A 47,583-nucleotide genomic window follows, 5' to 3' on the forward strand; every position below is an offset into this window, starting at 1 on the left:
CCAGTTCGCCGACCTGGGCGTGGACATAGCCGCGCATCCAGTGGCAGTGGGCCAGCTCGGTGCGGATCTGGAGCCGGCGGTACATCTCCTGGGCCCGGACCAGGTGGTCGGCGGCCTCCTCGGTGCGGCCCTCGGCGATCAGGGTGCGGGCCACCCCCCGGTGCATCCGGGCCACCAGCGCCGGGTCCTCGATCCGGGGCACCAGGGAGAGCGCGAGGTTCGCGGCCTGGGCGGCCCGGGTGTGCGCGCCCATGTCCATGTACGGGGCGATCACCGCCGTGTAGAGCAGGACCAGCGCCTCGGGGTCGGGCAGACCGGAGGCGTTCAGCCGGTCGATGGCTGTCTCCAGCAGATAGCAGGCGTACCGCAGGTCGCCCGCCAGGAGGTGGGCGGTGGCCCGGCCGCGCAGGGCCGGCACCCGGTGGTGCAGCGGCGCCTCGGCGAGGACCTCCTCGCAGGAGCGGAAGAGCTCGATGGCACGCTGGAGGTCGCCGGTCTCCAGGGCGCAGTCGCCGAGTCCCAGCAGGGCCGCCGCCTCCTCGTCGGGCAGGTCCAGCCGTACGGCGTCGGCGCGGACCGCCTCGAAGAGCGCCCGCGCCTGGTGGGCGTCCCCGGTGGCCAGTTCCCGGCGGGCGTCGGTGGCGCGCAGCCGCACCTCGCCGACCAGCCGGGCGGAGCGCCCGGTGGCCAGTTCGTCCAGGCCGACACCGAGCTTGGCGGCGATATGCCGCAGCGCCGCCTCGGAGGGGCGGACCTTTCCCGCTTCCAGGGTGGAGATGTAGCCGGCCGTGTAGTTGGGCTCGGCCACCTGCCGCTGGGTGAGGCCGCGCTCCCGCCGCAGCCGCCGTACCCGCTCGCCCAACTCGGGGTCGGGAGAGGGGGAAGGGGAGGGGGAGGAGGTCGGGGAGGGGGCGGGGTCAGGGCCGGGTTCGGGTTCGGGGTCGGGGGCCGCTCGGTCGGTCATGGGGTCATGATCGCTCAGGGGCGACCCGAAGGCAGCCCGTCGGAGCGGTCGCGTTCGCGCAGCAAGACGCAGCAAGACGCAGGATGACGGGGAGTTTCGGCCGGAAGTCTCCCTCGGGGGTGGATCGTCCGGGACACTTGATACTTCAACGGGCGGTAGTGCGCGGGGAGTACGGCGGGAGCAGGGGAGGGGTGCGTCGATGGGGCGTCGTGCCAGTGGGCTGATCGCGACCTGGGCGGAGGCGCAGCGGCAGACGCAGCGCCAGCGGGAGGCCGAGCAGCGGGAGACCGCGCGGCTGTACCGGGAGGCCGAGCGGCGGCAGCGGGCGTACGAGCGGGATGTGAACCGGATGCAGCGGGAGCAGCGGGACGCGTACCGCAGGCAGCGGGAGGCGGAAGCGCTGCGGGCGACCGGGGAGTTGGAGGACCGGGTACGGGAGCTGGAGGGCTTGCTGGCCGCCGGGTGCGCCGGGAGGGCGTTCGGGGTGGCGGCGCTGCGGCGGCCGGAGGCGGTGGAGCCGTTCGCGCCCGGGGCGCTGGCCCGGCCGGTGCCGGAGCCGGACCTCGGGGCGTATCTGGCGGGCGCGGGGCGCTGGCCGCACCAGCAGACCGAGGCGCGGGCGCGCTTCGAGCGGGACTGGGCGGCGGCCAGTGCGGCCGAGGAGCAGCGGCGCCGCCAACTCGCCTCGTACCGGGCCCAGTACGACAGCTGGGCGGCGGGCCGGCTGGCGGAGATACGGGAGCACAACGCCTCCATCGCGGAGATGGACCGGGCCCTGCGGGCGGGCGAGCCGGACACCGTGGTCGAGTACTTCTCGGCGGCGCTGTACGCGTCGGAGTGCTGGCCGGAGGGGTTCCCGCGCCGGCTGACGGCCGCGTACGACCGGGGCGCCCGGCAGCTGGTGGTGGAGTGGGAGCTGCCCGGCTTCGAGGTGGTGCCCGAGCACCGGATGGTGCGCTATCTGATCAACGCGGACCAGCACAAGGAGGTGCCCCGGCCGGTCACCCAGCGCCGGGCGCTGTACCGGGACGTGCTGGCGCAGAGTGTGCTGCTGGCACTGCGGGAGCTGTTCGCCGCCGACGAGGCGGGGGTGCTCGACTCGGTGGTGCTGAGCGGCTTCACCGACGGGCCCGATCCGGCGACCGGGCGCCCGGCGCGGGTGGTGCTGGCGACGGCGGCGGTGGAGCGGGCGGCCTTCGCCGGGATACGGATGGAGCTGGTCAGCGCGGTGGAGTGCCTGACCGGTGCCCTGGGCGGGCGGCTGTCGGCCAAGCCGGACGCGCGGACCCCGGTACGGGCGGTGCGCACCCCGGGCCAGGTCGGCACCGGGGTCGTCTCGCACGGCGGCGGCGAGGAACCGGACCTGCTGGCGATGGACCCGGTGGAGTTCGAGCACCTGGTGGCCGAGCTGTTCCGGGCGCGCGGCCTCCAGGCGGTGACCACCCGGCGGTCCAACGACGGCGGGGTGGACGTGGAGGCGGTCGACCCCGACCCGCTGAGCGGCGGCTCGATCCTGGTGCAGGTCAAGCGGTACCGGAACACCGTCCCGCCCAGCGCGGTACGGGACCTGTACGGCACCGTGCAGGGGGCGGGCGCCAACAAGGGCGTGCTGGTGACAACCTCCGGCTTCGGCCCCGGTTCGTACGCCTTCGCCGAGGGCAAGCCGCTCACCCTGGTCTCGGGCGCGGAGCTGGTGGACCTGCTGCACCGGCACGGGCTGCGGGGGCGGTTGGGGACTGGCACTCCGGAGCCGGCCCGGCCGCAGGAGGCCTCCGGGGACGGGAACGGAGACAGGGGCGGGGACAGGGACGGGGACTTCAATGTGCTGGGGATGGCGTGGACCGGGGCGGTGGCGGTGGATGTGTGCGCGCTGGTCTGCGCCGGCTCCCGGGCGCTGAGCGAGGAGCACTTCGTCTTCTACAACAACCCGGCCACCCCGGAGGGGGCGGTGCGGATGCTGCCCCGGCGGGCCGACCGGGGGAGTGCGCGGGGCGGTGACCGGGCGGCGGTACGGGTGGAGTTCGACGCCCTGCCGGCCGGCGCCGACCGGCTGGTGCTGGCGGCGGCCGTGGACCTGGAGGCGGACCCGGGCGCCGACCTGGGCGGGTTCGCCGAGGCGGCGATCCTGCTGCGGGACGCGGGCGGGGAGGAGCTGGAGCGGCTGGCGGTGTCGGACGGGCGCCCCGGCGAGACGGCCCTGGTGCTCGGGTCGTTCCGCCGCCGGGGCGGGGACTGGTCCTTCGTCCTGGGCGGGCGCGGCTACCGGGGCGGGCTGGCGGAGCTGGTGGGGGACTTCGGGATCGAGGTGGCGTGAGCCTCCGTGTGCCCGTTGACGGACTCCGGCATGGTGCGGCTCACCGGCCCGAGATGCGGTCGGCGAGGGTGGCGATGCGGTCGGTGGCCGTGGAGCGGGCGGCGGACTCGCGGCGGTCGGCGGCCCGGTAGGCGGCGTACAGGGTGTGCACCCCGAGCCAGCGCAGCGGCTCCGGCTCCCAGGTGCGCACCTGGTGGTCGACCCAGGGCAGGGTGGTCAGCTCGGTGGGGCCGGCCTGGCCGGAGTCCTGCTGGATGAGGTCGCGCAGGGTGCGGGCGGCGAGGTTGGCGGTGGCGACACCGGAGCCGACGTAGCCACCCGCCCAGCCCAGCCCGGTCGAGCGGTCCAGGGTGACCGTGGCGCACCAGTCGCGGGGCACGCCGAGGACGCCTGACCACGCGTGCTCGACGGCGGCGCCCGCCAGGCGGGGGAAGAGGCGGATCAGGATCTCGCGCAGGGCGAGCACGGTCGCCGGCTGCGTACGGCCGTCGTTGTCGGTGCGCGAGCCGTAGCGGTACGGCACACCCCGGCCGCCGATCGCGATCCGGTCGTCGGCGGTGCGCTGGGCGTACATATAGGCGTGCGCCATGTCGCCGAGGGTCTCCCGGCCGTTCCAGCCGATCGCGTCCCACACCTCGGCGGGCAGCGGCTCGGTGACGATCATGGAGGAGTTCATCGGGAGCCAGGTCCGCTTGAGCCCCTTGAGGGTGGGCGTGAACCCCTCGGTGCAGCGCAGTACGTAGGGGGCGCGGACCGTGCCGTAGGGGGTGACGGCGTGCTTGGGCTTGATCTCGGTGACCGGGGTCGACTCGTGGATGGTGACGCCGAGGGCCTCCACGGCGGCCGACAGCCCCTGCACCAGCTTCACCGGGTGGATACGCGCCCCGTGCGGCGTCCAGCTCGACCCGACGGCGCCCGCCACCCGGATCCGCTCGGCGGTCTCCCGAGCCCCGAACAGCAGCCGGTCGGTCTCGCCGAAGGCCAGCTCCACGGAGTGGAAGTCGCGCAGCCGGGCGAGCTGGGCCGGGGTGTACGCCACTTCGAGGACGCCGCCCTGGTGGATGTCGGCGTCGATGCCCTCCTCGGCGGCGACCGTGATCACCTCGCCGACGGTGTCGTTCATCGCCCGCTGGAGCCGCTGCGCCGCCTCATGCCCGTGCGCCCTGGCGTAGCGGTCGCGGCCGGCGATGCCGTTGTAGAGCCAGCCGCCGTTGCGGCCGGAGGCCCCGTACCCGCAGAACGCCGCCTCCAGGACGGTGATGTTGAGGAAGGGCACGGCCTTCTTCAGGTAGTACGCGGTCCACAGTCCGGTGTACCCGCCGCCGACGATGCAGACGTCGGCCGTGGCGTCGCCGGGCAGCGGCTCCCGGGGCACGGGCGCGCCCTGCTGTGCGTACCAGAACGATATGCCGCCGTTGACGGTGTTCATATCAGGGCCTTGTTCATATGGGGGACTCGCGATCCTCGACGGGGGGCGTGAGGCGGGACGTTACTTCATGGTGGCCCGAGCAGGAGACGGAGGTGGGGTCCGGTGGTCGAGATCCCCGAGGGGCTGGTCAGGGCGCAGCTGCGATGGGGCGGGGAGCGGGGGCGGGCCTTCCTCGCCGCGCTGCCGGAGCGGGCCGAGCTGTTCCTGACCGGGTGGAGGCTGCGGCGCACCGGGCCCGCGATGTACGGGATCGGGTCGCTGGTGCTGCCGGTGGAGGCGGTGGCGGACGGCACCCGGGCCGCGCTGAAGCTCACGTCGCCGGACGAGGAGAGCGCGGGCGAGGCGGACGCGCTGCGGGCCTGGCGGGGTGCGGGCGCGGTACGGCTGCTCCGCGACGACCCGGGGACCGGCACCCTGCTGCTGGAGCGGCTGGACGAGCACCGGCCCCTGTCGGCGGTCCCGGACAGCCGGTCGGCGGTGCGGGTGCCGGCGGGGCTGGCGGCGCGGCTGTCGGCCGTGCGGGCGCCGGACGGACTGCGGCGGCTGGACGCCATCGTCCGGCGGCTGCTGGACCGGGCGCCCCCCGCCCTGACCGTGCTGGGGCGGCCGGAGGACCGGCGGCTGGTACGGGGATGCGCGGCGGCGCTGGCCGAGGTGGCCGGCGAGCCCGGGGACCGGCTGCTCCACTGGGACCTGCACTACGGCAATGTGCTGGCGGCCGACCGCGAACCCTGGCTGGCCATCGACCCCAAGCCGCTCGCCGGGGACCCCGGCTTCGAGCTGCTGCCCGCGCTGTGGAACCGGTTCGAGCCCGGTGAGGTGCGGTGGCGGTTCGACCTGTTGACCGAGGTGCTGGACCTCGACCGGGAGCGGGCCCGCGCCTGGACCCTGGCCCGGGTGCTCCAGGACGCCCTGTGGCGGGTGGAGATGCAGGTGGGGGAGAGCGGGGAGGCGGTGCTGGAGGGGGAGGTGAGGGAGGTGGGGCGGATGTTGCTGGAGTGAGAAAGGCGCATGTGCGGGACGGGCCGTCCACAAGGTGGAAGTCGGTGGCGGTGGGGCGGGGAGGTTCGGCAGGCTGCGGGCCATGATTCGTACCGCCGTACCCGAAGACGTCCCCGTCATCCTCGCCCTGGTCCATGAACTGGCCGCCTATGAGCGGGCCTCGCACGAGGTGCTGGCCACCGAGGAGCAGTTGCGCGAGGCGCTGTTCGGGGAGCACCCGGCCGCCTTCGCCCATATCGCGGAGGACGGGGGCGGGGAGCCGGTCGGCTTCGCCCTGTGGTTCCGCAACTTCTCCACCTGGCGTGGGACGCACGGGATCTATCTGGAGGACCTGTACGTCCGGCCGGAGGCCCGGCGCGGCGGGCACGGCCGGGCGCTGCTGCGGGAGCTGGCGCGGATCTGCGTGGAGCGCGGCTACGGGCGGCTGGAGTGGTCCGTACTGGACTGGAACGCCCCGGCCATCGAGTTCTACCGCTCGATCGGCGCCGAGCCGATGTCGGAGTGGACGGTGAACCGGGTGTCGGACGGGGCGCTGGTGAAGCTGGCCGCGGCGGACGGGTAGCCACCGGCGGGCGGCCGGGGGCGGGCGGTCAGTCCCCGGACGGCTCGCAGGGGACGGTCGGGCCGTCGAGCATGCCGCCGGTGGGGCTCTGGCCCCTCGGCGTCCAGTGCCCGAGCTTGGCCACCAGCGTGGAGCAGACGTCCCGCACGGTCGCCCGCACCGTGACGGTGGCCGGGCGCCCCGGCTGGATGTCGGTGAGGGTGCAGTCCAGGGCGTGCCGGGTGCGCGTGGTGGACGGGTAGCGCCCGGGCAGCGGGTTGACGCAGCGGGCGTCGGCGGAGGTGACCTCCATCCCGCTGCCGGCCTCGCCGATCAGGCCCAGCCGCGCGCTGCCGTCACCGTGCTCGCCGGTGGCGGTCACGGTGTACGTGAGGAGGGTCGCCGTCCCCGGTGCGAGGGCGGCGGCCCGTCCGTCCGGGCCGGCGACCTCGGTGCGGTAGGCCGGCTGCGGCTTCGGCTCGGTCAGGGTGAAGACGGCCCCGACCCGGCCGCGCAGGGTCTCGGCGGGGGCGTGCGAATCCGCGGGGGCGTCCGCCGGAGGGGCCGCGGTGATCCGTACGTCGGCCTCCACCCGGTAGGTGCCGGGGCCCGGGTAGTCGGTGCGGCCGGCGAGGGCGCCGGTGGCGGGGGCCTCGCCGGCCGGGACCGGGATCGGGGTGACGGCCGGGCCGCCGCCGGGTTCGCGGTGCATGGTCCAGTCGCCGGCGGTACGGCACACCCGCGCACGGGCACCGGCCGCGGTGGTCCGGCAGTCGGCGGCGGCCGTGACGGTCATGCTGCCGCCGCCGGCGGTGACGCACAGGGTGACCTCCGCGTACTGCCCGAGCCGCCCCCGTACCGTCCCGGCGGGCGCGCACTGGGTGGCGGGACCCTCGGCCAGCGTCCCGGGCGAGGGGGGCGCGGGGACGAGGCCCGAGGCGGTGGCGGGGGAGGACCCGACGGGCCAGAGCAGCAACGTTCCTGCCAACCCGGCGACGGCCGCGTACCGCCCCCGCCGGACCCGTCCCCTCGGAAGCCGCCCGTCCATGCCCCCGTCTGCCATGCCTGTGCTCGTCATGTCCCTGCCCTCCGGTCCCGGGTCCGCGGTCGGCATGGATGGTGCGGGAGCGGGACGGGGCGGGCCGCGCCGCCACACCCGGCGCTGCGGCGGTCGCGTGAAGGCTTTCACCCGGGTGAGTCCCTGGGTGGCGGGCGGCTCAGGGCGAGTCCCTGGGTGGCGGGCGGTTCAGGGGACGAGGACCACCTTGCCGACGGTCGCCCGGGTCTCCAGGGCCAGGTGGGCGGCGGCCGCCTCGGCGAGCGGGAAGCGCTGGACGGCGGGGCGCAGCCGGCCGGCGGCGGCCTCGGCGAGTGAGCGGAGCTCCAGGTTGCGGATGTCCCCGCCCGCCTTGCGGATCATCTCCGGGCCGAGCACCTGGAGGGAGGTGATGGCGCGGTCGGCCTGCTCCTCCTCGGCGACGATGAGCGGCTCGCCGTCGCGCAGCCCCTTCCCCGCCCAGCCGTACCCCAGGTGCCGCCCGCCCGGGCCGAGGAGGTCCACGGCAGCCCGTGCGGTGTCCCCGCCGAGGCCGTCGAACACCTCGGTGACCCGGCGTTCGCCCAGATACGCCCGGACCTGCTCGGGCCAGTCGGGGCGCAGGTAGTCCACCGCCAGGTCGGCGCCGTTGGCCCGGACCAGGGCGGTCTTCCCGGGTCCGCCGGCCAGGCCGACCACGGTGGCCCCGGCCGTCCTGGCGTGCTGCACCAGCAGGGTGCCGATGCCGCCGGCGGCCGCCAGGACCAGGGCGGTGTCGCCGGGTCGGAGGGCCGAGGACTGGAGGATGCCGAGGGCGGTACGGCCGGTGCCGATCATGGCGACGGCCTCGGCGGCGTCCAGCCGGTCCGGGATCTCGTGCAGCCGCGCGGTGTCGGTGACGGCCAGCTCGGCGTAGCCGCCGGGGACCATGCCCAGATGGGTGACGACGCGCTTGCCCAGCCACCCGGGGTCGGTGCCCTCGCCGAGCCGGTCCACCGTCCCGGCGACCTCCCGCCCCGGGATGGTGGGCAGCTCCACGGGGGCGGGGAACGGGCCCTGCTCGCCCTCGCGCAGCACGGTGTCGATCAGATGCACCCCGGCGGCGGCGACGGCGATCCGCACCTGTCCAGGGGCGGGTACGGGGTCGGCGGTCTCCTCGTATACGAGGTTCTCGGCGGGGCCGAAGGCGTGCAGACGTACGGCGTGCATGGCGGGCTCCTCAGACGCGTCAACTCGGTGGGTACGCCGACGAGCCTCGGTCCTCAAGTTTGCTTGAGGTCAAGGGTCTGGCGGACCGAACCGGCCGGCGGTCAGACGCGGCCGGGCGCCGGCCGGAGCGCCCGCAGGGCCAGTGCGGCGGCTCGCGCGCCGCTGGCGAAGGCCACCTCGGCCAGCAGGCCCGGCGCCGCGACCTGGTCCCCGGCGAGCAGCAGCCCGTCGCCGCGGTCGATCGCGGGGCGGTCCCGCCAGGTGGTGCCGGGGTGGTCCACCGCGCCGGTGCGCCCGCTCGCCACAGCGACGGCACGGTGCCGCTCGCGGTCGCGCCAGCCGGGGCAGGCGGTGTCGAGCACCCGCTCGGCGTGGGCCAGCCCGTCGGCCTTGGCCTGGTCGGGCGCGATCGGGAACTGCCCCTGGAACAACTGCTCCCCGGCCGGGGCCAGCCCCGGGTCCTGGGCGGTGTACCGCTCCAGCCAGCCCGGCGCGTCCAGGTCGGAGACCACGAACGGGTCGCCGGTCCGCTGCCGCAGCGCCAGGTCCAGCAGCACCGTGCGGCCCCCGGGCCAGCTCAGCGAGGGGTCGCCCAGCAGGGTCCGGGCCGCGTCGAGCGAGGTCGCCACGATGACCGGCCCGCCCCCCGAGGGCGGCGCGTCCAGCCGGGCGGAGGTCTCGATCACCACGCCGAGGTCCCGGGCGCGGGCGGCCATCCGGTCCACCAGCCGCCCCCAGCCGCCGCGTACGAAGTGGGCCTGCGGCGGCAGGGCGGCCGACCGGCGCAGCCGCTCCTGGACGAAGCGGGCGGAGAGCGAGCCGGGGTCGTGGTGGAAGGTGCCCACCGCCGCGAAGTGCGCCGCGGCCCGGGCGGCGGCGGGACCGGCCAGCCCGGTCGCCCAGTCGGTGAAGGAGAGGTCGACCGGAGCGGCGTCGGCACGCACCCGGGTCAGCCGGAGCAGACCGGGCGGCGGAGTGCGGCGCAGTCGCCCGTCCCGGAGGAACCGGAAGCGGGCGGCCTCGCGCAGCGGCAGTGCGGCGAGCGGGCGGAGCAGCCCGCGCGGCGCGAGCCAGGCCCATGCGGCGCCGCCGCGGTAGAGGGCGTGCGGGCCCTCGTTGGTGCGGTACGGGCCGTCGGCGGTACGGGCCCGGCCGCCGGGCCGGGTGTGCGCCTCGTACACGGTGACGGCGGCCCCGGCCTCGGCGGCGCTGATGGCGGCGGTCAACCCGGCCAGCCCGGCCCCGACCACGGTGACGGCGGGGTGGCGAGCGGCGGCGGACGGCGGGGTGCTCGGCATGGGGTGCTCCCTGAGGCGTGGGTGCCGGTCGTTGGTCACAAGGACTCCGGCCGTCGTCCGGATGTGACACCGGTGGGTCTGACACCCGTGGGTCTGACACCTGTGCGGGGCGGGTGATCCCGGGGGATCCTGGGAGAGCCGGTACGCCGACGACCGGTGATGACCGGAAGGGAACCGCCCCATGTCCTTCACCCATGTTCTCGCCGTCGCGGCCGTACGCGACATGGCCACCGCGACCGAGTGGTACGAGCGGCTGTTCGGGCGCCCGGCCGACGCCACGCCGATGGACGGCCTCGCCGACTGGCATGTGGCGTCCTCCGGCTGGGTCCAGGTCTACCGGGCGCCGGAACAGGCCGGCGCGGGCATGTTCAACCTGGTCGTGGACGACCTGGACCGGGCGCTCGCGGAGCTGGCGGACCGGGGCATCACGGCGGGCCCGGTCGAGCCGGGCACCGGACGGGTGCGGTTCGCCGCCGTGCACGACCCGGACGGCAACCGGATCGCGCTGATCGAGAGCCCGGCGACGTAGGCATGGACGGAGCACACCGCGATGGCCGCGGCCGGCCAGGGCAACGTCCTCGCCTCCCGGCTCATCCACCGCGCCCATGCCCAGGCCGGCTGGTTCCTGTACGCCCCGGTACGGCGGAACACCTGACCGCACTACCGGGGATCACCGTGCTCGACCTGGACCTCCCGGCAGCCTCGCTTTGACGCCCTGACCCCCTGAGGCCGGGACCCGCGCCGCGGCAGGGGCTACGGCAGCCGGGGGAAGCGGGCCTGGAGGTCCCAGACGGCCGGGTTGTCGGCCAGGCCCTCGTGCATGTCGGTGAGGTCGGCGAGCAGGTCGTGCAGGAAGTCGCGGGCCTCCCGGCGCAGCTCGGCGTGGCCGAAGGTGAGCGGCGGTTCGTCGCCCGGCATCCAGTCCGCCTCGACGTCCACCCAGCCGAAGCGGCGTTCGAACAGCATCCGGTCGGCGGACTCGGTGAAGTCCAGCTCGGCGTACTGCGGGCGGGCGGCGCGGTTGCCGAGCGGGTCGGTGTCCAGCCGTTCGACGATGTCGCAGAGCGCCCAGGCGAAGTCCAGCACCGGCACCCATCCCCAGGCGGTGGACACCTCGCGGTCGGCCTTGGTGTCGGCGAGGTAGACGTCCCCGCAGAACAGGTCGTGCCGCAGGGCGTGCACCTCCGCCCGCCGGTAGTCCGTCTGCGGCGGGTCGGGGAAGCGGCGGGAGAGCGAGTAGCCGATGTCGAGCACGTAGGCGATGGTGCCATGGCGGGGCGGGGCGCTGCTCACACGTTCGAGCGAATGGGGGCGGATCCGGCGGCGGGGGACGGATCGCCGGCGGAGGCTGTGAGCCGTCGGGGAACGACGAGGTGACGGAGGTGGGGGAGATGGCGGAGGCGCACGCCGTCGGTACGGCGGGGGAGCCGTACGCCTGGGACGGTGACGAGTCCGACGAGGACGAGGACTACCGGGCGCTGCTCGATCGGCTGCGGGAACGCGTCCCGTGCCTCCTCACCGGAGAGGCCTTCGAGGTCTTCACGGCGGTCGCCCCCGAGGGCTGGCGGGTGGAACTGCTGGAGGGGGTCATCCACCTCTGGCCCCTCATGGACGGCAACCACGCGGTGATCCTGGCGCGGATCGCCGACCAGGTCGCGGACCAGCGCCGAGGGCTGAACTGCTACCGCAGGCTCGGCCTGCTGCTGCCCGCCGGGCCGGTACCGGGCGAGCCCGAACCGGCGGCCGGCCGGGCCGAGCCCGACATCGTGGTGGCACACCGGCGCAGCTTCTGCAACGAGGACCTGTACCAGGACCCTGCCGCGGTGCTGCTCGTCGGGGAGGTCACCTCGGCCGCCACCGCCTTCAACGACCGGGTCAGAAAGTCCCGGTGCTACGCCCGGGCCGGCATCCCGGTCTATCTGCTCATCGACCGTGACGCCCGGCACATCGTGCTCTGCACCGAGCCCTCGGGGCCCACTGGCGGTGATGACGACTACCGCCGTAAGGCCACCTACAAGTTCGGCGAGACCATCCCCCTCCCCGAGCCGCTCGGCTTCGACCTCGACACCGCCGAGTTCCCCTGATCCCGGGGCCCGGGCCGCTCACCCCAGCAACCGCCGCTCCTTCGCCACCGCCACCGCGCCCGCCCGGGTGTCCACGCCGAGCTTGGCGTAGATCCGGCCCAGGTGGGTCTTGACCGTGGCCTCGCTGATGAACAGGGCGCGGGCGATCTCCCGGTTGCCGAGGCCGTGGGCCAGCTGGGCCAGGATGTCCCGTTCGCGCGGGGTGAGCGCGGGCGCGGCGGGCGCGGTGGTGGCGCGGCGGGCGACCGGGGCGGACAGGGTGGTACGGCCCCGCGCGGCGGCGTGCACCGCGGCGAACAGCTCCTCGGGGCGCTCCGCCTTCAGCAGATAGCCGGTCGCCCCGGCGCCGATCGCCCGGCTGACGTCGGCGTCCGTGTCGTACGTGGTGAGCACCAGCACCCGGGGCGGGGCGGTGTCCGAGGCCGTGGCGGCGGTGATCCGGGCGGTGGCCGCCACCCCGTCGATGCCCGGGCCCAGCTGGAGGTCCATCAGCACCACGTCCGGCCGCAGCTTGGCCGCCATGGCGACCGCCTCCTCCCCGCCGGCCGCCTCCCCGGCCACCGCGATGCCCTCGGCGCTGTCCAGCAGGGCGCGCAGCCCGGCGCGCACCACCGCGTGGTCGTCGCAGATCAGCACCCGTACGGGGGCGGGGCCTGGCCCGGTCATCCGGTCGCCTCCGGGTGGTGCAGCGGGATCGCGGCGGACAGCACGGTGCCCTCGCCGGGCGCGGACTCCACGGTCAGGGTGCCGCCGAGCTGCCCGACCCGGGCGCGCATCGCGGGCAGCCCGTGCCCGCGCCCCGCACCGGCCCCCGGCCCGGCCGCCGCCGCCCCGGGGTCGAAGCCCCGGCCGTCGTCGCTGACGTCCAGCACCACCTCGTCGTCCAGATAGGTCAGCGTCACCGCCGCCGATCCTGCCGCCGCGTGCTCGCGTACGTTGGCCAGGGCGCCCTGGGCGATCCGTACCAGCGCCGCCCGCACCCGCTCGGGCACCGCCACGCCCGGCGCCCCGTCCACCCGCAGCACCGCCGACTCCCGGGCGGCCACCGCTGCCAGCGCCTCCTCCAGACCGCCGCCGCGCGCCAGGTCGGCGGGGGCCAGGTCGTGGACGAAGCGGCGGGCCTCGGCGAGCCCGTGCTCGGCACCGGCCGCGGCGGTACGCGTATGGCGGCGGGCGGTCGCCGGGTCCTCGTCCCAGACCCGCTCGGCCGCCTGGAGCAGCATCCGCTGGCTGGACAGGCCCTGCGCCAGGGTGTCGTGGATCTCCATCGACAGCCGCTGCCGCTCGGCCAGCGCGCCCGCCCGCCGCTCGGTCTCCGCCAGCGCCCGCCGGGTGCGCACCAGGTCGTCGATGAGCGCGCGCTGGCGGGCCGACTGCCGCTGGGCGTGCACGAACACCGCGGTCGCCACGGCGGCCACCGCGGGCGGCGCCACCAGCAGGTTCGGATCGAACCCAGCACCGTCGGCCAGCCGCAGCTGCGCCGCCATCACAAACGCGGTGAGCAGCGCGACCAGGGCGAGCGAGGCGCGGGTGGGCAGGGTGCGCAGCCCGGTGTAGAGCAGCGGCACCGCGCACCAGGCGAAGCTGGGCGCGAGCACCACCAGCACCACCCACACCGCGACCACCGCGCCCAGCCACCCCAGCCGCCGGGTGTCCCGGGCGCCGGGCCGGGAGTACGGCGCGGCGGACCGGTCGGCGCTCTCCCCGACCACGTACAGCAGCGCGAGCACCGCCGACAGGGCGACCACCCAGCCGCCCCGGTCCGCCCACGGGTGGCGCAGCAGGAAGCGGGCCAGCGAGGCGCCGAGCAGCAGGAAGAACGCGGCCCGCATGACCCGCGCCAGCCACCGCCCGTCCGGGTCGGCGGCCGTCCGCAGTCGCTCCGGATGCTCCACCGGCGCCTCCTCTCCTACGTCCCGGCCGTCCGTTCATCCTCCCCCCGGCCCCTCGGCCCCGTATCAACCGATCGGCTGACCCGCTCCCGCCCCGGACGGCCCGAGCATCGATCCAGAGGCACCAGCCACCACCCCGCACCACCCGACACGAGGAGAGCCTCATGGACACCACCCCCGCCCCCCGCACCCGCCGTCGGCCGTCCCGGCGGGTCCGGGCCGGGCTGCTGACCGGGGCCGTCGCCGCGGCCGCCGCACTCGGTGCCGGCACCTTCGGCGCGCTCTCCGCCAGCGCCGCCGCGCCCGCCGCACCCGCCGCGACCGACTCCGTGCCCCGGACCGACTCCGTGCCCCGGGGCCTGACCACCCGCACCACCCATCTCACCGTGGACGCCGCCGTCCGCGCCGCCCAGGCCGCGCTGGACGCCGCCGAGAAGGACCACCAGCGGGTCACCGTCGCCGTGGTCGACCGCAACGGCAACACCATCGTGACCCTGCGCGGGGACGGCGCCGGCCCGCAGTCCTACGAGTCGGCCGAGCGCAAGGCGTTCACCGCGGTCTCCTGGAACGCCCCCACCTCCGAGCTGGCCGGCCGGCTCGCCTCGGCGCCCCAGCTGAAGGACATCCCCGGCACCCTGTTCCTGGCGGGCGGCGCCCCGGTCACCGCCGAGGGCGGCCCGATCGCCGCGGTCGGCGTCGCCGGCGCGCCCAGCGGGGCGCAGGACGAGCAGTACGCGAAGGCGGGCGTGGCGGCGCTCGGCCGCTGAGCGCCGCTGAGCGGACGGGGCCCGGGCCGACGGGCCCACGGCGGCCGCCCCACACCCCGGAGCAGCGGCCGGACCGCCGAGCCACAGCCGCGAACCGGCGGCCCCGGGTGCGATCACCGGCGGGGTTCGTACGATCGGAGGAGTGCGCCCCCGCCCCCGTACCCCCGCCGCCCCGTCCGGTACCCCAAGCGCCCACCGCGCCGGAAATATCCGCCGCACCCCCTCCCGCGCCGCCGCGGTGCTGCTCGCCGGGGTGCTCACCGCGGGCGCGGCCACGGGCTGCGGGGGCGCGGCGCGAGGCGGCGGACCGGCGGAGGAGGCGGCTCGGGCCACTCCGGGCGCGGCCGGGGTGGGGGACCCGTACTTCCCCCGGCTGGGCAACGGCGGCTACGACGTCCGCCACTACGACCTGGACCTCGCCTACGACCCGGCGACCGCCCGGCTGACCGGCACCGCCCGGATCGCCGCCCGGGCCACCCAGGACCTCAGCGCCTTCAACCTGGACCTGACCGGGCTCACCGTCACCTCCGTCACCGTGGACGGCCGCAGCACCCCCGTCACCCGCGCCGGCGGCGAGCTGACCGTGCGGCTCGGCACCGCCCTGCGCGAGGGCGCCGGCTTCCGTACCGTCGTCCGCTACACCGGCCGCCCGCGCACCCTCACCGACGCCGACGGGTCGCGCGAGGGCTGGCTGAGGACCTCCGACGGGGCAGTGGCGCTCGGGCAGCCGGCCGGCTCGGCCACCTGGTTCCCCGGCAGCCACCACCCCTCCGACAAGGCCACCTACCGCCTCGCGGTGACCGTGCCGCGGGGCCTGGCGGCCGTCTCCAACGGCGAACCGGCCGCCCCGGAGGCCGTACCCGCCCCCGCCCCCGGCAAGGCCACCTACGTCTGGCGGACCACCCAGCCCATGGCGAGCTATCTCGCCACCCTCGCCATCGGCCGCTACCGGACCACCGCGGACCGCACCCCGGACGGCCTGCCCGTGCACAGCGCGGTGCGGGGCACGGCGGACGGGCCCACCGACCGTCTCCCCGAGGTACTGGCCTGGGCCGAGCGCCGCTTCGGGCCGTACCCCTTCTCCTCCAGCGGAGTGATCGTGGATCCGTCGGTGGACGCCGGGTACGCGCTGGAGACCCAGAACCGCCCCTTCTTCGGCAGCGGCACCCTGGATCTGGCCACCCTGGTCCATGAGCTGGCCCACCAGTGGTACGGCAACTCGGTGTCGCCCGCGTCCTGGCGGGACATGTGGCTCAACGAGGGGTTCGCCACCTACGCGGAGTGGCTGTACGGGGAGGACACCGAGGGCACCCCGGTGTCACGGCGGTTCGCCACCGCGTACGCCGACGACCGCAACTGGGCGTTCCCGCCGGCCGACCCGCCGGGCGCCGCGGACATCTCGGGCGCGCCGGTCTACGAGCGGGGCGCGATGGTGCTGCACCAGGTGCGCCGGGCGGTGGGCGACCGGGTCTTCTTCGGCGTCCTGCGGGACTGGGCCGCCGCGCACCGGCACGGCAACGCCTCCACCGCCGACTTCACCGCCTTCGTCGAGCGGCGGGCCGGCGGGCGGGACCTGTCCGCGCTGTGGCAGGCCTGGCTGTACGGGGAGGGGCGCCCGGCGGCCGGCCGGTGACCGTGCCCGCCGGGCGCCCCGTGACGTATCCGGGTCAGATGTTGACGCCGAAGTCGCGGGCGATGCCCTCCAGGCCGGAGGCGTAACCCTGGCCCACCGCGCGGAACTTCCACTCGGCGCCGTTGCGGTACAGCTCGCCGAAGACCATCGCGGTCTCGGTGGCGGCGTCCTCGCTCAGGTCGTAGCGGGCGATCTCGCCGCCGCCGGCCTGGTTGACGACGCGGATGTAGGCGTTGCGGACCTGGCCGAAGTTCTGCGAGCGGCTGACCGCGTCGTAGATGGAGACCGGGAAGACGATCTTGTCGACGTTGGCGGGGAGCCCGGCCAGGTTGACGTTGATCTGCTCGTCGTCGCCGCCGCCCTCACCGGTGCGGTTGTCGCCGGTGTGCACGATCGTCTGGTCCGGCGTGGACTTGTTGTTGAAGAAGACGAAGTGCGCGTCCGAGGCGACCCGGCCCGAGCCGTCCACGCCGATCGCGGAGGCGTCGAGGTCGAAGTCGGTGCCGGTGGTGGTGCGGACGTCCCAGCCGAGGCCCACGGTGACGGCGGTCAGGCCCGGGGCCTCCTTGGTCAGCGAGACGTTGCCGCCCTTGGACAGGCTTACAGCCATGGGATCCCTTTCCTCGGTTCCTCGGTGTCTTGCGGGTGCGCCGTTGAGGGCGTCACAGCCAGGAACGCGCGGCGGCCCCGCCTGGTTCCAGCGCCCCGTCACCCCGGGCAGGAAAAACGGGTGACGGGAGCGGGTGCGGCGGGAACCATGGAGGACATGTCCGGTCCCCATGTCATCCGCGGTTCGGTCTGCCTGCCCGAGGCCGAGCTCCAGTGGCGCTTCTCTCGTTCCTCCGGGCCGGGCGGCCAGCACGTCAACACCAGCGACTCCCAGGTGGAGCTGCGCTTCGACCTGGCGCGCACCGAGGCGCTGCCGCCGGTGTGGAAGGAGCGCGCCCTGCGGCGGCTGGAGGGGCGGCTGGTGGGCGGGGTGGTCTCGGTACGCGCCTCGGAGCACCGTTCGCAGTGGCGCAACCGCGAGACCGCCGCCGTACGGCTGGCCGCGCTGCTCGCCGAGGCGACCGCGCCGCCGCCCCGGCCGCGCCGGCCCACCAAGGTGCCGCGGGGGATCAACGAGCGACGGCTGCGGGAGAAGAAGCAGCGCTCCCAGACCAAGCGCGGCCGCTCGCCCAAGGACTGGGGCTGACCAGCCCGGGAGCGGGGCTGACCGGCGTATCCCGCGGACTGGCGCTGACCGGCGTATCTCGTGGACTGGCGCTGACCGGCGTATCCCCACCCCGTCCCCATGCCTACCCCAGGTGGTGGTAGCGGCCGCGGAAGTAGGTCAGCGGCCTGGCCTCCGGGGCAGGCAGCTCGGTGGCGAGCACCCGGCCGATGACCAGGGTGTGGTCGCCCGCCGCCACCCGCTCATGGGTACGGCACTCCAGCGTGGCCAGCGAGCCCGCCAGCAGCGGCGCCCCGCTCGCCGGGCCGCGCCCGTGCGGGACGTCCGCGAACAGCAGTCGGTCGCTGACCCGGCCCTTCATGCTGAACCGGCCGGCCACCTGCCGCTGGGCCTCGGAGAGCACCGACACGCCCCACAGCGGCTGCTCGGCCAGCAGATCGTCCATCCGGGAGCCGTTGCGCAGGCTCACCAGCACCAGCGGCGGGTCCAGGGACACCGACAGGAAGGCCGTCGCCGTCATCCCGATGTCCTCGCCCCTCGGGCCCTCGTCCGGGTCATGGGCCGTCACCAGCACCACTCCGCCGGTCAGCCGGGACATCGCGGCACGGAACTCCTCGTCGCTCACCCCCTCAGCATGCCCGCCGCGCGGGTCACCGGCGGCGGTGGGGGACTGGGACGCGGTGGTGGTCGATGAGGGCAGCACACCGGGAACGCTAACCGGGGCCCCGAACGCCCGCATCGGGCCGAAGGACCAGCCGGGACCTAGGTCGCAGGGGCGAGAGGGGTGCCGGGGGCGGGGGAGGGGGGCGGGCTGGGGGTCAGGGCACCGCCAGCCGGTAGCCGCGTTTGGGGACGGTGCGGATGAGCTTGCCGTGCGGGCCCAGGGAGGTGCGCAGGCGGGCGATCGCGGTCTCCACGGCGTGCTCGTCCGCCGGGGTGTCGGGCCAGGCGCGGCGGAGCAGTTCGGCGCGGCTGAGCACCCAGCCGGGCTTGTCGGCCAGCGCCCGCAGCAGGGCCGCGCCCTTCGGGGAGAGCCAGTGGCTGGTGCCGTCGGCCAGCAGCGCGTTGCCCTGGAGGACGAGTGTGCGGTCGCCCAGGTCCAGGGTGCGGCGGCCGTGGGCGGGCAGGGTCTCGGTGAGGGTGCGCACCAGCGCGCCGAGCCGGCCCCGGCCGGGCCAGACGGCCGGCAGTCCGGCGTCCAGCAGCGGCCGGGCGCAGACGGGGCCGACGCAGACCGGCAGCACATCGGCGGCCATCGCCTCCAGCAGCCGCTCCCGCAGCCCGTCGGCGGCCGCGATCTCCAGCAGGGCGGTGACGGCGGGCGCGCTGGTGAAGGTGAGCGCGTGCACCTCGCGGCGTACGGTCTGCTCGACCAGCCGGCGCACCGGCCCCGGGTCCTCCGGCGGCGCCCACCGGTAGACCGGCACCGGGACGACCTCGGCGCCCCGTTCCCGTAGCGCCGCGGTGAACGCGGTGAGCGGCAGGCCGTGTTCCTGCACCGCGATCCGGCGGCCGGCCAGCGGGCGGGCCAGCAGCCAGGTCAGCAGTTCGCCGGTGGCCTCGCTTTCGGGCGCGTACGTCTCGTCCAGCCCGCTCGCCCGCACCGCGCCGGTCGCCTTGCGGCCGCGGGACAGCACGGCGGCACCCCGGCAGGCGGCGGCCAGCGCGGCGCCGTGGCCCCAGCCCTCGGCCGCGCTCATCCAGCCGCGCCAGCCCACCCCGGTGGTCGCCACCACATAGTCGAGCGGCGCGCTCAGGCACCGCTCGGTCGCCCGGCGCAGCGCCCCGTCGTCCTCCAGCGGCAGGATGCGCAGCGCCGGGGCCTTGACCACCCGGGCCCCGCAGCGGGTCAGCAGCGCCACCAGCTCCTCGCGCCGGCGCGCGGCGGTCACCCCGACGGTGAAGCCGGTCAGCGGGCCGTCGGTCGGGGTGAGGTCAGCGGAGGTGCCCGAAATGCCCATGGACCAGAGGCTGGGCCCGCGGCGTTACCGGGACGTTGCTCGGATGTCACATACGGGTGAGACAACCGCTCCGTTGCGTTACGGCTGATGTCCTCCACCGCACCGCACCGGGCGACTGATGTCCTCCACCACGGATACGCCCCGCGGGTCGTCCGGGCTCGGCCCCGGCCCGCGACCGATTCAGCGCGGGCGGAACGCGACGCCCGCGACCGCCGCCGAGGCCGACCCGGCACGGGCGGAACGCGACGCCCGCTGCCACCCCGCCCCCATGCGTTCTCCCCGACCCATGGCATCGTGACCCATCTCATGTGATCATCCTGTGACTTGAGTCACAGAAGGCACATTTTGTTGACCCTGTGTACCGGGTGCGAAGCGCGCTGTGATTCAGTGGCGGAGACCGTGCAACACGATCGCCGATGAGAACACTGGAGTTGCTGTCGAGGTCTCGGGGAGAGCGAACAATGGAGACCGAGTCGGAGCCGTACGTCCGCCTGGCCACCCTGCGGCAGCTGCATCAGGTCGTCGCCAACCTCAACACGGCCCGGAGCCTCGCCGACACGCTCCAGACCGTGGCCGACGGCATCCTCGCCGGACTCGGCTACGAACTCGCCTGCGTCAACCTCGTCCGCCCCGACGGTGACCTGGTCGTCGCCGCGTTCGCCGGCAGCCCCGCCGCCGAGGCGCTGATCACCGGCCGGGTCGGCTCCCGCCTCTCCTGGGAGCGCCGCCTGAGCATGGGGGAGGCCTGGGGCGAGCTGCGGTTCATACCGCACACCGAGGGCTGGGTCCTGATGGACGACGACGTGCCGCAGTGGCACACCGACGGCCCCGAACCCCGCTTCGCCGACGAGTGGCACCCGCACGACCGCCTCTACGCCCCGATGTACTCCCCCAGGCTCGGCTCCCCCCGCCCGGAGGGACCCGTACCGGGCAGCGGCCGCGAACTGCTCGGGGTGATATCCGTCGACCGCCCCCGCAACGGCCGCCACCCCGGGCCCTGGGGGCAGGAGGCGCTCCAGATGTACGCCTCCCAGTCGGCCATAGCGATCAGCAACGCCCGCCTCCGCTCCAACATGCAGCGCGCCCTGGTCCGGCTGGAGCGCGAGCAGCAGGCGCTGCGGGCCAGCGAGGAGTCCTTCCGCCAGGCCTTCGAGTACGCGCCCTCCGGCATGGCCATCGCCGAGCTCGGCGGCGACCAGCACGGCCGGCTGCTGCGGGCCAACGACGCGCTCTGCCGGCTGCTGGGCCGGCCCTCCTCGGTGATGCGGCGCTACTCCTTCGCCGACCTGGTCCACCCCGAGGACATCGGCACCCTGCTGCGCACCTCGCCCGAGGGCGGTCGCGCCGAGCTGCGGCTGGCCCGCCGGGACGGCTCCTACGTCTGGGTGTCGCTGCGCAACTCGGTGGTCGCCGACACCGCCGACGGCCCCCGCTTCCTGCTCACCCATGTCGAGGACATCGAGGAGCGCAAGCGGCACGAGCTCCAGCTCGCCCACCGCGCCTCCCATGACGCGCTCACCGGCCTGCCCAACAGCGCCGAGCTGCGCTCCCGGCTGAGCGCCCGGCTCTGCGCCCGCCCCGGCGCCCTGCGCACCGCCGCCTACCCCGGCCCCCCGGCCGGCGCCGGCTACCAGCCCGGCTACCCGGAGGGCGCCGGGCAGGACGCCTACGACAGCGCGGAGGCCGGCGGCTACGGGCAGGAGTACGGCGAGCGGTACGGCGAGCCGTACGCCCCGGAACACGGCGACCACGGCCCGGAGTACGGGGCCCCGGGCGAGCACGCCTACCGCGCCGGGGACGGCTTCGACTTCGCCGGGGCGGCCGGCCCGTACGACCACCATGTGCACTCCGTCGCCCCGGACGACGAGGTGGACGACGGGACCAAGGGGCTCGCGGTGCTCTTCTGCGACCTGGACGGCTTCAAGTCGATCAACGACCGGTTCGGCCACCACACCGGGGACGCGGTGCTGGTGGAGGTGGCCCGCCGGCTGAGCGCGGGCGTCCGGGACGGCGACACGGTGGCCCGGCTCGGCGGCGACGAGTTCGTGGTGCTCGCCGACGGCCTCGGCGCCGCGGACGCCTCCGACCTCGCCGTCCGGCTGCGCAACTCGATCATCCCGCCGATCCGGGTGGACGGCCGGGCGGTCCGGGTGGGGGCCAGTTTCGGCATCGGCTGGGCGGAGTGCGGGATGACCGTCGAGGAGGTGCTGAACTCCGCTGATCAGCGGATGTACGTCGAGAAGCGCTCCCGCTCCAAGATCCACCGCCGCGCCGGCTAGCCCCCGTCCGCCTCCCACCCCCTCTCTGAGCAGAGAACGGGCTAGCCCATACGAGGTAGGCTCGGTCGCTCGGTGAGGGTTGTCGATCAGGGTGAGGAGTGACCAGGGATGGCTGCCGGTGACAACGGCGCACCCCACGGCGGGCCCCAGGGCGCGAGTACGCCGGAGGACGACGATCCGTTCGGCTACCTCTACGCCGACGGGCAGGCCGCGGGCGCGCAGCCACCGGGCCAGGGCGGCTACGGCTACCCCGGTCCCACCGCCCAGCCCGGTCGGCCCCGGACCTCGTACAACCAGGTCAGGGCGGTCGGCGAGCGCCAGTACGGCTACCCCGCGGCGCAGTCCGGCCAGGCCCGCGGAGGCTACGGCTACCCGCCCCCGGCCGCCGGCCAGGCCGCGTACGGCCAGCAGCCCGGCTACGGGCAGGCCCCCGCCGCCCAGCCCCTCCCCCCGCAGCAGCCCTACGGCCAGCCGCACCCGCAGTACGCGGCCCCCGAGACCTACCCCGGCGGCCCCCCGAACCGCCCCGCCCCCCAGGGCCCCCCGCCCGGGCGCGGCGGCCGGCGCGGCCCCAACACCAAGGGCCTGCTGATCGGCGCGATCGCGGTCGTCCTGGTCGTGGTGGCCGGAATCACGGTCGCCCTGCTCACCAACGGCTCGGACAAGGACAAGGCCGGCGAGCAGGCCGCCCAGCCCTCCACCGCCCCCGAGAAGCCCGGCGACACGTCCCCCACCGCCGAGCCCTCCCCCTCCGGCTCCAAGGCCGAGGAACCCGCCGAACTCCCCAAGCAGGACGCCGCCACCCTCCAACTCGGCGCCCCGGCCCAGCTGGGCACCGACACCCCGGGCGCCCAGGGCGTCAACGGCGCCTATGTGATGTTCAACGGCACCGGCGGCTCGGCCAGCTGGTCGGCGAAGGTCCCCGAGGACGGCGAGTACACCCTGTACATCACCTACTCGGTGCCCGGCAAGGACGCCAAGACCTCGCTGACCGTCAACGGCGAGCAGCCCCGCGGCATCAACATGAAGAACTTCGCCCACGCCAAGGAAGGCGACTGGGAGAAGGGCTGGACCCGCACCTACTCGTACGTGAACCTCAAGAAGGGTGACAACACCCTCAAGATGTCCTGCGAGCAGGGCGACACCTGCGACGCGTACATGGACCAGGTCTGGCTGGTGGAGGGCCGCGTCGAGTAGCGGCCCCTTTCTCTCCCGGCGGCCGGCTCAGGCCGCCGCGGTGTCCTCCGCCACGGTGACCCGCTCCAGCAGCTCCCCGTAGGCGGCCCGGTCGAACTCGCCGGCCGCGGGGGCCAGCACAGTGGCGGCGGAGAGGGCGACCGCGCGGGCCAGCCGGTCCGGCCAGGGAAGCCCCTCAACCAGGGCGGACAGCAGCCCGGCCACCGCGGAGTCGCCCGCCCCGGTGGGGTTGCCGCGCACCGCCTGGGGCGGAGTTGCCCGCCAGATGCCCTCCGGGGTGAGGGCCAGCAGCCCGTCCGGGCCGAGCGAGGCGACCACCGCGCGGGCGCCCCTGCGGCGGGCGTCCCGGGCGGCGCGCAGCGGCTCGCGGGAGCCAGTGAGCGCGGCCAGCTCGTCCGCGTTGGGCTTGACCAGGTCGGGGCGGGCGGCGAGGCCCCGGCGCAGGGGTTCGCCGCTGGTGTCCAGCAGCACCGGGACGCCGGCCGCGCGGGCGCGCCGCACCAGGTCCGCGTACGCCCCCACATGGATGCCCGGCGGCAGGCTGCCGCACAGCGCCACCGCCTCGGCGCCGGCCAGCAGCTCCTCGTACGCGCTGAGCAGCGCCGCCCACTCGCCCGCGGACACCTGCGGCCCGGGCTCGTTGAACTGCGTGGTGTCCCCGCTCGCCGAGTCGACCACGGCGACCGTGCGCCGGGTGGTGCCCTCGGCCGGGACGAGCGCGTCGCGCACCGGCAGCGGCGCCAGCAGCCGGCGCAGCGCCTCACCGGTGGGCCCGCCCGCGAAACCGGTGACCACGGCCTCGTGACCCAGCGCCGCGAGCACCCTGGCCACGTTGACGCCCTTGCCACCGGGCCGCTCGGCGACACCCCGCACCCGGTGCGAGCCGTGCGGCACGAGGGCGTCCACGGTGTAGGTGACGTCGAGCGCGGTGTTGAGCGTGACCGTGAGGATCACCGGTGCACCCCCGAGACGTGCGCGACGACCCGAGACGTGCGCGCTGGCTTTTCGTATCGGGTTCTGATCATGCCAAACCGGAGCCGGTTGGCCCACCCCACCACCGCCGCCCGTGACGATCCACCGGCCCCGCGGGCGCCGCGGAAGGCCGCAGGGGCCGCGTGAGGAGGCGGGCCCGCGCGGCCGCGCCCCCCGCGCGTACAGCGCCTCGGCCGCCGCCCCGGCCCGTGCCGCCTCCTCGGCCCCGCGCGCGTACGGCCCCTCGGAACCGGATGCGTCGCTACGGGGCCGGGCACCCGCCCCGTGCCACCGGCGCCGCCGTCCAGAACCGACCGCCGCGCTGCCGGGGCGCCGCTAACGCGTTGCGGGGCAGGCCGTGCCCACCGGGCCCGGCGCGCCCCCGTAGCGTCCAGCGTGCCCCCGTACCCCCCAGCCGCCCTCAGACCCCCGCGGCCGCTTCCCGTCGGGGCTCCGGGGCCGTGGCGCCGCGCGGGGGGGCGACGACCCACTGGCCCTGGCGCATGACAGCCACCAGGGCGAAGTCCGCGTCCAGGACCACCAGGTCGGCGTCCTTGCCGGGTTCCAGGGAGCCGATGCGGTCGTCCAGGCCCAGCAGCCGGGCCGGGTTGGTGGAGACCGCGCGGACCACGTCCTCCACCGGGAGGCCGTCCACGGTGACCGCGCGGCGGAAGGCGGCGTCCAGGGTGAGGGTGGACCCGGCGATCGAGCCGCCCTCGGCGAGCCGGGCGACCCCGTCGCGTACCTCGACCTCCAGCGGGCCCAGCCGGTAGAGCCCGTCGCCGAAGCCGGCCGCGTCCATCGCGTCGGTGATGAAGGCGACGCGCCCCGCGCCCGCCCGGTGGAAGGCCAGCTCCAGCGCCGCCGGATGCAGATGCACCCCGTCGTTGATCAGCTCGACGGTGACCCGCTCGTCCTCCAGCAGCGCCGCGATCGGCCCGGGCGCGCGGTGCCCGAGCGGGGGCATGGCGTTGAAGAGGTGGGTGGCGACCGTCGCGCCCGCGTCGATGGCCTCCCTCGTCTGCTCGTAGGTCGCGTCGGTGTGCCCCACCGCGGCGATCACGCCCTGCTCGGCCAGCATCCGCACCGAGTCGAGGCCGCCGGGCAGCTCCGTGGCCAGGGTGACCATCCGGGCGTGGCCGCGGGCCGCGTCCACCAGCTTGCGGACCTCCGCCGGGTCCGGGTAGCGCAGCAGCTGCTCGCTGTGCGCGCCCTTGCGGCAGGGCGAGATGAACGGCCCCTCGAAGTGCACCCCCGCCAGGTCGCCCTGCTCGGCCAGCTCGGCCAGCTCCCCGGCCCGGTGGGCGAGGAAGTCCAGCTCCCCGGTGACGGTGGAGGCGACCAGCGTGGTGGTGCCGTGCCGGCGGTGGGTCTCGACGCCCTTCAGGACCTCCTCCAACGTGCCGGAGGTGAAGGACGCCCCGCCGCCGCCGTGGTTGTGCAGGTCCACGAAGCCGGGGACGATCCAGTGCCCGGCCAGGTCGTACGCGGGCGCGCCCGCCGGGGCGTGCTCGGCGATCCGGGAGCCCTCGACGACCACCCGCCCGTTCTCGACGGTCCCGCCCGGCAGCACCACACGGGCGCCGGTGAGAACTGTGTGATCGGCCATCAGGCGGACACCTCCGAAGTGGCGGAAGGACTGGCGAGCGGACGGGAGAGCAGGTCCCAGGCGAGGAGGCCCGCGCCCAGGCATCCGGCGGTGTCCCCGAGGGCCGCCGGCACGATGGCGGGCAGGCGCTGGAACGTCACCCGCTCCTCGACGGCCGCCCGCAGGGGGGTGAACAGCGTGTCCCCGGCCTCCGCCAGGCCGCCGCCGATGATCAGGACGCGCGGGTCCAGCAGGGTGAGGGCGGTCACCAGTCCGTCGGCGAGTGCCCCCACGGCCTCCCGCCACACCCGCTCGGCGGCCGGATCTCCGGACTCCACGGCCTTGGCGCAGTCCGCCGCGTCCGCCTCCGGGTCGCCGCTCGCGGCCGCCCAGGCCCGGCTGACCGCGCCCGCCGAGGCCAGCGTCTCCAGGCAGCCGCGCTGCCCGCAGCCGCACTCCGGGCCGCCCGGGCGGACCACGATGTGCCCGATCTCGCCCGCGTACCCGTGCGCCCCGGCCTCGATGGCGCCGGCGATGCCGATGGCCCCGGCGATCCCGGTGCCCAGCGGGACGAACAGGAACCGGTCCGCCCCCCGCCCGGCCCCGGCCCGGCCCTCGGCCAGCCCGCCGGCCCGTACGTCGTGCCCGAGCGCCACCGGCAGCCCGCCGAGCCGCTCGGAGAGCAGCGCCCGCAGCGGTACGTCGCGCCAGCCCAGGTTGGCCGCGTAGACGGCCGTGCCGGTGTCCGGGTCCACGATCCCCGGCACCGCGACCCCGGCCGCGACCGCCCCGGCGCCGTACTCCTCGCGCCCGTACGCGTACAGCTCGGCGGCGAAGCCGAGGATGGTCTCCACGACGGCGTCCGCCCCGCGCTCCCGCCCGGTGGCGCGGCGGGCCTCGTACAGCAGGGTCCCGTCGGCTCCGACCAGGGCGGCCTTCATCCCGGTGCCGCCCACATCGAGGGCGATGACGTGTCTCACGGGGACAGTGTCCCCCGGTCACCCGAGAAAGGTCTAGTCCACTTACGCCGATTGTTGTCAGCCCATACAAATGGCGGGGCACGGAGCTCGCCCGCCCGCGGGACGGGAGGCGCCCGGGGCTAGAGTTGCGGAAGCGATACCCGACTGGTGTAGACCTCGCGCTCGCGCGTGGGAGACGATGCCAGACCAGCCGAGCCGAGCCGGGATGACAGTCACACCGGTGGTCGTGCCGGTGTGACAGCAGCAACAACGATGGGACGAGCGTGCAGCGCCGCTACTACGGAACCCTCGCGGCGGTCGCCGCGCTCAGCCTGGCCGCGACCCTCTCCGGGTGCGGCGCCGGGACCGGCTCCGGCGAGGTCACGCTGAAGCTGGTGGCGGCGGACTACGGCAGCAACGCGTCCAACACCTCCCAGAAGTACTGGGACGAGCTGGTCGCGGCGTTCCGGAAGAAGCACCCCGACATCGCGGTCGAGGTGGACGTACGGTCCTGGAAGGACGTCGACCGGGACGTCGCCGAGATGGTCGCCAAGGACGAGGCCCCCGACCTGGCGCAGATCGGCGCCTACGCGGACTTCGCCGCCGAGGACAAGCTCTACCCGACCAGCGAGCTGCTGCCCATCCCCACCCAGGCCAACTTCCTCCAGCGGCTCAACCAGGCCGGCGAGGTGGACCGGGTCCAGTACGGGATGCCCTTCGCCGCCAGCACCCGGCTGCTCTTCTTCAACGAGGAGCTGTTCGAGAAGGCCGGCCTGGAGCCGCCGAAGACCTGGCAGGGCATCGTCACCGCGGCCGCCAAGCTCAAGGCGCAGGGCGTGAAGTACCCCTTCGCCCTGCCGCTCGGCACCGAGGAGTCGCAGGCCGAGACGATGATGTGGATGCTCAGCGGGGGCGGCGGCTACCAGGACGCCGTCAACACCGGCTACGACATCAACTCCGCCGCCAACATCCAGACCTTCACCTGGCTCAAGGACAAGCTGGTCACCCCCGGCCTGACCGGGCCCATCGATCCCGGCCAGCTCGACCGGCAGGCGGCGTTCGACGCGTTCACCAAGGGAGAGGTCGGCATGCTCAACGGCCACCCCACCCTGATGGAGGCCGCCGAGAAGGCCGGTGTGAAGTTCGGCATGGTCCCGCTGCCCAGCCCCGACGGCGAGGCCACCCCCTCCATGGGCGTCGCCGACTGGATGATGGCGTTCAAGCAGAACGGCCACCGCGAGGAGATCGGCGAGTTCCTGAAGTTCGTCTACGAGGACCAGAACGTCCTCGACTTCTCCGACGCGTACGACATCCTGCCGGTCACGGTCACCGCCAGCACCGCGATGGAGGGCGACTCCAAGCACAAGAAGCTCCGCCCCTTCCTGCGGGAGCTGGACAACTCCGAGCTCTACCCGGTCGGCAAGACCTCCTGGGCGCGGGTCAGCAAGAGCGTCAAGGCCAACATCGGCAAGGCCGTCACCCCGGACGGCGACCCGGAGGCCGTCCTCAACGGCATAGCCAAGGAGGCCGCGGACGCCGAGGCCGCCGAGTAGCGACGGGACCGGGACTGTCGGAGGCGGTCACTACCCTGGCCGTATGACCGCCCCCGCCACCCCGCCGTCCCCGGAGCCCCGGCGGCTCAGCGACCGGGACCGCGCCCTGCTCGCCATGGAGCGGCTCTCCTGGCCCGGCCCGGGCGCCAAGGAGCGCGCCATCCGCGAGCGGCTCGCCCTCTCGCCCACCCGCTACTACCAACTGCTCAACGCCCTCCTGGACGACCCCGCCGCGCTCGCCCACGACCCCGTCACCGTCAACCGCCTCCGCCGCCTCCGCACCACCCGCGAGTCCCACCGCTGACCAGCCTGGCGTACGGCGCCGGGTGTGCCCCCCAGCGCCCGGCCCACGTGTGCCCCCGGCGACCAAGTCCCGCCCCCGGCGCCCGGCCCACCTGTGCCCCCGGCGCCCGGCCTGTGGGGCAGTCCCGCCGGCCGTCTCCGCCCCCGGCGCCCAGCCCACATGCGCCCACCCCCGGCACCCAAAGCCCGCGTCCCCCAGCGCCCGGCCCACCTGTGCCCCCGGCGCCCGGGCCAGGTGTGCCCACCCCCGCCGGCCCGAGCCCCCGCCGCGTCCCCGGCACCAGCAGCCCGCCCGGGCCCGCCACCCGTCCCGTGGGCCGCTTGTCCCCCCACGGCGGCCGAGGCCCCCCGGCCCAGGTGTGCCCGCCCCGCACCGGGGATAGGTTCCCCACCATGGCCACCCCACCGCCCCCCGCCGTCCCCGACCGCGCCCTGCCCGAGCCCGCCACCGCTGCCGGCCGGGAGGGGCTCGCGGCGCTGCTGGCGCACCCCGGCCGGGCGGTCGTCGCCCTGGACTTCGACGGCACCCTCGCCGAGATCACCGACGACCCCGAGCGGTCCCGCGCCCACCCCGGCGCGGTCGCCGCCATCGCCGCGCTCGCCCCGCGGGTCGCCTCCGTCGCCGTCATCACCGGCCGCCCGGCCGCCACGGCCGTGGAGTACGGCGGCTTCGCCGGGGTCAGCGGCCTGGAGCACCTGGTCGTCCTCGGCCACTACGGCGCCGAGCGCTGGGACGCCGCCACCGGCGAGGTCACCGCCGCCCCCGAGCACCCCGGCGTCACCGCCGTCCGCGCCGAACTGCCCGACTTCCTCCGCGAGACCGGCGCCCGCCCCGGCACCTGGGTCGAGGACAAGGGCCGCGCGCTGGCCGTGCACACCCGCCGCGCCGACGACCCGCACGCCGCCTTCGACGCCCTGCACACCCCGCTGGCCGGCCTCGCCGCCCGCCACGGCCTGATCCTCGAACCCGGCCGCCTGGTCCTGGAGCTCCGCCCCCCGGGCATGGACAAGGGCGTCGCCCTCGCCGAGCACCTCCGCGACACCGGCGCCACCGCCGTCCTCTACGCCGGCGACGACCTCGGCGACCTGCCCGCCTTCGCCGCCGTCGACAAGCTGCGCTCCGACGGCATGCCCGGCCTCCTCGTCTGCAGCGGCAGTGACGAGGTCCCCGAGGTCGCCACCCGCGCCGACCTCACCATCCCCGGCCCTCCCGCCGTCGTCGCTCTCCTCGCCGCCCTCGCCGAGGCCACCGCCCCCACCGCCTGAGCAGCACCCGGCCGCACACACATCGAAGGCCGCCGCCCCCTTCCGGATTCCGGAGAAGGAAGGCGGCGGCCTCGTCTGTGTGAAAGGGCGCCTACAGCTCCCGCAGCGCCGTCAGCTGGTCCAGGAACCACCGCTCCGGCGGGAGGGCCGTCGCGGCGGAGGCGAGGTGCTTGGAACGCTCGGCGCGCTCGGTCGGGTCCATGGAGAGGGCCTCGTGCAGCGCGGCGGCGGTGCCGGAGACGTCGTAGGGGTTGACCGTGATCGCGTGCTCGCCGAGCTCCTCGTGGGCGCCGGCCTCGCGGGAGAGGACCAGGGCGCAGCCCGCGTCGGAGACCACCGGGACCTCCTTGGCGACCAGGTTCATCCCGTCCCGGATGGGGTTGACCAGGGCCACGTCCGCCAGCCGGTAGGCGGCCAGGGAGCGGGCGAAGTCGTCCTCGACGTGCAGCACCACCGGCGTCCAGCCGTCCCGGCCGTACTCGGCGTTGATCTCGTCGGTGAGCCGGGCGACCTCGGCCGTGTAGTCGCGGTAGACGGACAGGTCCTGGCGGGAGGGGTAGGCGAAGGCCAGGTGGACCACCTCGCCCCGCCACTCGGGATGCTCGGCGAGCAGCGCCCGGTACGCCAGCAGCCCGCGCACGATGTTCTTGGACAGCTCGGTGCGGTCCACCCGGACGATCGTCTTCCGGTCGCCGATCTGCTCCCGCAGCGCCGCCATCCGCTCGTCCACGTCGGCCCGGTGCGCGCGCTCCCGCAGGAACTCGGCGTCGGCGCCGAGGCCGTGCACCCCGAGCAGGGTGCGCCGGGCCTGCCCGGTGACCTGCGACAGGTGGTCGATGTGCGGCGAGGAGTCCTTGGGCCAGGAGCCCATCACGCCCAGCGAGGTGCCGCAGCACTCCATGAACGCGGACATCCACCGCCGGGTGAGGAAGCCCAGCCGGTCCGCGCCCAGCATGCCGAGCAGCAGTTCCTCGGCGATCTCGTCGGGGAGCATCCGGAAGTACTGCGACGGCGCCCAGGGGGTGTGCGAGAAGTGCCCGATCCTCAGGTCCGGGCGCAGCTCGCGCAGCATCCCCGGCACCAGGGTCAGGTGGTAGTCCTGCACCACCACCGCCGCCCCGTCGGCCGCCTCCTCCGCCAGCGCCTGGGCGAAGGCGCGGTTGTAGAGGCGGTACGCGGTCCACTGCCGGCGGAACTCCGCGTCGAACACCGGCTCCAGCGGCGTCTGGTAGAGCATGTGGTGGACGAACCACAGCACCGAGTTGGCGATGCCGTTGTACGCGTCGCCGTGCACGGCCGCGTCGATGTCCAGCATCTTCACGCCGGGCTCGGACACCCCGCGCCGTACCGCCTCCCGGTCGCCCTCGCTCAGCGCCGAGCAGACCCACAGCGCCCCCGCGTCCGGGCCGATCGCGGAGAGCCCCGACACCAGCCCGCCACCGCCCCGCCGGGCGTCGAGGGTGCCGTCGTCCCGGGGGACGTAGCTGACCGGACCGCGGTTGGAGGCGACGAGAATCTGGGCTGCCATGGTCACGAACCTAGCCCGTACCGGAAACGCTCAAACGTGCGGTGATCGGGTGGTCGGTCAGTGGCCGGCCGGTGGTCGACTGCTGGTGGCGGCGTCTTTCGGCCACGGTCACCGGCACCCGGGAGGGCGGCCCCTCGGGTCCCCGGTACAGCTCTTCCCGTACGCGGGTCCCCAGGTCCCGTACGCGGGTCCTCAGGCCACCCGGCGCCGTGCCGTGTACTCCGCCACCTCGACCATCGGCGGCCGCTCCTGCACGTCCACCTGGTGCGTCCGCGCCTCGAAGCCGCGCTCGCCCCGCTCGAACTGGGTGAGCCGGGGCCGTACCAGATGGGCCCGGGAGAGCCGTACCTGCGCCGTACGGTAGATGGCCGCCGCCATCCGCCCCAGCGCCCGCTCGTCCTGGTGCCGGTGCTTGCGCACCCCCACGTCCACCTGCGCCAGCGCGTCCAGGCCCACCGTGTGCAGCGCGTCCACCAGCAGCCCGAGCTCCACCCCGTACCCGACCGGGAACGGCAGCCGCTCCAGCAGCGAGCGCCGGGCCGCGTACTCCCCGCCCAGCGGCTGCACGAATCCGGCCAGCAGCGGCCAGTGCAGGTTGAGCAGCGGCCGCGCCACCAGCTCCGTCACCCGCCCGCCCCGCCCGGGCGCGTCCGCCAGCGGCCGGTCGTACACCGCCTTGACGAAGTCCACGTCCGGCTCGGTCAGCAGCGGGCCCACGATCCCCGACACGAAGTCCGCCGAGAAGTCCCGCAGATCCGCGTCCACGAAGCAGACCACGTCCCCGCCGGTCGCCAGCAGCGACCGCCACAGCACCTCGCCCTTGCCCGGCACCGCGGGTATCCGGGGCAGCACCGCGTCCCGCGCCACCACCCGCGCCCCCGCCGCCGCGGCCACCTCGGCCGTACGGTCGGTGGAACCGGAGTCCAGCACCACCAGCTCGTCCACCAGCGCGGCCCCCGGGGCCATCAGCTCACGCCGGATCACCGAGACGATCTCCCCGACCGTGGCCTCCTCGTCCAGCGCCGGCAGCACCACGCTCACGCTCGTCCCGCGCTTGGCGTCCAGCAGCCGGTCGAGCGAACGGTCGGCCGCGGACCAGGACCGCCGGGCCAGCCAGCGCTCCACCTCTTCCAGCACGTGATCTCCATCTCGCGTATCGGACGACCATCTCGACCCCCCGAGGGGTTCGGTTACAGTCTTGAACAACGCGTACCGGCCCCGCATGTCGGGGTCGCGACACCGCGCCGGACCGCGGGTCTCCACGACCGGTCCACAACCGCATACCGCTCATCCAGAGGGGCAGAGGGACACGGCCCGTTGAAGCCCCGGCAACCCTCCAGCCGGCACTCGCACACCGCACCGCGAGGCCCCGGCTCGGGAAGGTGCCAATTCCGTCTCACGGCGAAACGCGTCGTGGGGAAGATGAGGAGAAAGGGCCTCGCCACTCATGGCTGCACAGACCGTCGCCACCGCCCCCGCCACCACGACCTCCGATGTCGTGGACCTGGGTCCCGCCGCCGCCCTCTCCTGTCGCGAATGCGGCGAGCGGTTCGCGCTCGGCCCGATCTTCGCCTGCGAGCTGTGCTTCGGCCCCCTGGAGATCGCCTACGACCTGCCCACCGGCGACCCGGAGGCGCTGCGCGCCCGCATCGAGGCCGGTCCCACCAGCATCTGGCGGTACGCCCCGCTGCTGCCCGTCCCCGCCGACGTCGCCGAGCGCCCCAACCTCGCCCCGGGCTGGACCAAGCTCGTCCAGGCCGACAACCTCGCCCGCGAGCTGGGCGTCGAGCCGGGCAGGCTGTTCGTCAAGGACGACTCCGGCAACCCCACCCACTCCTTCAAGGACCGGGTCGTCGCCCAGGCCCTGGAGGCCGCCCGCGCCTTCGGCTTCACCACCCTGTCCTGCTCCTCCACCGGCAACCTGGCCGGCGCCGTGGGCGCCGCCGCCGCCCGCGCCGGCTTCCGCTCCTGCGTGTTCATCCCGCACGACCTGGAGCAGGGCAAGGTCGTCATGGCCGCCGTCTACGGGGGCGAGCTGGTCGGCATCGAGGGCAACTACGACGACGTCAACCGCTTCTGCTCGGAGCTCATCGGCGACCCGCTCGGCGAGGGCTGGGGCTTCGTCAACGTCAACCTCCGCCCGTACTACGCCGAGGGCTCCAAGACCCTCGCGTACGAGATCTGCGAGCAGCTCGGCTGGAAGCTGCCGGACCAGATCGTGGTCCCGATCGCCTCCGGCTCCCAGCTCACCAAGATCGACAAGGGGCTGCAGGAGCTGATCAAGCTGGGCCTGGTCGAGGACCGGCCGTACAAGATCTTCGGCGCCCAGGCCGAGGGCTGCTCCCCGGTCTCCACCGCCTTCAAGGCCGGCCACGACGTGGTCCGCCCGCAGAAGCCGAAGACCATCGCCAAGTCGCTCGCCATCGGCAACCCGGCCGACGGCCCGTACGTCCTGGACATCGCCCGCCGCACCGGCGGCGCGGTGGAGGACGTCACCGACGAGCAGGTGGTCGACGCCATCAAGCTCCTCGCCCGCACCGAGGGCATCTTCGCCGAGACGGCCGGCGGGGTCACCGTCGGCGTGACGAGGAAGCTCATCGAGGCCGGCGTCCTGGACACCTCCCTCACCACCGTGGTGCTCAACACCGGCGACGGGCTGAAGACCCTGGACGCGGTCGCCCCCACCACCGGGCCCACCGCCACCATTCGCCCGAGCCTGGACGCCTTCCGCGCGGCCGGCCTGGCCACCGACGACCACTGACCGAGCCTTCGCTTCACGCGTGTTCGCGAGAGGAACCGCCCCCATGAGCGTCAACGTCCGCATCCCCACCATCCTGCGCACCTACACCGGCGGCCAGGCCGAGGTCACCGCCGAGGGCGCCACCCTCTCCGAGGTCATCGAGTCCCTGGAGAAGGCCCACCCGGGCATCGCCGCCCGCGTCCTGGACGACCAGGGCAAGCTGCGCCGCTTCGTCAACGTGTACGTCAACGACGACGACGTCCGCTTCGAGAACGGCCTCGCCACGGCCACCCCGGAAGGCGCCGGCGTCTCGATCATCCCCGCCGTCGCCGGCGGCTGACGCCGCCGTCGGCCATCGGTTATCGGCCACCGGAATGGTCCGTACCATTTCCGCCCCCTCCGTGCCTTTTGACGGAGGGGGCAATCTCGCATGGTTGAGCGCGGTAGAGTTGGGGTACCCCGCGCCGCCGCCCGGGAGCGCCGCCCTCAGGGCCGGCTCCGCGGCGACAAGATGCGGGCAATGTGCGGCCGCGAGATGCCCCTGATGTGAGGGTTTGTCCGGCCCGAGTTGCCCCGGATTCGGTGTGTTGAGCCCGCCGTTTCCGATGACGCGCGCCGGGAATTCTCGTCCGATTGACCTGTTGCAGACGGCAGTTGGGCAGATACATTCAGCGGCGGTCGACGCGTTCCGGCGCACGCCCTCGGCCCCCGCGCCGCCCGGCGGGGGGCACCTGTCAGGGGGCGAGGTCTGACCCGGGTCCGCGAAGTGCGGTCCTGTGCAAGGGCCAGTAATAGGGGAGTTAGGCATGGCTCAGGGCACCGTCAAGTGGTTCAACGCGGAGAAGGGCTACGGCTTCATCGCGGTCGACGGTGGTGCGGATGTATTCGTCCACTACAGCGCGATCCAGATGGACGGTTACCGCACCCTTGAAGAAGGTCAGCGGGTCGAGTTCGAGATCTCGCAGGGCCAGAAGGGTCCGCAGGCGGACATGGTCAAGCTCGCCGCCGGCTGAGCCGCGCGTCCGACCTTGGACTGAAGGCGCTTGGACTCAAGCGCGCCGAGGGGTTCGTATCCGAGGAGGGATACGGGCCCCTCGTCGTGTTCCCGCCACAGTTGCCCCCGGAGGTGGGGCGGGGCCCTGAGTCGCTTGCACTCACCGGGGTCGAGTGCTAATCATTGGCGTTAGCACTCTACGAGTGAGAGTGACAACGAAGGACCGGGTCGGTGAGGCCCGCTGGCCCGTGGGGCAAGGAACCACAGGGTCGCGAGCCGTCCGTCGCGGGCGCCAGCCAGGTCCGGCTTTGCTTCCACCCCGTCCGGGAGGACCACTTCACATGGCCAAGATCATCGCGTTCGACGAGGAGGCACGGCGCGGCCTTGAGCGCGGGATGAACCAGCTCGCCGACGCCGTCAAGGTGACCCTCGGCCCCAAGGGTCGCAACGTCGTCCTGGAGAAGAAGTGGGGCGCGCCCACGATCACCAACGATGGTGTGTCCATCGCCAAGGAGATCGAGCTGGAGGACCCCTACGAGAAGATCGGCGCCGAGCTGGTCAAGGAGGTCGCCAAGAAGACGGACGACGTCGCCGGTGACGGTACGACCACCGCGACCGTCCTCGCGCAGGCGCTCGTCCGCGAGGGTCTGCGCAACGTCGCCGCCGGCGCCAACCCGATGGCTCTGAAGCGCGGCATCGAGAAGGCCGTCGAGGCCGTCTCCGGTGCGCTGCTGGAGCAGGCGAAGGATGTCGAGACCAAGGAGCAGATCGCTTCCACGGCCTCCATCTCCGCCGCCGACACCCAGATCGGCGAGCTGATCGCCGAGGCCATGGACAAGGTCGGCAAGGAAGGCGTCATCACCGTCGAGGAGTCCCAGACCTTCGGTCTGGAGCTGGAGCTCACCGAGGGCATGCGCTTCGACAAGGGCTACATCTCGGCGTACTTCGCCACCGACATGGAGCGTATGGAGGCGTCCCTGGACGACCCGTACATCCTGATCGTCAACTCCAAGGTCGGCAACGTGAAGGACCTCCTTCCGCTGCTGGAGAAGGTCATGCAGTCGGGCAAGCCGCTGCTGATCATCGCCGAGGACGTCGAGGGCGAGGCCCTGTCGACCCTGGTGGTCAACAAGATCCGCGGCACCTTCAAGTCCGTCGCCGTCAAGGCCCCGGGCTTCGGCGACCGCCGCAAGGCCATGCTGAACGACATCGCCATCCTCACCGGTGGCACGGTCATCTCCGAGGAGGTCGGCCTCAAGCTCGAGAACGCCGGCCTGGACCTGCTGGGCCGCGCCCGCAAGGTCGTCATCACCAAGGACGAGACCACGATCGTGGACGGCGCCGGCGACAGCGACCAGGTCGCGGGCCGCGTCAACCAGATCCGTGCCGAGATCGAGAACTCCGACTCGGACTACGACCGCGAGAAGCTCCAGGAGCGTCTGGCGAAGCTGGCCGGCGGCGTGGCCGTCATCAAGGCCGGTGCCGCCACCGAGGTCGAGCTCAAGGAGCGCAAGCACCGCATCGAGGACGCGGTGCGCAACGCCAAGGCCGCCGTCGAGGAGGGCATCGTCGCCGGTGGTGGCGTGGCCCTGCTCCAGGCGTCCAGCGTCTTCGACAAGCTGGAGCTCGACGGCGACGAGGCGACCGGCGCCAACGCCGTGAAGCTCGCCCTGGAGGCCCCGCTCAAGCAGATCGCCGTCAACGGCGGCCTTGAGGGCGGCGTCATCGTCGAGAAGGTCCGCAACCTCCCCGTCGGCCACGGCCTCAACGCTGCGACCGGTGAGTACGTGGACATGATCGCCGAGGGCATCCTCGACCCGGCCAAGGTGACCCGTTCCGCCCTGCAGAACGCGGCCTCCATCGCGGCCCTGTTCCTCACCACCGAGGCCGTCATCGCCGACAAGCCGGAGAAGGCCCCCGCGGGCGCCCCGGGCGGCATGCCGGGCGGTGACATGGACTTCTGATCGGCCCCCTCGGGCGCCCTTCCCTCCGAAGGGCCCCGGCCGATCACCGTCCGTCCCCGAGGGCGGCACCCCTGACTCCCCTGACCGGGAGCGGGGTGCCGCCCTCGGGCGTTCCCGGCACCCCCGGCACCCCCCGCCCTCCCTCGGGCTCAGCCCGCGAACTCCTTCAGCTTCTCCGTGTCGAGGGTGATGCCGACAGGGTCGGGGAGGGTGACGGTGTCGCCGTAGGCATAGGTGGTGCGCTGGCGGTACTCGCCGTTGTGCGGCTCGCTGTGGACGAGGAGCGCGCCTCGGTCCCGGTCGACCAGGAGGTAGACCGGGATGCCGGCCGCCGCGTAACCGGTTGCCTTCTCCTCCCGGTCGCGGCGGTCGGTGTCGGAGTCGTAGGACGTCACCTCGACGGTCATCAGGACACCGGCGGGGTCGGCCCACTCGCCCTGGCCCGCGAAGTGCTCGACCGGAGCGAGACTGCCATCCGGCCGAGCGCGGCCCTGACGGTACGCCTCCACCACGAGCCCCTGCTCCGGGTGGAGGTCCAGGTCCGGACGCTGCTGCATGCACTGGCGGAGGAGCCACATGAAGATGCTGGTGTGATCGCCGTCAGGCACGGGCTTGACCTTCAACTTTCCCTTGACGAGTTCGAGAGTGACGGTTTCGGGAGCCCGGCGGGCGAGCTGCTCGAACTCCTCGGTGGTCAGCTGCGGGCGCTGGGCGGTGCCTGGGGTCATGGTGTCGCCTCCTCCCCTACAGCGTGCCCTGCTCTCGGCGTACGTGGTCATGTGACGCTCCCTTCCGGGGTATGCGGGCGTGCTGCCGCGCGTCTGGCTTCGGCGACATGGGCACGGACCTGCTCCGGGAAGAGCGGCCGTGGGGGCGGTGCCGGGGCGGGCTCGCCTCGGCACCGCCCGCACACCCCGTCGGCCAGCACCTCCGGCCGCCCTGGCACCCGGCACTTGGCACACTCCAGCATCCGCAGCACCGGCCGCTCCGCCTCGATCGGCTCCGGCGGCATCTTGCCGGTCAGCCGGGTGCGGGCCAGGGCCACCGGGCGGTGCACCTGCCGGGGCAGTCCGGCCGTCAGGGCGTTCAGCACGACCCGTTCGTCCGCGCCGCGCGCGAACCACTCGCTGACCAGCGGCTCCAGCGCCACGCACTCGCCGTCCGACAGCGACATCATCGGGTTCTGCCGGCCGAGCGCGGCCAGCAGGACGAAGGCCCGCGAACGGGTCTGCCGTCGGCGCGGCGGCGGCTTGTCCTCGGTGATCTCCCCGCGCTGGTACGCCGCCCACCAGGCGTCGTCCCTCGGTGTGCGCGACCACCAGGTCCGGGTGATCCACCGCGCGCCGTCCGGACGCACGATGCACTCCCGCCCGCGCCGCAAGTGCCCGGCTGCCGCCAGCCGGCTGAGCGCCGTCCGCACGGCGCACTGCCCGTAGTCCGGCAGCACCGCCGCGAGGGTCTTCACCGCGATGTCGGAGCCGTCCGTCAACCGTTCGATATAGCCCGCGATACTCGCCTCACGACGCGGCAGATGCCCGAAGTCGCTGGTCGTCGGAGGCTCCTGGCCGGGAACGGTCCGCTTGCCGTATCCGGGGTTGGCCAGGGGGTGGGTGAGGGCACTAAAATCGGCATCAGCCATGGATCGAACCTCTATCTTCGATTCGTCTGGTCAGGCCCCCTCGGTGTTGGCGCACCCGGGGGCTGTCCATTTTCTGCGTCTGGGACCTTTCTGAGCCGCACGCTAAGGGTTGACCACACCGCGTGGCAAATGCGTCACCGTTAGTCATATGAAACGGTCAGCCGCCGCCCCGCCCCTCGCCCACCGCACGGGTGGGCGGGCGGGTCACCACCAGACCCCTATCCCATTCCACTGTGAAGAGCACTCGGCCCCCGACACCCAAGCCTCGGCCCTGACCTGCGGAAACGCCTCCCGGGGTCGATGCGGTCCGGGCTGTGTACGACGATTTCGCCGCCGTCGAGGCCTGGCCCCGTACCTGCACGCAACCACGCGCAACTTCGTGCAACCTGCCCGCGCCCGCCGGGCCCCCGCCGCTACGTTCTGCGCCGTAGCACTCACAGCTGGAGAGAGCGGAACGCGGCGAGAGTGCCGCCGCCCGACGACCAGGAGGCACCACCCATGAAGAAGCGCCAGGCACCGTTCATCCCGTCCGCCGACGGCGGTCACGGTTCAGGCGGGGGTCAGGGAGGTGACGGGCATCCCGGCCAGCCGTGGCCGGGTCCCACCCAGGAGCCCAGCCCGAATGGTTCCACCCCGCCCGGCGACGGCGGCCACCGCAAGTGACCGCCGACTCGGGGTCGATGGGCCGCCCCGGCCGTCAGGAGCTGGGGCGGTTTCTGATCGAGGCGCACGCCCTGTCGTCGGACTGGGTTCCGGCCTTCGGGGCCGTGGACCGGGCAGCGCTCCTCCCGGACCTGATGTGGCCGTTCGACCTGGAGACGCGGACGAGCGCTCCGGTGGACCGGCGGGAGGACCCGGACGCCTGGTACGAGGCGGCGGACGCCGACGTCCCGATCGTGACCCAGTGGGACGACGGCACGCACACCGGCCGCCGACCCGGGAGGCTGTCGACCAGCTCCTCCTCCATGCCGTCCGTCGTTTGGCCGCTCCTCCACGACCTGGCCGTGGAAGAGGGCATGAACGTGCTGGACGTCGGCACCGGCACCGGCGAGACGGCCGGAGCCCTGACCCACCGCCTGGGCCGAGGCCGGGTCACCACGATCGAGGTGGACCGTGAGGTGTCGGCGCATGCCCGCGAGCGGCTGCACGGCCTCGACCTGCTCCCGGAGACGGTGGTGGGAGACGGGTTCGAGGGGCACCCGGGCCGTGCCCCGTACGATCGCGTCCTGGCGACCGTCGGACTGCGGGAGATCCCCGGGGCCTGGATCACCCAGTCGCGACCCGGCGGCCTGATCCTCGCCCCGTGGGGCACGCACTTCAGCACCGGTGACGCCACAGTGGGCCTGACGGTCGGGAACGGCGTCGCCTCCGGCAGGTTCACCCGGCTCGTGGAGTTCATGAAGCTGCGGACCCAGCGGGCGCCGCGCGTGTCCCACGACGACTACCTGGCCGCGGACGCCTTCGAGGCGGCAGACGTCTCCGCCACGGAGATCACGGAGCCGGAGTTCACCACGGCCACGTACACGGCCCTGCCCCTGGTTCTGGGCCTACGGGTCCCGCGCTGTGTGCAGACCGTGGCCGACAAGCGCGAAGGCCGCCGCCCCGTCTGGTTCTACAGCACATCGGACCCGTCCTGGGCCTGCGTGATGTTCCGGGACGGGGAACGGGAGGCCCCGGTCTGGCAGTCCGGCCCACGCCGGTTGTGGGCCGAGGTGAGCGGCGCGTACCGCTGGTGGCTCGACCGGGGCCGTCCCGACGTGACCCGCTTCGGCCTCACCGTCACCCCGGACGGCCACCGCGCCTGGCTGGACGACCCGGAGGACTCCTGGCGGGTCTGACCGGTCACACCAGGTCGTCATCGCCCTGCCGGAGCAGGATGTCGTCCCCATGGCCGGCGATCTCGATGCCGCTCTCCTCGCTGACGCCATCGCCGCCGCCGTCTTCCGGGGACTTCCTCCACTGGACGGAACCGTTCTCGTCGTCCATGCGCACAACGTACGTCGCGCCGAGCCGCCCGGAACACGGGTCGGGGAGGATGCCGGGGCTCGTCAGACTGATCCCATGCCGAAGAAGCGCAAAACCGACCGGAGCTTCGCCGAGGTGGTGGCCTCCCTGGGGCCTGCGGAGGGCTCTGGCCCGGGCGCCGACCTGCTCTCGCCCGCGAGCTCGGGTGAACTCGTCGACGAGCAGGGCCGCCTGTGGACCAGGCACCGGGGGCCCATGGACGTCCGGCTGGTCAGGCGGCTGGTGAGGGGCGCCGACGCGATGCTCATCGGAGAGGGCGCCGGGGAGGTGCTGCGGCCCGTGCCGGCCGAGGGGCGGGAGGAGGCGTGGGCCCTGGTCAAGGACAGGCTGGACACCGCCGAGGGGGAGGGGTACCGGGCGTACGACTTCCGCTCCGAGGACGGGTGTGTGCTGCTGTACCTGGAGGAGTTCTGCTGACACTGAGTGGGGCTGGGATAGGGGCGCGTACGTACGAGGGTCATCGTTCCCCTGTGCCGACCGGGCACCGCAGCCTCGGATCGGCGCGGTTGGGGGAGCAGGTCACCAGTGCCACCGAGTGGAAGGTGGTGCCGACCAGATAGTGCCCCAGCGACACATCGCCGCCCCAGGCCAGCCGTCCGACCGCTCCACGGACCAGTAGCTCCAGCCACTCGTCCGCCCGCTCCGCCGGGCTCGCGAACCGGGCCGCGTACGCCGTGAGTTCGGTTCCGAGCCACTGCCCGGCCTCCCCCGGCTCGGCCCAGGTGCCGCGTACCAGCGAGGCAGGCTTCACGAGCCAGTGTGCGGTCTGGATCGGCGGAATCGGAGTGAGCGGGAAGTCCGCGACAGCCGCCCGGTGCCGCTCCCGCAGCCCTTCGTCCCCGCCGCTCGGCGGCGTGTGCCCGGGCGCGGGCCGCCGTACCCCTTCGTTGTCGAAGGCCTTCTTCTCCCCGAGCCAGCTGTATCCGTGGTGGTGCACGAGAGCCTCTCTGTTCGGGCTTGTTCGCTGGGAAGGCGGCCCCGCCCGGCGTGGAACGAGGCCGCCGGGGGTTCACTCCTCAGGCGGAGAGCCCGAAGCGCGCCGGGTCGATACCGGCCGCGTTCAGTTCGGCGGTGGTGAACCTCAGCGGCTCGCCGCCCGGGCGCTTGCTGTCACCCAGCGCCCAGGCACCGGCCCCGATCCGAGCGAGCGTCACGCAGGACTCGCCGTCGGGATGGGTGTTGCCGCCGCAGGCCCTGCGGAACTCCGCGCCGCTCGCGTCGAGCGCGTACAGGTCGTCGCGCATGTGCATGGTGGTCTACCTCCTGCTGGGAGTAGGGCAGACGACCCCAGGCGGGCCGCCTGAGCACCGCCCGTACGTACTCGGGCGGAGGCTTTGAAGGTGGCTGTGTCCCACAGGGCGGACGCGCTACCGGTGTCCCGTCGGATGCATCCGCATCAGGACGTTGCAGTCCACGACGGTCGAGTGGTCCTGGCGGTCGGCCGCCTTACATCGCAACGCCGCCAGTCGCTCGCACTCGGGACAGCCGGCCACCGGCCGGGGCGTCGGCAATGCCTGCTCGGACAGCTCGACGGGCGGCTCATGCCACCGTGTGGGTTCTGCCGTCATCACCGCGTCCCTCTCGGTCGCCCTTCGATCGCTGACAGGAAGCTAGGGAGCCGGGAGGTGGTGCGGCCATCGGGTTGCATCGGGTTGCAGTGGTTCACCCGAGCGCGTCGACGGCCTCCTGGATCAGGGACCGTGCGGCGTCGCCGTACACCGCCGACTTCGAGAGCTCGGCGAAGGCACGCAGGTAGGTGTGCACTTCACTGGGCGCGGTCACGTTGATCTCAGCGGTCAGCGTCTCCACGGCGACCTGCGCGCTGTCGAAGGCGTAGAAGGCTTCGAGCGGCCAGACGGAGCGCCGCGCCCGGCGCGGGATGATTCCCAGCGAGACGTTCGGACGGCGCATCACGGTGAGCAGGTGACGCAGTTGTGCCCGCATCGCATCGTCCTGGCAGACGCGGTGGTGGAGGACGTCCTCCTCAAGGAGCAGAGCGAAGCGGTGGTGACCTTCGTAGAGCACCCGGGAGCGGGACAGCCTGGCCTGGACTGCCTCCGGAACGTCATTCGGAGTGCCCTGGAATTCGGTGATCGAGGTGAGCAGGCCTGTGGCGTACCCGGCTGTCTGCGTCATCCCGGGAACGAGGTTCGAGGCGTACACGCGAAAGAGGCGGGTCCGCTGGTAGAGCGGCACGTTTCGCTCGTGTACGCGGCGCATGCCGTCCTTGTGCAGCTGCCTCCACTCGACGTACATGCCCTCGGCGTTCCTCGCCGCCGCGATGAGGTCCGGGACCTGGTCCTCGGCTCCGCAGGCCGCGCACCAGGCGCGGATATCGGCGTCCGACGGAGGGGTAACTCCTCGGGCGATGCGGGAGGACTTCGACTTGTGCCAGCCGCAGCGGACGGCCAGCTCGTGTCCGGACAGCCCCGCGTCCTTCATCAGGGACTGTAGGCGCATGGCCACCGCGGCGCGGGCGGCCTGGGCGCTGGAGAGCGATGAAGACATGAGTTGGTCGGTGGGACGGCCCGGTGGAGCACTGCTCGTGTGCGACGGCACGGTGTCACACCGCCTCAAACGCCAAGGCGCAGAAAGCTGCGACAGCGGGATCGTCGGTCTGGTCGGTGTGTACCCATCGGCCGTCTCCGTCGGAGAAGTCGAACTGCACCACCTGCTCGTCGAAGAGCCAGAAGTCGTTGCCGGGCAGGGCCAGATCGGATGCCCGCCTGCGCCCGCCTGCGTGGCAGCCAGCGGATCTGCTCTCCGGCAACGACGTTCGTGAAGGTGCCGGAGTGCTCGAAATGGATGTAGTCGCTGGCGGGCTCGGAGATGATGCGGGCGCGTCGTACGACGACGCCGTTGCTCGTCACTTCCTGCACGAGGTCGAGCCAAGGCCGCCACCACGAGGCTCGGTCAGCGGGATTCAACCGGTGCCCGGCCTGCCAGTCGGCCAACGCCTTCTCTTCGTTGCCGACCCCGTAGACGTCGCGCATTCCGAGGTGGACTGTTGACCTGGTCGTCCGCCGAAGTAAGTCGGAGAAGTCGGTCAGACTCTGCGACACGCAGGGCTTCCTGGAGGGGCGGAATCATGCGACGCGGGACGTGGACGACGCCCTCATGGTCAGGTAGCTCGACATAGGCGCGGCTCTCGGCCAGCACCGGTTCGGAAGCGTTCCATCCCTGGAAGATCAGATCCTTGGTCTCTGTGTGCACCCACACGGCCGGTGAGCCGCGATCGCCCGACTCAGGGTCCTTTCCGATAAAGCGTAACGTCATGGTTTCCTCCGTTGGATGCGGCAAGGCCGGTGGTGGACGCGCCGGCCGCACGACCATCCGGGCCGACTCCACCAGTCGTCAAGCGACTTGGCAGAGTCGGCCAGTTCAGAAACGTTGCAGCACCGAAGGTTGGCCTGATTGTCCGTGCGACCTCTGCGGCCGGGGCGGTTTGGCGACTCTGTGTGCAGAACATAAACACTCAGCGTGTGGGGCAGCGTGCGGAGTGCCGGATCGAGAGGAGTGCGCATGGAGCGGTTGGCGGCGGTGGAGGACGTGGTGGCGCGGCTGCGGGGGGAGTTGGGGGAGGTGGGGGTGGTCCTGCCGTCGTTGCGGGTGGATCCGGTGACGGCGATCGGGGAGGCCGTGGAGCCGTTGGTGGACCTCGGGCGGTGCAACCTGGAGACGGCGACGCGGCTGGTCGAGGCGCTGCGCGGGGGGCGCGGGTGAGGGCGAGCGAGTGGGCCGTGGACGGGCGGGACGGGCGGTTGGGGGAGGTGCGGGGGTGGGGCGGCGGCCTCGTACGGCTGCGGCCGCCCGGTGGGGGGCGGGAGTGGGAGTGCCCGCCGGAGGAGCTGTCGCCGGCCGACCCGTGGGAGGTGCTGCGCGCGCGTGTGCGGGAGTTGAACCGGCGGTGGAGGGCGTTGTAGGGCGGGCGCATAGGTGAGGCGAGGTGAAGTGGGGCGCCGGCCGCCTGTGGGGAGGGCGGCCGGCGCTGGGGTGTCGAGGGGGGAGGGAGGACGGGTCAGAACTGGAGGGACCAGGCGTTGACGGTGCCGGTGTCGTTGGTCCAGTTGTCGGTGACGCGGAGCTTCCAGGTGCCGTTGGCGGTCTCGCTGGAGGCGTTGACCGGGTAGGTGGCCTGGACGTTGTCGGCGCTGTCGTCGCTGTTGTAGTCCTTCAGGAGGTAGGCGCTGCCGTCGGGGGCGACCAGCTCGACCTTCAGGTCACCGCGGAAGGTGTGGCGGATGTCCACGGCGACGGAGAGGTTGGCGGGGGCGTTGCCGGTGACGCCGGTGACGGTGATGGGCGACTCGGTGGTGGCGTTGTCGCGGATCGGGTAGTCGTCGGTGTTCTCGAACTTCTTGCCGGTGGGCGGGGTGGTGCCGCCGGTGCCGGTGTAGAGGAGGCGGTTGGGGGAGCCGGTGCGGGCGTCGGTGACCTTGTCCGGGGTGGCGTCGGCGACCAGCTTGTCGCGGACCTGGGCCGGGGACCAGGTGGGGTTGGCCGCCAGGATCAGCGCGGCGGCGCCGGCCACGTGCGGGGAGGCCATCGAGGTGCCGCTCATCGTCTGGGAGTTGGTGTCACCGGAGTTGGAGGTGGAGACGATGGAGTCGCCGGGGGCGAAGATGTCCAGGCAGGAGCCGTAGTTGGAGCCCTGGCCGTTGGACCAGCCGGTGGCGCGGGCGTCGCGGCTGTTGGTGGCGCCGGCGGTGATGGCGGCCGGGGTGGAGGCCGGGGAGTACGAGCAGGCGTCGGCGTTGTTGTTGCCGCCGGCGACCACCCAGGTGACCCCGGAGGCGATGGAGGCGGCCACCGCGTCGTTGACGGACTGGGTCTTGCCGCCGCCGATGCTGGCGTTGGCCACCGCGGGCTTCTTGGCGTTCTTGGTCACCCAGTCGATGCCGGCCAGCACCGGTGCCCAGGAGTCGCCCGAGCTGCCCTGGCAGTTGAGGACGCGGACCCCGACCAGCTTGACGCCCTTGGCGACGCCGTAGGAGCCGCCGCCGACGGTGCCGGCGACATGGGTGCCGTGGCCGTGGCAGTCGGAGGCGTTGGAGTCGTTGTCGATGAAGTCGTAGCCGCTGACCGCCCGGCCGCCGAAGTCGCGGTGGCTCAGGCGGACGCCCGAGTCCACGATGTAGGCGGTGACGTTGGAGGCGGTGGTGGAGTAGCTGTACGCCTTGTCGACGGGGAGGTCGCGCTGGTCCACGCGGTCCAGGCCCCAGGACGGCGGGTTGTTCTGGGTGTCCACGGCATAGGCGACGGCGTCCGCCTCCACCCGGGCCACCGAGGGGTCGGCGGCGAGCTGCTTGGCCCGCTCCTCGGTCATGTTCACCGCGAAGCCGCGCAGGGCGGCGGTGTACGTGTACCGCAGGCTGCCCTGGTGCCGCTTGGCCAGGGCCTTCGCCGAGGCGGGTATGTCGGTGCGGGCGACGCTGTCCTTGAGGGTGACGAGGTAGGAGCCCTCGATGGCTCCGGCGCGGTCGGCCCCGACGATGCGGCCCTCGCCGCCGCCGGGCGGTACGGGTGCGGCGACCGCCCCGGCGGTGGTGGCGGCCCCGATGAGCAGGGCGGCACTGGCGGCCCCGGCGAGCAGGCGCCGGGTCACGCGAGCGTCGAACTCCATGGGTTTCTCTCCCTTGAGGGCTGTCCGGGCCGGCTCATGGCCCGGAAGGCGGCCCCCAGCGCCCGCTGCTCCCCGGGCCCGGCATGTGCGTGCCGGGCCCGGGGGGCGGACCGCCCGACCGGGACAACGCTGTCGCGGCCATGACAGTCGGTGGTGGAGGCCGCGGCTCGTGGCGTCCACAGGCGATGGGGTGGGGGGTGATGGTCGGGCCGCACGGAGTGGGGCTTCGTGCGGCCCGGGACCGGATCGCGCCGGACGTCCGCGTGGGGAGGCGGTCGCCCCGTACCCCGGGCTCCTCCCGGCGGAGGACCCCGGGATACGGGGAGGCGTTGCCGGACCGCCCAGAGCTTCGGTCACCCGCTCGGCACCCAGCAATGCGTAGCGCTACCCAAAGAAGGGAGCCCCGCTCCGGCCCCCGTGACACCGTCCGTCCGGCCGGTCTCCGGGCCCGTCCGGACCCGTTCGGGGCGGTGCGGACCGGTCGGCCGGGTGTGGCCGGGGCGGCCGCGCGCATTCCGTAGGTGGTGGACCCCTATTGCGACCTCGGCCATCGGACGGGTAGACCACCTGACCAGCGGGTGCCGTGGTCCGGCCCGAGGAGGGGACCGGACCACGGTGCCCGAGCCACGGGGCTCCGGCGTGCGCGAACGGGCCGCAGCGGACCGCCGGGGCGGTGCGCGGCGGGAGGAGTACCCGGTGGAGAGACGTTCCTTCGGTGCGGGGTGCGGTGCGGAGCCGGCCGGTGGGCGGCCCGGTGGGAGTACGGCCGACGCGCGGCTCGCCGGAGGTGCGGCGGGCGGGGGCGGGTTCGTCGGGCGCGTGGGGGAGGTGCGGTGGCTGCGGGAGGTGCTGCGCGCGGGGCCGTGCGTGGCGGTGGTGCGCGGGGAGGCCGGGAGCGGAATGTCCCGGCTGGTGGACGAGGTGCTGGCGGGACGGGAAGGCGCTGACAGGTTCGCGGGGTGGACGCAGTTGCGGGCGGTGTGCCCGGACGGGGTGGACTCGGTCCCGCTCGGGCCGGTGGCGGACGCGCTGGCCGCGCTGCCGTACCGGGCGGGTGAGCCGGGGGAGCCGGGTGGGACGGCAGAGCCGGGGCAGGGCCTGCCGGTGGTGACCGGGGTGGTCGGGCTGGTCGTACCCGAGCTGGCCGGCCGGCTGCCGGAGCCGCCCGCCTCGGCGGCCGACCCCGAGGTGCGGCGGGCGCTGCTGCCGCGCGCGGTACGGGCGCTGCTGGCGGCCCAGGGCGACACCGTGCTGGTGGTGGAGGACGTCCACCGGGCCGACGCCGCGACCCTCGATCTGCTGCACCACCTCTTCGCGGCCCTGCCGCCCCGGCTGCGGGTCGTGGTCACCGAGTGCTCCGCGCCGGGGCTGCCGATGCTCGGGCTCCAGGCCCCGCGGCAGGCGCAGCTGGTGGAGGTGGACGTCCGGCCGTGGACGGCGCAGGAGACGGGGGAGTTCGTCCGGCGGTGGGTGAGGGAGCGGTGGCTGCGGGAGCGGGGGCTTGGGGACGGGCGGCCGAGGGAGTCGGGGGAGTCGGGGGATGGGGTCGGGGAGGGGACGGGGGAGGAAGGGGAGCTCGCCGAGCTGGTGCAGAGGCGCACCGGCGGGCTGCCGGGGGCGGTCGAGGCGCTGCTGAGGGAGGCGGAGAC

The 47,583-nt window shown here is 74.0% G+C and carries 46 protein-coding genes, 1 pseudogene and 1 riboswitch (1 of these 48 only partly in view); of the genes and pseudogenes, 21 read left to right on the forward strand and 26 right to left on the reverse strand.

From position 1 onward, the window contains the following. Nucleotides 1–964, reverse strand: partial view of a helix-turn-helix domain-containing protein gene (locus M1O15_RS24875; protein ID WP_248636387.1) — the 5' portion only. 455 nt of this gene lie to the left of the window's left edge; the window shows 964 of its 1,419 coding nt (coding positions 1–964); its start codon is at nucleotides 962–964; its stop codon lies beyond the left edge, outside the window. A 199-nt stretch (nucleotides 965–1,163) separates the two neighbouring features. On the opposite strand from M1O15_RS24875, the gene M1O15_RS24880 reads away from it, so the two are divergent. Next, nucleotides 1,164–3,278 (forward strand): restriction endonuclease, encoded by a 2,115-nt coding sequence (locus M1O15_RS24880; protein WP_248636388.1) that lies wholly within the window; start codon nucleotides 1,164–1,166, stop codon nucleotides 3,276–3,278. Between the two features lie 40 nt (nucleotides 3,279–3,318). Here M1O15_RS24880 and M1O15_RS24885 read toward each other — a convergent pair whose 3' ends face one another. Beyond that, entirely contained in the window at nucleotides 3,319–4,707 is a 1,389-nt protein-coding gene (locus tag M1O15_RS24885) for an NAD(P)/FAD-dependent oxidoreductase (protein WP_248636389.1), read from the reverse strand. Between the two features lie 102 nt (nucleotides 4,708–4,809). On the opposite strand from M1O15_RS24885, the gene M1O15_RS24890 reads away from it, so the two are divergent. Continuing rightward, nucleotides 4,810–5,709 carry an aminoglycoside phosphotransferase family protein gene (locus M1O15_RS24890; RefSeq protein ID WP_248636390.1) on the forward strand — a complete coding sequence of 300 codons (900 nt, stop codon included), beginning with the start codon at nucleotides 4,810–4,812 and terminating at the stop codon, nucleotides 5,707–5,709. Between the two features lie 82 nt (nucleotides 5,710–5,791). Then, the gene (locus M1O15_RS24895; RefSeq protein WP_248636391.1) at nucleotides 5,792–6,271 is read left to right on the forward strand and encodes a GNAT family N-acetyltransferase; all 480 of its coding nucleotides are present in this window, start codon (nucleotides 5,792–5,794) and stop codon (nucleotides 6,269–6,271) included. 28 nt (nucleotides 6,272–6,299) lie between these two features. Here M1O15_RS24895 and M1O15_RS24900 read toward each other — a convergent pair whose 3' ends face one another. From M1O15_RS24900 to M1O15_RS24910, 3 genes are all read right to left on the reverse strand, one after another. Next, nucleotides 6,300–7,313: a hypothetical protein gene (locus M1O15_RS24900; protein ID WP_248636392.1), complete on the reverse strand. Its 1,014-nt coding sequence runs from the start codon at nucleotides 7,311–7,313 to the stop codon at nucleotides 6,300–6,302. Between the two features lie 183 nt (nucleotides 7,314–7,496). Next, nucleotides 7,497–8,495, reverse strand: coding sequence for a zinc-binding dehydrogenase (locus M1O15_RS24905; protein ID WP_248636393.1), 999 nt, complete (start codon nucleotides 8,493–8,495; stop codon nucleotides 7,497–7,499). Nucleotides 8,496–8,596: 101 nt separating this feature from the next. Further along, the gene (locus tag M1O15_RS24910; RefSeq protein WP_248636394.1) at nucleotides 8,597–9,793 is read right to left on the reverse strand and encodes an NAD(P)-binding protein; all 1,197 of its coding nucleotides are present in this window, start codon (nucleotides 9,791–9,793) and stop codon (nucleotides 8,597–8,599) included. Between the two features lie 181 nt (nucleotides 9,794–9,974). Between M1O15_RS24910 and M1O15_RS24915 the strand changes: the two genes are divergently transcribed. Beyond that, a complete protein-coding gene (locus tag M1O15_RS24915; RefSeq protein WP_248636395.1) occupies nucleotides 9,975–10,322 on the forward strand; it encodes a VOC family protein in 348 nt (115 codons plus the stop codon). Nucleotides 10,323–10,546: 224 nt separating this feature from the next. Here M1O15_RS24915 and M1O15_RS24920 read toward each other — a convergent pair whose 3' ends face one another. Beyond that, on the reverse strand, nucleotides 10,547–11,047 hold the full coding sequence (locus M1O15_RS24920; protein ID WP_248636428.1) for a hypothetical protein: 501 nt from the start codon (nucleotides 11,045–11,047) through the stop codon (nucleotides 10,547–10,549). A 137-nt stretch (nucleotides 11,048–11,184) separates the two neighbouring features. On the opposite strand from M1O15_RS24920, the gene M1O15_RS24925 reads away from it, so the two are divergent. Then, on the forward strand, nucleotides 11,185–11,877 hold the full coding sequence (locus tag M1O15_RS24925) for a Uma2 family endonuclease (protein ID WP_248636396.1): 693 nt from the start codon (nucleotides 11,185–11,187) through the stop codon (nucleotides 11,875–11,877). An 18-nt stretch (nucleotides 11,878–11,895) separates the two neighbouring features. Here the strand turns inward: M1O15_RS24925 and M1O15_RS24930 are convergent, their stop codons facing one another. Beyond that, complete coding sequence (locus M1O15_RS24930; RefSeq protein ID WP_248636397.1) at nucleotides 11,896–12,543, reverse strand: response regulator; 648 nt, start codon at nucleotides 12,541–12,543, stop codon at nucleotides 11,896–11,898. Then, a complete protein-coding gene (locus tag M1O15_RS24935; protein ID WP_372499574.1) occupies nucleotides 12,540–13,772 on the reverse strand; it encodes a sensor histidine kinase in 1,233 nt (410 codons plus the stop codon). Before M1O15_RS24935 ends, M1O15_RS24930 begins: the two co-directional genes overlap by 4 nt. Before the next feature lie 161 nt (nucleotides 13,773–13,933). On the opposite strand from M1O15_RS24935, the gene M1O15_RS24940 reads away from it, so the two are divergent. Both M1O15_RS24940 and M1O15_RS24945 read left to right on the forward strand, forming a co-directional pair. Continuing rightward, nucleotides 13,934–14,536 (forward strand): GlcG/HbpS family heme-binding protein, encoded by a 603-nt coding sequence (locus M1O15_RS24940; RefSeq protein WP_248636398.1) that lies wholly within the window; start codon nucleotides 13,934–13,936, stop codon nucleotides 14,534–14,536. A gap of 208 nt (nucleotides 14,537–14,744) precedes the next feature. Then, nucleotides 14,745–16,169, forward strand: coding sequence for a M1 family metallopeptidase (locus M1O15_RS24945; protein ID WP_248636430.1), 1,425 nt, complete (start codon nucleotides 14,745–14,747; stop codon nucleotides 16,167–16,169). A 34-nt stretch (nucleotides 16,170–16,203) separates the two neighbouring features. On the opposite strand, the gene M1O15_RS24950 is transcribed toward M1O15_RS24945, so the two are convergent. After that, a complete protein-coding gene (locus M1O15_RS24950) occupies nucleotides 16,204–16,779 on the reverse strand; it encodes a TerD family protein (RefSeq protein ID WP_248636399.1) in 576 nt (191 codons plus the stop codon). 147 nt (nucleotides 16,780–16,926) lie between these two features. On the opposite strand from M1O15_RS24950, the gene arfB reads away from it, so the two are divergent. After that, nucleotides 16,927–17,364 (forward strand): alternative ribosome rescue aminoacyl-tRNA hydrolase ArfB, encoded by a 438-nt coding sequence (gene arfB / locus M1O15_RS24955; RefSeq protein ID WP_248636400.1) that lies wholly within the window; start codon nucleotides 16,927–16,929, stop codon nucleotides 17,362–17,364. Between the two features lie 103 nt (nucleotides 17,365–17,467). Here arfB and M1O15_RS24960 read toward each other — a convergent pair whose 3' ends face one another. Together M1O15_RS24960 and M1O15_RS24965 are read right to left on the reverse strand one after the other, a co-directional pair. Continuing rightward, on the reverse strand, nucleotides 17,468–18,082 hold the full coding sequence (locus tag M1O15_RS24960) for a flavin reductase family protein (RefSeq protein WP_372499575.1): 615 nt from the start codon (nucleotides 18,080–18,082) through the stop codon (nucleotides 17,468–17,470). Between the two features lie 79 nt (nucleotides 18,083–18,161). Further along, on the reverse strand, nucleotides 18,162–19,304 hold the full coding sequence (locus tag M1O15_RS24965) for a uroporphyrinogen-III synthase (RefSeq protein WP_248636402.1): 1,143 nt from the start codon (nucleotides 19,302–19,304) through the stop codon (nucleotides 18,162–18,164). Nucleotides 19,305–19,765: 461 nt separating this feature from the next. Between M1O15_RS24965 and cdgB the strand changes: the two genes are divergently transcribed. Both cdgB and M1O15_RS24975 read left to right on the forward strand, forming a co-directional pair. Further along, entirely contained in the window at nucleotides 19,766–21,583 is a 1,818-nt protein-coding gene (gene cdgB / locus M1O15_RS24970; RefSeq protein WP_248636403.1) for a diguanylate cyclase CdgB, read from the forward strand. 108 nt (nucleotides 21,584–21,691) lie between these two features. After that, complete coding sequence (locus M1O15_RS24975) at nucleotides 21,692–22,780, forward strand: carbohydrate-binding protein (protein WP_248636404.1); 1,089 nt, start codon at nucleotides 21,692–21,694, stop codon at nucleotides 22,778–22,780. 27 nt (nucleotides 22,781–22,807) lie between these two features. Here the strand turns inward: M1O15_RS24975 and M1O15_RS24980 are convergent, their stop codons facing one another. From M1O15_RS24980 to M1O15_RS24990, 3 genes are all read right to left on the reverse strand, one after another. Continuing rightward, nucleotides 22,808–23,734 (reverse strand): 1-phosphofructokinase family hexose kinase, encoded by a 927-nt coding sequence (locus tag M1O15_RS24980; RefSeq protein ID WP_248636405.1) that lies wholly within the window; start codon nucleotides 23,732–23,734, stop codon nucleotides 22,808–22,810. A gap of 439 nt (nucleotides 23,735–24,173) precedes the next feature. Next, nucleotides 24,174–25,361: an N-acetylglucosamine-6-phosphate deacetylase gene (gene nagA, locus M1O15_RS24985; protein WP_248636406.1), complete on the reverse strand. Its 1,188-nt coding sequence runs from the start codon at nucleotides 25,359–25,361 to the stop codon at nucleotides 24,174–24,176. Next, nucleotides 25,361–26,320, reverse strand: a complete 960-nt coding sequence (locus M1O15_RS24990) for an ROK family protein (RefSeq protein WP_248636407.1) — start codon at nucleotides 26,318–26,320, stop codon at nucleotides 25,361–25,363. Before M1O15_RS24990 ends, nagA begins: the two co-directional genes overlap by 1 nt. 263 nt (nucleotides 26,321–26,583) lie before the next feature. On the opposite strand from M1O15_RS24990, the gene M1O15_RS24995 reads away from it, so the two are divergent. The 3 genes from M1O15_RS24995 (at nucleotide 26,584) to otsB (ending at nucleotide 29,421) form a co-directional block, all read left to right on the forward strand. Further along, nucleotides 26,584–27,852, forward strand: a complete 1,269-nt coding sequence (locus M1O15_RS24995; protein WP_248636408.1) for an extracellular solute-binding protein — start codon at nucleotides 26,584–26,586, stop codon at nucleotides 27,850–27,852. 43 nt (nucleotides 27,853–27,895) lie between these two features. Further along, on the forward strand, nucleotides 27,896–28,156 hold the full coding sequence (locus tag M1O15_RS25000; RefSeq protein WP_248636409.1) for a DUF3263 domain-containing protein: 261 nt from the start codon (nucleotides 27,896–27,898) through the stop codon (nucleotides 28,154–28,156). Nucleotides 28,157–28,548: 392 nt separating this feature from the next. Continuing rightward, entirely contained in the window at nucleotides 28,549–29,421 is an 873-nt protein-coding gene (gene otsB, locus M1O15_RS25010) for a trehalose-phosphatase (protein ID WP_248636410.1), read from the forward strand. Nucleotides 29,422–29,512: 91 nt separating this feature from the next. Here otsB and M1O15_RS25015 read toward each other — a convergent pair whose 3' ends face one another. Further along, nucleotides 29,513–30,949, reverse strand: coding sequence for an alpha,alpha-trehalose-phosphate synthase (UDP-forming) (locus tag M1O15_RS25015; protein ID WP_248636411.1), 1,437 nt, complete (start codon nucleotides 30,947–30,949; stop codon nucleotides 29,513–29,515). Between the two features lie 192 nt (nucleotides 30,950–31,141). Beyond that, nucleotides 31,142–32,086, reverse strand: a complete 945-nt coding sequence (locus M1O15_RS25020; RefSeq protein ID WP_248636412.1) for a glucosyl-3-phosphoglycerate synthase — start codon at nucleotides 32,084–32,086, stop codon at nucleotides 31,142–31,144. 147 nt (nucleotides 32,087–32,233) lie between these two features. Further along, a riboswitch (SAM riboswitch) is annotated at nucleotides 32,234–32,378 on the forward strand. 18 nt (nucleotides 32,379–32,396) lie between these two features. On the opposite strand from M1O15_RS25020, the gene thrC reads away from it, so the two are divergent. From thrC to groL, 4 genes are all read left to right on the forward strand, one after another. Beyond that, the gene (thrC, locus tag M1O15_RS25025) at nucleotides 32,397–33,710 is read left to right on the forward strand and encodes a threonine synthase (protein WP_248636413.1); all 1,314 of its coding nucleotides are present in this window, start codon (nucleotides 32,397–32,399) and stop codon (nucleotides 33,708–33,710) included. Nucleotides 33,711–33,753: 43 nt separating this feature from the next. Then, on the forward strand, nucleotides 33,754–34,029 hold the full coding sequence (locus M1O15_RS25030; RefSeq protein ID WP_248636414.1) for a ubiquitin-like small modifier protein 1: 276 nt from the start codon (nucleotides 33,754–33,756) through the stop codon (nucleotides 34,027–34,029). Nucleotides 34,030–34,495: 466 nt separating this feature from the next. Further along, nucleotides 34,496–34,702, forward strand: a complete 207-nt coding sequence (locus M1O15_RS25035) for a cold-shock protein (RefSeq protein WP_008743607.1) — start codon at nucleotides 34,496–34,498, stop codon at nucleotides 34,700–34,702. A 322-nt stretch (nucleotides 34,703–35,024) separates the two neighbouring features. Continuing rightward, nucleotides 35,025–36,647, forward strand: a complete 1,623-nt coding sequence (gene groL / locus M1O15_RS25040; RefSeq protein WP_248636415.1) for a chaperonin GroEL — start codon at nucleotides 35,025–35,027, stop codon at nucleotides 36,645–36,647. Nucleotides 36,648–36,796: 149 nt separating this feature from the next. Here groL and M1O15_RS25045 read toward each other — a convergent pair whose 3' ends face one another. Further along, nucleotides 36,797–37,375, reverse strand: a complete 579-nt coding sequence (locus tag M1O15_RS25045) for a Uma2 family endonuclease (protein WP_248636416.1) — start codon at nucleotides 37,373–37,375, stop codon at nucleotides 36,797–36,799. Between the two features lie 47 nt (nucleotides 37,376–37,422). After that, the gene (locus M1O15_RS25050) at nucleotides 37,423–38,286 is read right to left on the reverse strand and encodes a hypothetical protein (RefSeq protein ID WP_248636417.1); all 864 of its coding nucleotides are present in this window, start codon (nucleotides 38,284–38,286) and stop codon (nucleotides 37,423–37,425) included. Between the two features lie 659 nt (nucleotides 38,287–38,945). Between M1O15_RS25050 and M1O15_RS25055 the strand changes: the two genes are divergently transcribed. Continuing rightward, a complete protein-coding gene (locus M1O15_RS25055; protein WP_372499578.1) occupies nucleotides 38,946–40,124 on the forward strand; it encodes a methyltransferase domain-containing protein in 1,179 nt (392 codons plus the stop codon). 4 nt (nucleotides 40,125–40,128) lie between these two features. On the opposite strand, the gene M1O15_RS25060 is transcribed toward M1O15_RS25055, so the two are convergent. Continuing rightward, nucleotides 40,129–40,272: a hypothetical protein gene (locus M1O15_RS25060; RefSeq protein ID WP_248636418.1), complete on the reverse strand. Its 144-nt coding sequence runs from the start codon at nucleotides 40,270–40,272 to the stop codon at nucleotides 40,129–40,131. 75 nt (nucleotides 40,273–40,347) lie between these two features. On the opposite strand from M1O15_RS25060, the gene M1O15_RS25065 reads away from it, so the two are divergent. After that, nucleotides 40,348–40,728 carry a hypothetical protein gene (locus M1O15_RS25065; protein ID WP_248636419.1) on the forward strand — a complete coding sequence of 127 codons (381 nt, stop codon included), beginning with the start codon at nucleotides 40,348–40,350 and terminating at the stop codon, nucleotides 40,726–40,728. 40 nt (nucleotides 40,729–40,768) lie between these two features. On the opposite strand, the gene M1O15_RS25070 is transcribed toward M1O15_RS25065, so the two are convergent. The 6 genes and pseudogenes from M1O15_RS25070 to M1O15_RS31930 all read right to left on the reverse strand — a co-directional run. Further along, nucleotides 40,769–41,248, reverse strand: coding sequence for a hypothetical protein (locus tag M1O15_RS25070; protein ID WP_248636420.1), 480 nt, complete (start codon nucleotides 41,246–41,248; stop codon nucleotides 40,769–40,771). A 79-nt stretch (nucleotides 41,249–41,327) separates the two neighbouring features. Further along, a complete protein-coding gene (locus M1O15_RS25075) occupies nucleotides 41,328–41,561 on the reverse strand; it encodes a DUF397 domain-containing protein (RefSeq protein WP_248636421.1) in 234 nt (77 codons plus the stop codon). A gap of 117 nt (nucleotides 41,562–41,678) precedes the next feature. Beyond that, nucleotides 41,679–41,879 (reverse strand): hypothetical protein, encoded by a 201-nt coding sequence (locus M1O15_RS25080; RefSeq protein WP_248636422.1) that lies wholly within the window; start codon nucleotides 41,877–41,879, stop codon nucleotides 41,679–41,681. 94 nt (nucleotides 41,880–41,973) lie between these two features. Then, nucleotides 41,974–42,819, reverse strand: coding sequence for a helix-turn-helix domain-containing protein (locus M1O15_RS25085; RefSeq protein WP_248636423.1), 846 nt, complete (start codon nucleotides 42,817–42,819; stop codon nucleotides 41,974–41,976). 55 nt (nucleotides 42,820–42,874) lie between these two features. Further along, the gene (locus tag M1O15_RS31925) at nucleotides 42,875–42,982 is read right to left on the reverse strand and encodes a hypothetical protein (protein WP_372499580.1); all 108 of its coding nucleotides are present in this window, start codon (nucleotides 42,980–42,982) and stop codon (nucleotides 42,875–42,877) included. 115 nt (nucleotides 42,983–43,097) lie between these two features. Continuing rightward, a pseudogene (locus M1O15_RS31930) lies at nucleotides 43,098–43,304 on the reverse strand (DUF6879 family protein); the annotation flags it as partial. A 529-nt stretch (nucleotides 43,305–43,833) separates the two neighbouring features. Between M1O15_RS31930 and M1O15_RS25100 the strand changes: the two are divergent. Further along, on the forward strand, nucleotides 43,834–44,034 hold the full coding sequence (locus M1O15_RS25100; protein ID WP_248636424.1) for a hypothetical protein: 201 nt from the start codon (nucleotides 43,834–43,836) through the stop codon (nucleotides 44,032–44,034). Nucleotides 44,035–44,329: 295 nt separating this feature from the next. Here the strand turns inward: M1O15_RS25100 and M1O15_RS25105 are convergent, their stop codons facing one another. Further along, nucleotides 44,330–45,934 carry a S8 family peptidase gene (locus tag M1O15_RS25105; RefSeq protein ID WP_248636425.1) on the reverse strand — a complete coding sequence of 535 codons (1,605 nt, stop codon included), beginning with the start codon at nucleotides 45,932–45,934 and terminating at the stop codon, nucleotides 44,330–44,332. 696 nt (nucleotides 45,935–46,630) lie between these two features. Here M1O15_RS25105 and M1O15_RS25110 point away from each other — a divergent pair. After that, a partial coding sequence (locus tag M1O15_RS25110; RefSeq protein ID WP_248636426.1) for an ATP-binding protein occupies nucleotides 46,631–47,583 on the forward strand: 953 nt, incomplete at its 3' end.

The organism is Streptomyces lichenis (genome assembly GCF_023218175.1).
Taxonomy (GTDB): Bacteria; Actinomycetota; Actinomycetes; order Streptomycetales; family Streptomycetaceae; genus Streptomyces; species Streptomyces lichenis.

Excerpts from the sequence above, each read along its gene's own strand:
- M1O15_RS24915 (WP_248636395.1), top strand. The coding sequence starts at position 9,975 with ATGTCCTTCACCCATGTTCTCGCCGTCGCGGCCGTACGCGACATGGCC.
- M1O15_RS24930 (WP_248636397.1), bottom strand. The coding sequence starts at position 12,543 with ATGACCGGGCCAGGCCCCGCCCCCGTACGGGTGCTGATCTGCGACGAC.
- M1O15_RS24975 (WP_248636404.1), top strand. The coding sequence starts at position 21,692 with ATGGCTGCCGGTGACAACGGCGCACCCCACGGCGGGCCCCAGGGCGCG.
- M1O15_RS24925 (WP_248636396.1), top strand. The coding sequence starts at position 11,185 with ATGGCGGAGGCGCACGCCGTCGGTACGGCGGGGGAGCCGTACGCCTGG.
- M1O15_RS25000 (WP_248636409.1), top strand. The coding sequence starts at position 27,896 with ATGACCGCCCCCGCCACCCCGCCGTCCCCGGAGCCCCGGCGGCTCAGC.
- M1O15_RS24895 (WP_248636391.1), top strand. The coding sequence starts at position 5,792 with ATGATTCGTACCGCCGTACCCGAAGACGTCCCCGTCATCCTCGCCCTG.
- M1O15_RS24900 (WP_248636392.1), bottom strand. The coding sequence starts at position 7,313 with ATGGCAGACGGGGGCATGGACGGGCGGCTTCCGAGGGGACGGGTCCGG.
- otsB (WP_248636410.1), top strand. The coding sequence starts at position 28,549 with ATGGCCACCCCACCGCCCCCCGCCGTCCCCGACCGCGCCCTGCCCGAG.
- M1O15_RS24885 (WP_248636389.1), bottom strand. The coding sequence starts at position 4,707 with ATGAACACCGTCAACGGCGGCATATCGTTCTGGTACGCACAGCAGGGC.
- M1O15_RS25035 (WP_008743607.1), top strand. The coding sequence starts at position 34,496 with ATGGCTCAGGGCACCGTCAAGTGGTTCAACGCGGAGAAGGGCTACGGC.
- M1O15_RS24950 (WP_248636399.1), bottom strand. The coding sequence starts at position 16,779 with ATGGCTGTAAGCCTGTCCAAGGGCGGCAACGTCTCGCTGACCAAGGAG.
- M1O15_RS25085 (WP_248636423.1), bottom strand. The coding sequence starts at position 42,819 with ATGTCTTCATCGCTCTCCAGCGCCCAGGCCGCCCGCGCCGCGGTGGCC.
- M1O15_RS24965 (WP_248636402.1), bottom strand. The coding sequence starts at position 19,304 with ATGGGCATTTCGGGCACCTCCGCTGACCTCACCCCGACCGACGGCCCG.
- M1O15_RS25045 (WP_248636416.1), bottom strand. The coding sequence starts at position 37,375 with ATGACCCCAGGCACCGCCCAGCGCCCGCAGCTGACCACCGAGGAGTTC.
- M1O15_RS25065 (WP_248636419.1), top strand. The coding sequence starts at position 40,348 with ATGCCGAAGAAGCGCAAAACCGACCGGAGCTTCGCCGAGGTGGTGGCC.
- M1O15_RS25050 (WP_248636417.1), bottom strand. The coding sequence starts at position 38,286 with ATGGCTGATGCCGATTTTAGTGCCCTCACCCACCCCCTGGCCAACCCC.
- M1O15_RS24940 (WP_248636398.1), top strand. The coding sequence starts at position 13,934 with ATGGACACCACCCCCGCCCCCCGCACCCGCCGTCGGCCGTCCCGGCGG.
- M1O15_RS24960 (WP_372499575.1), bottom strand. The coding sequence starts at position 18,082 with ATGCGGGCGTTCGGGGCCCCGGTTAGCGTTCCCGGTGTGCTGCCCTCA.
- groL (WP_248636415.1), top strand. The coding sequence starts at position 35,025 with ATGGCCAAGATCATCGCGTTCGACGAGGAGGCACGGCGCGGCCTTGAG.
- thrC (WP_248636413.1), top strand. The coding sequence starts at position 32,397 with ATGGCTGCACAGACCGTCGCCACCGCCCCCGCCACCACGACCTCCGAT.
- M1O15_RS25105 (WP_248636425.1), bottom strand. The coding sequence starts at position 45,934 with ATGGAGTTCGACGCTCGCGTGACCCGGCGCCTGCTCGCCGGGGCCGCC.
- nagA (WP_248636406.1), bottom strand. The coding sequence starts at position 25,361 with ATGGCCGATCACACAGTTCTCACCGGCGCCCGTGTGGTGCTGCCGGGC.
- M1O15_RS25015 (WP_248636411.1), bottom strand. The coding sequence starts at position 30,949 with ATGGCAGCCCAGATTCTCGTCGCCTCCAACCGCGGTCCGGTCAGCTAC.
- M1O15_RS24880 (WP_248636388.1), top strand. The coding sequence starts at position 1,164 with ATGGGGCGTCGTGCCAGTGGGCTGATCGCGACCTGGGCGGAGGCGCAG.
- M1O15_RS25080 (WP_248636422.1), bottom strand. The coding sequence starts at position 41,879 with ATGACGGCAGAACCCACACGGTGGCATGAGCCGCCCGTCGAGCTGTCC.
- arfB (WP_248636400.1), top strand. The coding sequence starts at position 16,927 with ATGGAGGACATGTCCGGTCCCCATGTCATCCGCGGTTCGGTCTGCCTG.
- M1O15_RS25100 (WP_248636424.1), top strand. The coding sequence starts at position 43,834 with ATGGAGCGGTTGGCGGCGGTGGAGGACGTGGTGGCGCGGCTGCGGGGG.
- M1O15_RS24910 (WP_248636394.1), bottom strand. The coding sequence starts at position 9,793 with ATGCCGAGCACCCCGCCGTCCGCCGCCGCTCGCCACCCCGCCGTCACC.
- cdgB (WP_248636403.1), top strand. The coding sequence starts at position 19,766 with ATGGAGACCGAGTCGGAGCCGTACGTCCGCCTGGCCACCCTGCGGCAG.
- M1O15_RS25030 (WP_248636414.1), top strand. The coding sequence starts at position 33,754 with ATGAGCGTCAACGTCCGCATCCCCACCATCCTGCGCACCTACACCGGC.
- M1O15_RS25060 (WP_248636418.1), bottom strand. The coding sequence starts at position 40,272 with ATGGACGACGAGAACGGTTCCGTCCAGTGGAGGAAGTCCCCGGAAGAC.
- M1O15_RS24905 (WP_248636393.1), bottom strand. The coding sequence starts at position 8,495 with ATGCACGCCGTACGTCTGCACGCCTTCGGCCCCGCCGAGAACCTCGTA.
- M1O15_RS25075 (WP_248636421.1), bottom strand. The coding sequence starts at position 41,561 with ATGCACATGCGCGACGACCTGTACGCGCTCGACGCGAGCGGCGCGGAG.